Below are 41,172 nucleotides of genomic sequence, written 5' to 3'. Positions count from 1 at the left end.
CTTGCATGTGTTAGGCACGCCGCCAGCGTTCGTCCTGAGCCAGGATCAAACTCTCAATTTAAAAGTTTACACTTTTTTGTTGAAATAATTAATCTGCGCCAACTGTTAAGTCGGTTAATCAACCGTTAGGTTGCTTCGCAAGCTCATTACATACTTTTTAGTCTTACGACTAAAATATTACTTTTACTAAAGTAATTGACTGGTTAAAATAAAATATTATTTCATTTCTTTACCTATTTCTCTGTTTAATTTTCAAAGACCAATTTACTTTGTCATCATATGACGACTTCTATTATTTTATATGTTATTGTTTAAGTTGTCAACATATTTTTTTATTATTTAAAATATTATTTTAAGTTTAAAAAAATATTTAACTCTTAACCTTAATACGTTGTTACTAATAATTTGTAACAACAAAATATATTATATCAAATCTATTCGATATTATATTTACAAAAGTTCTTATTCTCTATAGATTACACTGTTTTTTCTTTATATATCTCTTTATTTCTCCAAATTAAGCATTAAGATACACTAGGTTAGTTATTTTTACAATAAAAAATACTTATTTGAAATATATTCAAATAAGTACTTTAAAAATTTATTCTTCTGTTTTATCGGTTGTATTATCTACTACACATAAATCAGGTTCCTCATTAGCAGAAGTTCCTTCTATCTCAACCTTTGAAGAATCTTCTTGAAGTTTTTCAGAATTAGTTTCCTCTTCAGAAGAATCCTCATCAGTTTGAATTACATCACTACTATTTATTTTAGCAATAGCTACAATGTTATCTCCCTCTCCATTCTTCATTAAAGTAACTCCCATAGTATTCCTACTTGTAGTTGATATACCAGCTACATTTAACCTTATAACAATACCATTACTGTTTATAAGTATCATTTCATCCCCATCTTTTACTATTCTTGCACCGACGAGTTTTCCTGTTTTTTCTGATACCTTATAAGTTATTACTCCCTTACCACCTCTATGTTGAAGTGAGTATTCAGAAACTAAAGTTCTCTTTCCAAATCCATTTTCACTTATAACTAAAAGTTCTTCTTCAGGTGTTACTATATTCATAGATACTACAATATCCCCTTCTCTTAAGGTTAATGACTTAACCCCAGTTGCAGTTCTACCCATACCTCTTACATCTTTTTCACTAAACCTTATAGAATAACCATTTCTCGTAACAAACAGCATTTCGCTATCTCCATTGGCTATTGCAGCACCAATTAATTCATCATCTTCTCTTAAGTTTATTGCATTTAAACCATTTTTCCTAATAGCTGAGTATTTATCTAATGATGTCTTCTTAATTAAACCATATTTTGTTCCCATTACAAGATAATTATCCTGCGCAAATTCTTTAAGGCATATAACAGCTTGAATTTTCTCGTCACTGGCTAGTGGTATAATGTTTATTAAATTTGTTCCCTTGGCAGTTCTTCCACCTTCTGGAATTTCATATGCTTTTAATTTAAATGATTTTCCCTTATTTGTGAAGAATAAAATATTATTATGAGTAGTAGTTATAAAGATATGTTCTACGAAATCATCTTCTTTTGTAGTAACACCCTGTATACCTCTACCCCCTCTTTTTTGAGAGCTATAAGTATCAGCTGGTAGCCTCTTAATATATCCTGCATGAGTAAGCGTTATTACAATATCTTGCTCTTGAATTAAATCTTCCTCATCTAAGCTATATGGGTTTTTTTCTATTGATGATCTTCTAGTATCCCCATATTTATTTCTAACTTCTATTAGTTCATCCTTAATTATGTTTAATAATACTAATTCATCTGCTAAAATTCCTTTTAAATAATTTACTGTTTTCATTAATTCATTATACTCATCTTCAACTTTACCTCTTTCAAGGCCTGTGAGTCTTCCAAGTCTCATTTCAACAATAGCTGTAGCTTGTTTTTCAGATAAATTAAATGCAACCATTAAACTTTCTTTAGCCTCACTAATTGTTTTTGATGCTCTTATTAAACGAATTACTTCGTCAATATGATCTAGCGCAATCTTAAGTCCTTCTAAAATATGGGCTCTTGCTAATGCTTTATCAAGATCAAATTGAGTTCTTCTTCTTATTACTTCTTTTTGATGTTCTAAATAACAAACTAGAATTTGTTTTAGATTTAAAGTTTGAGGTTCGTTATTTACAAGAGCTATCATTATAACTCCAAAAGTATCTTGCATCCTAGTATGTTTAAATAACCTATTTAATACTATGTTAGGATTTGCATCTCTTTTTAATTCTATAACAATTCTCATACCTTCTCTATCTGATTCATCTCTTAAGTCTGATATTCCATCTATTCTTTTATCTTTTACTAAATCTGCTATACCTTCTATAAGTTTTGCTTTATTAACTTGGTAAGGTAACTCTGTTACTATTATTGTATTTCTACCTTTATTCTCTTCAATGTCTGTTTTTGCCCTAACAAGTATTCTTCCTCTTCCTGTTTCGTAAGCACTTTTTATTCCTGCTCTTCCAAGTATTATTCCACCTGTTGGAAAATCCGGCCCTTTAATTTTGGTCATTAAGTCACTTATAGTAACTTCAGAGTCTTCAATAACCATAAGTACTCCATCTATAACTTCTATTAAATTATGTGGAGGTATATTGGTTGCCATTCCTACTGCAATTCCTGTTGATCCATTAACTAAAAGATTAGGGAATCTTGATGGAAGAACCGATGGTTCTTTTTCTTCTCCATCAAAATTAGGAACGAAATCTACTGTATCCTTATTAATATCTCGTAGCATCTGAATTGTAATTTTGCTCATTTTAGCTTCTGTATATCTCATTGCAGCTGCACCATCACCATCTACAGAACCAAAATTACCATGACCATCAACTAAAGTACATCTTTGGGAAAAGTCTTGAGCCATTCTAACGAGTGCTCCATATACCGCAGTATCACCATGTGGATGATACTTACCTAAAACATCTCCTACAATTCTTGCACACTTTCTATATCCTTTTTCTGGTGTTAGTCCTAGTTCATGCATAGAAAATAATATTCTTCTATGAACAGGTTTAAGCCCATCACGCACATCTGGAAGCGCACGGCTTACAATAACACTCATAGCATAATCTATATATGATTTTTTCATTTCATCTCTTAAATCAACAGGTAAAATTCTCCCCTGATTATTAACCATGTTACACCTCTTTAAAAAAATATTTTAATGCTAATTTACTAAAGTAGATACATCTACATAGCAGATTCATCTACTTTAGTAGATGTTAAACTAAATATCTAGGTTAAGTACACTTTTAGCATTTTCTTGTATAAATTCTCGACGTGGCTCTACTTTATCACCCATGAGAATAGTAAATATCTCATCTGCCGCCATTGCATCTGCTACATGAACCTTAAGCAAAGTTCTCTCTTCAGGGTTCATTGTTGTATCCCAAAGTTGGCTTGGATTCATTTCCCCAAGACCTTTATATCTTTGTATATCAGTGTTACTATCTTTTCCACCGAATTCCGCAAGTGTCTGCTCAAGCTCCTTTTCAGTATATACATAATGCTCTTTCTTACCTTTAGAAACTTTAAATAGTGGAGGTTGAGCAACATATACATGCCCTTGTTCTACTAAATCCTTCATGTATCTATAGAAAAATGTTAGTAATAAAGTCCTAATATGGGCCCCATCTACATCTGCATCTGTCATAATAATAATACGATCATACCGTATTTTGGTTATATCAAAATCTTTTCCAATACCAGCACCAAAAGCAGTTATCATAGCCCTAATTTCAAGTGAAGCAAGCATTTTATCAATTCTTTGTTTTTCAACATTCATTATTTTTCCTTTAAGAGGAAGTATAGCTTGGAATTTTCTATCTCTACCTTGTTTAGCTGAACCACCGGCTGAATCACCTTCGACCAAATATATCTCACATTCCATAGGATCTTTTGATGCACAATCAGATAATTTTCCTGGAAGAGTAGTACTTTCGAGTATTGATTTACGTCTTGTAAATTCTCTTGCTTTTTTTGCAGCCTCTCTTGCCCTTGCTGCATTTAATCCTTTATCTATTATACTTTTACCGAGTTGAGGATCTTCTTCTAGAACATTACTTATTGCCTCGCCAACTATACTGTCAACTATACCCCTTACTTCACTATTCCCAAGTTTAGTCTTTGTTTGACCTTCAAATTGAGGATCAGTAAGCTTTATAGATATAACTGCTGTAAGTCCTTCACGAACATCTTCTCCAGATAAATTCTTATCATTATCTTTTAAAAACCCAAATTTTTTAGCATAATCATTTACTACTCTTGTTAACGCAGTCTTGAAACCAACTAGGTGTGTTCCACCCTCTACCGTATCTATATTATTAGCAAAAGAAAATATGTTTTCTGTGTATGTATCGTTGTATTGAAGTGCTATTTCAACAACATACTCATCTTTGCTTCCTTCCATGTATATGGTCTCATGAATAGTTCCCTTATTTCTATTTAAATAATCTACAAAGGATTTTATTCCACCCTCATACAAAAATTCGTGATTCTTACCATCGCGCTCGTCTGTTAGAGTTATTCTTAATCCCTTATTTAAAAAAGCTAATTCTCTTAATCTTTGTGATAGTGTTTCAAAATCAAAATCAATTTCTTCAAAAATTTCTGGATCTGGAGTAAAGAAAACTTTTGTTCCATGTTCAGTAGTTGTTCCTATATCTACAAGTGTACTTGTAGTCTTTCCTTTAGAAAAAGTCTGTTTCCATATATGACCATCTTTTTTAACTTCTACTTCACAAACAACAGATAATGCATTAACTACAGATGATCCAACACCATGAAGGCCACCTGATACTTTATATGCTCCACCACCAAATTTTCCACCTGCATGAAGTACTGTCATTATAACTTCAACAGTAGGAATTTTCATTTTATGATGTATTCCTACTGGCATACCACGACCATCATCTATAACAGTTATAGAATTATCTTGGTGTATAATCACATTTATATTCTTACAAAAGCCTGCTAATGCCTCATCTATACTATTATCTACGATTTCATAAACTAAATGATGAAGCCCTCGAATACTAGTGCTACCTATATACATACCAGGTCTTTTCCTTACAGCTTCTAATCCTTCAAGTACTTGTATTTGACTCTCGTCATAAACATTATTTATTTCCATGTATATCCTCCTAAATTACTCTAAAGTTCATAATATACAGTTTCTGTTCTCTTGCATAAAGTTTGCGATGATATTGGTGATAAATATATTTTACTTTTTTTATCCACCTCAGCAATAACAAAAGATTTTGCGATGTTTTTTGTTATTCTCTCTACAAAACCATCTTCTTCAGCCATTCTTAAAAATTGGATAGTATCTGAGCTATACATAGTAGTTTCCATATCAAATATACCTATAATATCTTTTATAGGAACGACTACATTTTCTCCTAAATGCAAAAACATACCATACCTCCTCCATAATTAATTGTATTATTTGAATCTATGTAATTTCTTTTACTCCGCCTGACATAACTTCAAATATCTTACTTTCAGAATTTAAATATTTTCTTATATTATTAACCCCAGTGCATGTAATTAACGTTTGAACTTCTTTTATAGAATTTAATATATATTCTTGCCTTTTTGTATCCAATTCAGACAAAACATCATCAAGTAACAATACTGGATATTCTCCAGTAAGCTCTTTTATTATTTCAAGTGCTCCAAATTTAATGGTTAAAACCGAAGTTCTTTGCTGCCCTTGAGATCCAAATATTCTAGCATCAATACCATTTAACTGTATAGAAAAATCATCTCTATGTGGACCTACTGATGTAGTTCTAGTTTCTATGTCTCTTTTTCTATTTTTACATAAAAGTAAATAGAAGCTCTCTTGTATATTATCTAATTCTTTAATTGGAGTTAGATATTTAATTTCAATTACTTCACTTTTAGATGTTATATTGCTATGTATTTTTTTTGATAATCTATTTAATTTTTCTATATAAGCTATTCTATCTTTTATTATTACTGCACCAAATTCACTAAGTTGTCTATCATATACATCTATAATGTCACTATTTGTATTCCACTTTTTTATAGCTAAGTTTCTCTCATTTAAAATTTTTTTATATTGAGCTAAATTATAATAATACCTACGGCTTAGCTTACACAATTCAATATCTAAAAATTTACGTCTGTATGATGGAGATTCTTTAACTATATTTAAATCTTCTGGAGAAAACATAATCACATTAAAACTACCTACGAGCTCAGATAATTTTTGAACTTTTATAGAATTTATATTAACGCCTTTTTTACCTTCTTTAAAAATTTTTATTTCTATTTTTTTATCGAGTCTTGTTTTACATACATAAATTTTTATATATGCTTCTGTACCATTCCAGTTTATTAATTCCTTATCTCTATTTGTTCTATGGGATTTAGCTAAACTGCAATAATAAATTGCCTCTAAAATATTTGTTTTTCCTTGAGCATTATCTCCTACAAATACATTAGTACCTTTATTTAATTCTATAACTAATTCATTATAATTTCTAAAATCTTTGAGTTGTAAATATTTTACATGCATATAATCACCTATTAAGATTATAACATATATATATAATTTTATTATTTTATATGTATAAATAAATTCGTATGTTTTTCTTTATTTTAGACATAAATTGTGCACCGGATATTATTTTATAATTTTCCGGTGTACTTTTTTATGGTTAGTAACCTTTTTTTGTTAAATCATCTCTTACGTAGCTGAATATTAAACTATTTTGTAAGACTCATTGTTAAATTCAATTATATCACCTTTAACTAATTTTTTACCCCTTTGAGTTTCTATCACACCATTGAGTTTAACTTCCTCATTTTTTATATAAAATTTTGCTTCTGATCCTTGTGATGCTATTCCAGCCCATTTTAGAAAAGCATCTAATTTTATTATACCTGTATCTACTTGTATTTCATTCATTTTAAAACCGCCTTTTTATTAAATTATTTTTTAGATATATCCATTTAATTATTTGTTGCTCTTATTCTTACTGGTAATACCATGTATGTGCAATTATCTTTTTCTTTGTTTCTTACAACGCAAGGATTAACACCACTAGAAAACTCCATAACAATTTCTTCCTCATCCATTATTTTTAGTAGCTCAATTAAGTATTTTGAGTTAAATGCAATTTGAAGAGGCTCTCCTTGCAAAATTATATTTATTTCTTCCCGAGCCTTTCCCAATTGAGAATTAGAAGTGATTATCATGTTATCTTCTTCTATATTAAATTTAACCAAATTAGTGTTTCCCTCTTTTGCCATAAGTGAAGCTCTTTCTATACAACTTAGTAATTCAGATCTTTTAGCTGTGATTTTTAAATTATATTCTTCTGGTATTATTGAGCTATATTTTATAAATTCACCTTCTAGTAACCTTGATATAACCTTAGTTTTCCCAAGATTAAACAAAATATGATTTGGTGTGAATGTTATATTTACTACTTCATCTGTTTCTTCTAGTATTTTTGATACTTCACTTAATGTCTTACCTGGAATTACAGCATTTATACTAGAGTCATTATCTACTGGTTCACTTCTAAATGCAACTCTATATCCATCCAGTGCTACTAAATTAAGTTTTTTATTTTTAATTTCAAACAAGACTCCTGTAAGAATTGGTCTAGTTTCATCTTGAGCAACCGCGAAAATAGTTCCCTTCATCATATTTTTTAATAATCTTTGAGATATTGAAAAAACCATATTTTCAATTATATCAGGTAAACTAGGATAATCTTCACTATCCATGTGTATTATAGTTGCATAAGATTTTTGACAAACTATTTTAATAGAATTGTTCTCATCAGAACTTATTTCTACTGCGCTATTAGGTAACTTTCTTATAATTTCACCAAAAAGCTTAGAATCTAGAACAACGCTACCATCTTCTATAATATCAGCATTTATTTTAGCTTCAATACTCAAATCAATATCAGATCCTATAAGTGTTACTTCTCCGTTTCTAGCATCTAGTAATATTCCTTGTAATACAGGCATTGTTGATTTTCCAGTAATTGCTTTTTGAACATTTGAAATTGCTTCTTGTAACATTGATTTTTCACATATAAATTTCATAAAAAAAAGACCTCCTTATCCACATGGGAAATTGATAAAAGATAGGTAAGATAATAATTAATTATAGTAGTAATAGTAGTAGGGGCTGTTGATATGTTAAAAACCTACTTTAGGCCTTACTACGTAACGAAGATTGGTAGAACTAATTGTGGATAAGTATGCAAAAAAAATCACAGTTATCCACAATATTAACAGTCATGTTTTATGTAATATTTTATGCACAGGACTATATATAAATAGTATTAACAGTTGTTAGTAACATGATATATATTATTTTTGACTTATCTTTTTAGTTAATTCTGCTATATTATCTTGTAGATTCTCATCAACCTTAAGACCATTTGATATTTTTTCACATGCATGGATTACAGTTGTATGATCACGACCTCCAAACTCTTCACCTATTTTAGGTAAAGACATATCTGTAAGCTTTCTACATAAATACATTGCGATTTGTCTTGGAAAAGTTATATTTCTAGTTCGCCTTGAAGATTTAAAATCCTCAATTTTTAGATTAAAATAACTAGAAACGATATCTTGTATCAGTTCAATGGTTACTTGTTTGGAATTTCTGCTAGAAATAATATCCTTAAGCGCTTCTGATGCCAAATCTATTCCAATTTCTTTATTAGTTAGTGAAGAGAATGCTACTATTCTAATAAGTGCACCTTCTAATTCTCTTATATTTGATTTTATTTTGGTTGCAATATAAACAAGTACTTCATTTGGTATGTCTAAGCTTTCTACATCTGCTTTCTTCTTCAAAATAGCAATTCTAGTCTCAAAATCTGGTGGTTGTATATCGGCTATAAGTCCCCATTCGAATCTTGATCTCAATCGATCTTCTAGAGTAGGAATCTCTTTTGGAGGTCTATCACTAGATAGAATAATTTGTTTGTTTGCTTCATGAAGATCATTGAATGTATGAAAAAATTCTTCTTGTGTACGTTCTTTACCTGCAATAAATTGAATATCATCAATCAAAAGTACGTCTACGTTTCTGTATTTGTTTCTAAATTCTACATTTTTGTCGTCTTTAATAGAATTGATAAGTTCGTTTGTAAATTTTTCAGAAGAAACGTAAACAACTTTAGATTTTGGATTATTTGCTAATATATAATGACCAATAGCATGCATTAAATGTGTTTTTCCAAGTCCAACTCCACCATAAATAAATAGTGGGTTATATGCTTTAGCTGGTGATTCGGCTACAGCGAGAGATGCAGCGTGGGCAAACCTATTACTATTACCAATGACAAAAGAATCAAAGGTGTATTTGGGGTTTAGTGTTGCAGACATTTCATCATTAACAATGAGATTATGTCTTTCGGATTCTCGTTTTGATTTAGGTGTTTCAATTTCGGCGACTTCTTCTGATAATATAAAGAATTCTATCGTATATGTTTTAGAAGTAAGTAATTTAACGGCGTTCATTATTAAATCCTTATATCTATTTTCAAGAATATCTTTAGTAAAATTATTAGGAACACCTAATTTAAATGTATTATTATCTAAGGCCATAGGTTCTATACTTTTAATCCAAGTATTAAAACTAACTTCTGTAAGTTCACCTTTTATTATACTTAAGGTTTTTTCCCAGATATCTTTAATTTGGGTGCTCATTTCCTACCCTCCAGTTCAAATAAAAAAAATTTTTATGTAAAAACAAACAATATATAAACAGAGTTATAAACAATAAAATAATATATTGTAAGCTGTTGATAAATAGTTTTAAAAATATAAACATGTTAATAACTATGTTTATATATTTACTTAGAAATAAATTGTTAACAATATATAAAAAAAGTTATTAACAGATTAAATAAAGAATAAATCCAGTAATATAGTAAAAAGTATATAAGTAAAAAGAAGTTTAAGACAATATTGTAGTAGTTATTCACAGTTTTGTCCACAAGTTGTGAATAACTTTATTAAAAAGCAGGTTATGCACAGGTCTTTCTTATATAATATCAAAAAATAACAAGGTGTTCAAGAAGTTATCCACAAAAAAACATATAAATATAAAAAATATTAACAATATTAATAAAAATGCTTATCTTGACAATCTGCTTATGTGACTATATAATCTAATAGTAAAACCATAAATATGCGATTGGAAGATGGTTGCTATAATGTTATGGTTAAATAAGGGGGTGTAGCAGATATGTTCATGACTTACCAACCGAAAAAAAGACAAAGAAAAAAAGAGCACGGATTCAGAAAGAGAATGAAAACCGCTTCTGGCAGAAATATTCTTCAGAAAAGAAGACAAAAAGGTAGAAAAAGATTGACAGCATAAAGGCCGCTAATGTGGCCTTTTTCTGCAATTTGCGGAAAAGAGGGCGGCTAATATGAAGATTAATGTTAAGAAGTACAGAATTAGAAAGAATACTGAATTTAGAACAGTATATAGAAGAGGTAAATCTTTTTCTAACCTATTATTGGTATTATATATTTATAAAAATAGTAAAGAACTTAATAGATGTGGAATATCTGTCAGTAAAAAGGTAGGAAACAGCGTAATTCGCGGTAGAGTAAAAAGATTAATAAGTGAAAGCTATAGGCTTAATAATGAAGGATTAAAGACAGGATATGATTTAGTATTTATTGCAAGGAACCCTTCTAATTCTAAAAATTATAAAGAAATAGAGAGTGCTTTGACTAAACTACTTAAGAAAGCTGGTTTAATTAATAATGAAAAAAATACTTATACTGGGCATTAGATGTTATAGAAAATATATATCACCCCTTAAGAGGCCTTGTTGTATATTCTATCCTACATGTTCTCAGTATACTTTAGAAGCTATTGAAAAGTACGGAGCAATAAAAGGATTATTTATGGGAATAAAGAGAATACTCAGATGTCATCCTTATAATAAGGGCGGCTTTGATCCAGTTAAATAAACGCTCAGGAGGTTTTGAATTTGAATTTGAATTTTTTAACGGTCCCACTTACAAAATTCTTTTATATAGTAAATGGTGGAATTCACACAATTATACCAAATAATGATTTATCATACGGACTCGCAATAATTATTTTCACAATTATTGTAAGGTTAATATTGTTGCCTTTAAGTGTTAAACAACTAAGATCAACCGCTAAAATGGGTGCAATTCAACCAGAAATGAAAAAGGTTCAAGCTAAATATAAAAGTGACCCACAAAAGGCTCAGCAAGAAGTAATGAAACTTTATAAGGAAAATGGAGTAAATCCAATGGGTGGTTGTTTGCCAATGCTTGTTCAGATGCCTATTTTATTTTCGTTATATTATGTGTTTCAAAACTTAAATATGCATGGTGCCGGTTTTTTATGGATGCAAGATTTAACAAAAAGTGATCCGATATATATATTACCAATATTATCTACTGTTACAACATATTTTTCATCAAAACTTATGCAGCCGCCGTCAACAGATGGTGCTCAATCCAAACAAACTTCAACAATGAACACTGGAATGGCTATTTTCATGGGATTCATGAGTCTTAAGTTTGCAGGTACATTGGTATTATATTGGGTTATAAATAATGTGATACAAATAATTCAAACTGTAGTTATAAATAAAATTGAATTAAATAAAAAAACAGATGAACTAGTAGTTAATAAAAAATAAGTTTAACACAAGTGCCTAATTTTTACATTAAGAAAGGCGGGTGTAGTACGATATGAAGATTATAGAAATGATGGGGAAAAACGTTGAGGATGCTATTAGTAAAGCGCTAGAAGAATTAAAAGTCTCAAGAGATAAAGTAAAAGTTGAAACGATAGACGAGGGAAGTAAGGGATTTTTAAATATCATAGGTGTAAAACCTGCTAAAATTAGAGTTACAGTTAAAAGGGATAGTTTAAAGGAAGCTGAAACATTTTTAATGGAAGTACTACAGTCTATGAATATGAAAGCAGAAATTAAGCTTAAAGATGAAAACAATGAAATTCACATTGATTTAATTGGACCTAATATGGGACTATTAATAGGATATAGAGGTGAAACTTTAGATGCCATTCAATACCTTGTAAGTTTAGTTGTAAATAAAAACCATGATGAAGAGTATAAAAGAGTGTTATTAGATACTGAAAATTATAGAGCAAAAAGAGAAGAAACTTTAAAAAGACTTGCATCGAAAATTGCTTATAAGGTTAGGGTGAGTGGTAGGGTATTAAAACTTGAACCTATGAACCCTTATGAAAGAAGAATAATACACTCCTCGCTTCAAAATGATACATATATTTATACATTTAGTGAAGGTGAAGAACCTTATAGAAGAGTTGTAGTTGATTTAAAGAAAGCCTAAGGGCTTTCTTTTTAAATTTGTAAAACTAAAGAATATAATAAATATTTATAAAATTAGGAGGATACGTTTAATGAAAGAATTTGATACTATAGCTGCAATATCAACTAGCATAGGAGAGGGTGGTATATCCATAATTAGAGTATCTGGTGATAAGGCTATAAATATAGTGGATAGTATATTTATAGGTAAAAATAATAGAAAACTCAATGATTTCAAATCTTACACTATGAGATATGGTCATATTATTGATAAAAATGGAATTAGACTTGATGAGGTTATTATTTCATATATGAAAGGACCGAAAAGTTTTACATCAGAGGATACTATTGAAATAAATTGTCATGGTGGAATAGTAGGGACCAATAGAATTCTACAAGAGGTTATTCACGGGGGCGCAAGGATAGCAGAGCCAGGAGAATTTACTAAAAGAGCATTTTTAAATGGTAGAATTGACTTAAGTCAAGCAGAAGCAGTTATGGATATAATACGTGCAAAGACAGAACTTAGCATGAAATCAGCACTTATGCAATCAGAAGGGTCAATTTCCAGGGAAATAAAAAACGTTCGAGCTAAATTACTTAGTGTAATTGCACATATAGAAGTTACAGTTGATTACCCAGAAGAGGATATTGAAGATGTAACTGCAAAGGAAGTACGCGAAGAAGTTACTCTTATAAAAAGTGAGATAGATATGCTACTGAGTACTGCTGATGAGGGGAAAATTTTAAGAGAAGGTTTAAGTACCGTTATCGTTGGAAAACCTAATGTAGGGAAATCGTCACTGCTCAATGCTCTTGTAAAAGAAAAAAGAGCTATAGTTACAGATGTACCAGGTACAACAAGGGATGCCATAGAAGAGTATATAAGTATCGAGGGCATACCGGTTAAAATAGTAGATACTGCTGGAATTCGTGAAACTGATGATATAGTTGAAAAAATAGGAGTAGAAACATCCAAAGAAAAAATAGATGAGGCGGACTTAGTTATATTAATATTGGATTCAAGTTCGAAGATTAGTCGTGAGGATATAGAAATAATTGAATATATTAAAGAAAAAAAATACATTGTACTATTAAATAAAAGTGATTTAGGTGGTAAAATAGAGATAAGCGAATTAAAAAACTTAAAATCTAAATATATTACTAATATTTCAATAAAAACAGGTGCGGGTTTAGATGACCTTAAAAAAAATATAAAAGATCTATTTTTTAATGGTGAAATTAAAACAGAAGGAGTATTCGTTACAAATAACAGACATAAGCAGTCTTTAATACGGGCTAAGGAAAATTTAGAAGCATCATTAAATGCTTTAGAGTATACTTCAGCTATAGATTTAGCTTCAATCGATATACGAAATGCATGGATGAATTTAGGTGAAATTACTGGCGAGGCACTAGATGAGGATATAATACATAAGATATTTGCTGAATTTTGCTTAGGAAAGTAGGGATAAATATGAAATATAATGCAGGAAATTTTGATGTTATAGTTATTGGGGCTGGTCACGCAGGCTGTGAGGCAGCCCTTGCAGCGGCAAGAATGGGGTGTAAAACTTTAATTTGTGCTATAAATTTAGAGAGTGTGGCTTTGATGCCTTGTAATCCAAATATTGGGGGAACTGCTAAAGGCCATTTAGTGAGGGAAATAGATGCACTTGGTGGTGAGATGGGAGTAAACATTGATAATACATATATTCAATCAAGAATGCTAAACACATCTAAAGGACCAGCTGTGTTCTCATTAAGAGCCCAAGCGGATAAAAAGGCATACGCTCAGAGAATGAAACATGTAATAGAGAAGCAAGAAAATTTGCAATTAAGACAATTAGAGGTTGTATCTATAGATGTAGAAGATGGAAAAGTTATAGGTGTACTTACAAAAAACGAGGCGTACTTTACTACGAAGGCTATTGTTATAGCTTCTGGAGTATATCTTAAATCAAAGGTTATAATTGGAGATCTTAGTTATAGTGAGGGACCTAGTGGACTACAGCCTGCTAATGAACTTTCTAAATCATTATGTGAATTAGGAATAACCCTCAGGCGATTTAAAACAGGAACTCCATCTAGAGTAAATAGACGCTCGGTTGATTTTTCTAAGATGGAGGAGCAATTAGGTGATACTGAGGTAGTTCCATTTTCTTTTATTAGTGATGACATAGGTCGAAATCAGCTATGTTGTTACTTAACTTACACAAATGAAGATACTCATAATATAATTAGAAAAAACATAATGAGGTCACCATTATATAATGGTTCAATTAAGAGTACAGGTCCTAGATACTGTCCATCTATTGAAGATAAAGTAATGAGGTTTAAAGACAAGGAGAGACATCAAATATTTATTGAGCCTGAAGGTGAGAATACAGAGGAGATGTATGTTCAAGGTATGTCTAGCTCACTTCCCGAGGAAATACAGGTGAAAATGTTAAAAACAGTACCAGGACTTGAAAATGTAGAAATTATGAGAACTGCTTATGCAATAGAATATGACTGCATAGATTCGCTAGATTTAAAACTATCACTAGAATTTAAAGACATTAGTGGACTATTTTCAGCGGGTCAAATAAATGGTAGTTCGGGATATGAAGAAGCCGCATCTCAAGGGATTATTGCAGGTATCAATGCAGCACTTCTTACTAAAAATAAAGAGCCGTTAATATTAAAAAGATCTGATGGTTATATAGGAGTTCTAATTGATGATTTAGTAACTAAGGGAACTAATGAACCATATAGAATGATGACCTCAAGAGCTGAGTATAGATTATTATTAAGACAAGATAATGCTGATTTAAGGTTAACAGAAATAGGACATAGTATAGGGTTAGTTGACGAACATAGATATGAAATTTTTACAAAAAAGAAGATGCAAATAGAAGAGGAAATCGAAAGAATTAAAAATTTGCAAATTACAAATAAAAAGGAGATCGAGGAATTTTTAATTTCTTGTAACTCTACACCACTAAAAAAACCTATTAGTTTATATGAACTTATAAAAAGGCCCGAACTTGATTATTACATGGTTGAAAAATTAGATGTAGATAGACCTATATTAAATAAATATATATGTGAGCAAGTTAATATTGTATCAAAATATGAGGGGTATATCCAAAAACAATTAGACCAAATTAAGCAATTTAGAAAGTTTGAAAGTAAAAGTATATCTAAAGATATAAATTATGACAAGATAAAAGGTTTAAGGATAGAAGCTATGCAAAAGTTAGGTAAAGTTAAACCTGAAAGTATAGGTCAAGCTTCTAGAATATCAGGAGTATCTCCTGCAGATATGTCTGTTCTAATGATATATCTTGAGCAACAAAGAAGGATTCTTAATTCCGAAAATAAAAATAAATTATAAAAATTATATGGCGGTGAAATATGGAGTACTTTGATATATTAAATGAAGCTAGTAATAATGAGGGACTTAAATTTAATCAGAAAAAATATGATCAATTTATGTTATATAAAGACCTTATAAAGGAATGGAACGAGAAAATAAATTTGACGGCTATAAAAGAAGATGAAGCAATAGTTCAAAAACATTTTATTGATTCTATGAAGGTTTTTAAGTTTGATCAGTTAAAGAATGCTAAAAATGTTATAGATATAGGTACTGGAGGAGGGTTCCCAGGTATTCCTATGAAAATAATAAAGCCTGAAGTTAATATAGTTTTACTTGATTCACTTAACAAGAGAATTATTTTTTTAGATGAAGTGATTAAACGACTTGATCTAAAAAATATTAAAGCAATTCATGGTAGGGCAGAGGATTTTGCGCAGGAAAAACAGTATCGAGAAAAATTTGATGTGGCAGTGTCAAGAGCTGTTGCTAATTTAACTGTTTTAAGTGAATATTGTATACCATATGTAAAGGTTGGAGGGTATTTTGTAGCAATGAAGGGCCCTGCGGTTGAAGAGGAAATTAAGGCGTCAAAGAATGCAATTAGGATGCTTGGTGGACAAATAGAACATATAGAAAAGGTACAAATTGAGGGCAGTGATTTAAAGCATAATCTAGTAATAATCAAAAAGATTTCAAAAACTCATAAAAAGTATCCTAGGAAAGCTGGGATGGTTGCTAAACTCCCTTTATTTTAGTCGTGTTTTAGATATGGGTTGTTTAAAGGCACTGAAAGTGATGATTACAGCACTGAAAGTGATGATTAATGGTATAATTTGTCGTAATAAAGAATAAAAAAAAAGAAGGAAATAACATAATAAAAGAGAATTGTTAATATAAGGTAAAAAATGAAAAAGGAAAAATTGAGGGATGGTATATTATGCAAGATAATGTAAATCACGTATCTATAGAATTAATTTCTCCAAATGTTTATCAGCCTAGAAAGCACTTTAATGAAGAAACGATCGAAGAACTATCTCAGTCAATAAAAGCTTATGGAATAATTCAACCATTAACAGTTAGAAAAAGTGGCGAAAACAGATATGAATTAGTTGCCGGTGAAAGAAGACTAAGAGCAGCAAAAAAAATAGGACTTGAACAAGTCCCAGTAATTATTATAGACATAACAGATAAAGAATCTGCAGCAATTGCTCTACTCGAAAACTTGCAAAGAGAGGATTTGAATTTTTTAGAAGAGGCTATGGCTTACTATAATCTTATTAAAGATCATTCTTATACACAAGAACGGTTAGCGCAAATGATAGGTAAGAAACAATCAACAATTGCGAATAAATTAAGGTTATTGAAATTAGATAAGGAAATAACTAGTATTTTAGTGGAGAATAAGCTTACAGAGAGGCATGCTAGAGCCCTGCTTCGATTACCTAATATTAATATTCAAAAGAAAGTACTGAAAATAGTAGTTAGTAAATCACTTAATGTCAAAAATACAGAAGAACTTATTGAAAAAGAATTATTGAAATTATGTAGAACTGAAGTAGCGGCTGACGGAAAGAAAAAGATAAAAGGAATTTTTGCACCTAGAGTTTATATAAATACTATAAAGCAGGTTTTCGATAAATATGGAATAAATGCGGAGTATAAGTCTAAGGAATTAGAGGATAGTATAGAAGTAACAATTAGAATACCTAAAAAATGAGTTTAAAAAGCAAGACGTTTCACGTGAAACATCTTGCTTTTTTATATTTTTTTGAAATATTCAAGAAAAGTACTATTAAAATATTTAACATAAATATATAATGAACTATATAGTAAAATAAATAAGTTTATATATGTTTACAAATATAAACATTTATACGTATAAACATATACACGTATAAATAATATTATGAAGGGTAGGTGTAGTTATGAAAACAATATGCATTTTCAACCAAAAGGGAGGGGTAGGTAAAACTACTACAAATATAAATCTATGTTCCTATTTAGCTATGCAAGGGAAAAAGGTTTTAACAATAGATATTGATCCTCAGGGGAATACTACAAGTGGACTAGGATTTGATAAGAAAAAAATAAATTTATCAACTTATGATTTGTTAACTTCAGATATTTCTATTAATGATACTATAAAAGAATGTGAGCTAGTAAATAATTTGTATATAGTACCTTCAACAATGGAACTTGCTGGTGCAGAAGTAGAACTTATAAATATAAATAATCGTGAAAATATATTAAAAGAAAAGCTTAAAGAAGTTCAAGGTAAGTTTGATTATATTTTTATAGATTGTCCACCATCATTAGGTATTTTAACTATAAATGCTCTTACGGCAGCGACTAGTGTACTTACACCTATTCAATGTGAATTTTATGCTTTAGAAGGTGTTGGACAATTAGTAAATACAATTCAATTAGTTAAAAAATCTCTAAATAAAAAGTTGGAGATGGAGGGTATAATCTTAAGTATGTATGATAATAGAACAAAATTATGTAATGAGGTAGTGGAAGAGGTGAAGAAATACTTTAGTGATAAAGTATATAAAACAACAATACCAAGAAACATAAGATTGGCTGAATCCCCGAGTTTTGGATTACCAATCATGCTTTATGACGATAAATGCAAAGGAGCGCGAGCTTACGAAGATTTAGCAAGTGAGTTTTTAGATAGACAAGGGAGATGATTATATTGAACAAGAAATTTGGTCTAGGTAAAGGGCTTGGAGCATTAATACCAGAAGAAGATATTATTGGAGATAGTTCTATTATTTTTAAAATACCAATGAATCTGGTTAAGGCGAATAAGGATCAACCAAGAAAAAACTTTGATACAGAAAAAATATTTGAACTAGCTCAATCAATAAAAGAACATGGAGTGATTCAACCTATTATTTTAAAGAAAGAAGATAATGTATATATAGTTGTCGCAGGTGAGAGAAGATTTAGAGCAGCTAAAAGTATTGGACTCTCGGAAATACCAGCAATTATTATGGATATAACGGATAAAGAAGTATTGGAAATATCATTAATAGAAAATATTCAAAGAGAAGATTTGAATCCTATAGAAGAAGCTATTGCATATAAGAAATTATTGTTAGATTTTAATCTTACTCAGGAAGAGGTTAGCAAGAAGGTATCTAAATCAAGAACAGCTATATCCAATACTATGAGATTACTGAACTTAGATGAAAGAGTTCAAGATTATATAATGGATGGAGTAATTTCAGAGGGTCATGGGAGAGCAATACTTGGAATAAGCGATAAAGAACTTCAATGTCAAGTTTCTCAAATGGTTATAGATGACAGTCTTAGTGTACGAGAAACTGAAAAATTAGTTAAAAAATTTGAAAATAAAAATATTGAAAAAGTAGTTAATAATGATAATAATATGTATTATAAAGATATAACGAGTAAATTAGAGGATCGTTTCGGTACAAAAGTTATTATTAATACCAAAAATAAAAACAAAGGTAAAATAGAAATTGAGTATTATTCAGAAGAAGATTTTGAAAGAATATTAGAAGTTTTTAGTATATAATGTTTCACGTGAAACATATTTGAGAGGAAGTAGCTTACAATGGAGAACATAATTAATTTTATAAGAAATTCTGAAATATACATAGTAATAGGACTTATAATTCTTGTGATTATACTAATTATACTAGTTGCAATAACATATAAAGCTTTAAATAAATTAGAAAGCAAATACAGAAAGTTAATGAGAGGTGTAGACAATAAAAATTTAGAAGATATGGTTACATCATATTTAGATAAAGTAGATGATGTTAAAGATCAAAATCAAAATGTACAACAAATGTATGAACGAATAGATAGAGATCTAAAAACTTGTATACAAAAAACTTCAATAATAAGATATAAGGCATTTGATGATATGGGTAGTGATTTAAGTTTTTCTATAGTATTTCTTGATGGAAATAGTAATGGTGTTATATTAACAAGTATTTACGGGCGAGACGAGAGTACTACTTATGCTAAACCAGTAGACAAAGGAATATCTAGGTACGAGTTATCTGATGAAGAAAACGAAGCCTTAGAACAAGCCGTAACATCAAAAAAACAGTAGAAGGTATTCAGAAGTATATTAGAATATTAGTAATAAAAATTATGTTTTTGTGACAAACTAAAAACAAAAGAGGTTTTTTATGGTAATATGTGTTTCACATGAGCTTGAATATTTGAAACAGGAATTAACGAAAAGGGGTTACACAGTGATAAATAGCACAGACAATAATACACGGTGTGATGCAATAATATGTAACCTTAAAGAAGGCGGTCTTAAAAACTTAACTATGCAAAGTAATATAAAGAGAGAGGTAACTTTGATTGTTGATAGTGGAAGCAAGTCTATCGATGAAATCGAGTATATATTAAGTACTAGAGTATATAGCTCAATATTTTAAAGGAAAGACATTCGCTTTTATAAGTGGATGTCTTTCCTTTAACAAAAAACTCCAGTTGAAATATAAATGTTCTTTTGAAGTCAATAATTTTATTATAAATAGTGTAATTATACGTGAAAGTAAAAATTTAATAGAATTAAGAGGTTAATAAGGAAAAGAATTATCCTTCAACATTATTTAAATTAGATTCATCATAGATTGAATTTAATTTCCTTCCGCCAATAGTTTTTAGCACTGAATGATAAATACCTTTAGAAATGGCGTCAGCAAGCATCATTACTGTGTATAGTCTTGTGTTTTGAAGAACCATAAATTCAAAGGCACCGGATATATTTACAATTCCAGTTATACTTAGATCACCAACCTTAGGTAAATTCTTGTTCATAGCGGCACCAGGGCTTAATGGTTTTTCTTCTACAATTATTTTACCTACATTTTGAAAACTTCCAAGGCAAGCGTCAACAGCAATGATGTAGGGGTTGGTGTATGTATAATTAATTTCATCAATTGTTTCGCATAAATTTTTTGCATGAACAGGACATTCGAGACTACCGTAAATATGAATTTTGTTTCTAATTAGAAACTTTAGTTTATTTCCAACTAGAGGTCCTAAACTATCACCAGTAGATCTGTCTGTGCCAATACATAAAACAACAATAGGACGCGATGAATTAACTATGGGGAAAATATATTGACTAATAGTATCTCTTAATTTAAAAGTACAATCTCGTGACATAGAATCTAAAACAACCTTATCCATCATAATAAAACCTCCTATTTGGATTTTGTCCACATCGGAGGTTTTATATTCTATAATACATTAACTTTTTTCAAAATATTGTAAGATACTAATAAAAACATACAAAATAGTATCCCAATAATACCATTTAATTTAAGTCCTATAAAGATAGCGGCAAGGACTGCAACTGGGTGAAGACCTAGTGATTGAGACACAATTTTAGGTTCAATAATTTGCCTGATTATAGTAATAACTATATAAGATATTAGAAGGCCTAAAGCTGCAATAACATTTTTATAAATAAAAAATATTACTATTATAGGAAGATATATAGCGCCTATGCCAAAAATGGGGAGTAAATCAAATATGCCACAAAGTATACTTAACGTTACAGCATATTTAACATTAAAAACTAAGAAAACAACTAATGTTTCTAAAAATGTTATAGTGATTATAAGTAAGTAAGAAAGTAAATAGTTTTTAAGCATTTTTTTCGATTCATCAAATATATAATGGATTCTATCCTTACTTTTATGAGGAATTATATTAAAGGATTTTCTATTCAAAGATGATAAATCCTTTGTGAAAAAATATGTAGTGAGTAAGGTAAATAATAAAACCATTAAAACATAGGGTATGGTAGATACAATACCTAGAGTTTGTGAAAAAATTTTTGTAGATGCATTCATGCTAATATTTATGGTTTTAGTTATATAATTAGTAATATTTGATTCAATATTATTAATTATAGTTGGATCTAAGTTTTTATAGTAATTTTGTAAATTATTTAAAAAATTTAAAAGTATTTCTTTGTTTAAAGTGATATATGATTGAATGTTCTTTCCTAGTTGTATTGATTCTGAGGTTAAAGTGGTGATAACTATCGAAAGTAATATAATAATAATAGTGAAGAATATGCTAGTTGTAAATAAGGAAGCTGTAGTATTTTTAATTCTAAATTTTATCATTAAATATCTTGTTGGGGTTTTAAGGGATGAAGCTAAAATAAAAGCAAATACAAAGGGAAGTGTATAAGTTATAGTTCCAAAAAAAATTATAAAGACAAATGTATATAAAATGAAGAAGATAGTTAATTTATCTATTTGTTTTATCATGTTTTCCATGTAATTAAAATCACACCTTTCTATTCATTGTCTAGTAAAAATACAAGTTCAAAATTGTCGATTTTAGTTGAATTAATAGATATAGTAACAGTTTTTGTAGAAGCACAGGTGTTACCATAAACTTTATTTTGCGAATGGATTCTATACATTAATCATTAATATAATTAATACCATCTAAAAGCCCGGTTATACCGAGAGTTTTTGCGTATTTGTAATTTAAAATGACTCAATTACCAGAGAGGGAAGTTGTAGATGTTCCCCTTACTGGATTTTAGCCAATATTCATTATATAATTCATTATTGATGTATATACTTTTGGTGGCTTATGGAATGTAGTAGCTGTATTATCTAAATAAATTTTCATAAGCCCATCCAATCTTAAATAATAAATTAATATTTTGATTGTATTTTATAGAAAACATTATATTTAATAATATTATAAATAATACGAGTTTAAATACTGTTTTCCTATAATTAAAACTATAAATAGCTTATAATAAAATTATCTATAAAAATACATTTTGGGTTAAGTATCTTATATATGAGAGGGGTTTAACTTTATATAAGATAAAAACCATGTTCATTTTAATATAAATACATATTCTTAAATTTCCATATAATACTATATTATAATCGAAAGTTTGGTAAATGTATATGAAACGAACTGCTTTATTATATAGAGAAACTATAAGGTAAAGAAACAGGGTGAAAAAGGAAAAGTGTAAATTTATTACAATATAATAAATTATTATGATGAAGATTCTAAGCGGATAATAAAGGTTTTGAAAAAGATTAATTAATAATATATCGAAGGTGGGATGTTTGATGAAAGTATTTAATTTAGGGGATATTGTTGAAATGAAGAAAGTTCACCCTTGCGGGAGTAAACAATGGGAAATCATAAGGCTTGGGGCAGATATTAAAATAAAGTGTTTAGGATGTGCAAGAATAGTTATGCTTCCAAGAGTGAAGTTTGACTCAGGAGTAAAGAAAACAATAAAAGAAAATGTATTAAATAAAGAAAAAGGGATTACTAAAGAATAATTACTTGATTTTTGTTGAATAAAATGATATAATCTATTATTGTAATCCCTGCCGTGCAATGCATGGCCGTTAGTCCGAGGGGAGGAGGTGAAATTAATGAGAAAATATGAAACTATATTCATATTACATCCTTCATTAGACGAAGAAGCTGTTAAAGCTAACGTTGAAAAGTTTAAAGGTGTAATAGAAAATAATGGTGGAGAAATTGAAAATGTTGATGCGTGGGGCAAAAGAAAACTAGCTTATGAAATACAAAAAGTTGGTGAAGGCTTCTATACATTAATCAATTTTAATGCAAATCCAGAATTACCTAAAGAATTAGATAGAGTATTCAGAATTACTGACAGTGTTATAAGACATATCATAATAAATCCAGAAAAATAGGTGGTGTTTTTATGAATAAAGTTGTTTTAGTTGGTAGATTAACAAAGGACCCTGAGCTTAAATTTGCTCAAGGAACAGGAACAGCTGTAGCCACTTTCACTGTAGCCGTTAATAGAAGATTTAAAAGAGAAGGTCAACCAGATGCAGACTTTGTACCGATAGTGGTATTTGGAAAGCAAGCTGAAGCCACTGCTAATTACATGAGTAAAGGCAAGCTTTTAAGCGTCTCTGGAAACATTCAAACTAGAAATTATGAGGCTAAAGATGGAACTAGGAGATATGTTACTGAAGTAATTGCTGATGAAGTTGACTTCCTTGAATGGGGAGGAAATAAATCGTCAGACACGAATACTAATCAAGGTGGTAATAGTAGCGAAGCAAATGCTAAATCTAACGATTTTGGAAGTGCTAGTGATATAACACCAATTGATGATGGAGATATACCATTCTAATATTAGGTAAGGAGGGAAAAAACAATGGCTATGAATGATCATAAAAGAAGCGGCGGCGGTGCCGGTGGTAACAGAAAGAGAATGAAAAGAAAAGTTTGTGCTTTCTGTATGGATAAGGCAACTGCAATCGACTATAAAGACATAAATAAATTAAGAAAATATGTTACAGAAAGAGGAAAAATTCTTCCTAGAAGAATTTCTGGAAACTGTGCAAAACATCAAAGAATGCTTACTGTATCTATAAAAAGAGCAAGAAATATAGCATTATTACCATTTACTACTGAATAGTAAAATCTTACTAGTAAATAGGAAGGTCTTACTATAAATAGTAAATGACTAAAAGCAGCGCCTTAAGGTAGCTGCTTTTATTTTTTTAAGTTAAATTGAATATTTTAATTAATAATAAAAATATAAATGTAAAATTATATATTATAAAGTGTAATTTGTAGTATACTTATAATTGCAACCCATAAAATGTAAACATGTAAGTGTTAGATATTGGTTGTTGATTGTTTATTTAGAAATAAACTTTAGTTGCATAAATATATAAAACTAACTAAAATAGAGTTATAAGCATAAGCCTACAAGGGGAGATGATATAATATGAAAAGGGATGATTTTAATATAATGTCTAATGTTAAGTTAATTGAAAGTTTGAAGGCTGAGCTATTATGTATAATAGGTGATTTCTTCAAGTTGCTAAGTAAAGGAAGCAATGTTGCTCAAGATGCTATACTAGATTGTATTTCAGGGGCAATAATACTTTTATATATATTAGGTGAAAGGTTAGGATATTCAAATGTTGCAGTGGATGAGAGTATGAAAAAGAAGCTGAAGGTGGGAATAGTTGAGGGAGATAACATAGAAAAGGAAGGAAAGGACTTAAGTAAACTCTATACTCACCTAAAGGGTCGATAAGTAATGGAGGATAAGATGGGAAATAAAAATTATAGTGCGAAGGCTATTGTAGAGGCCGCTCTTATATCTGTTATAATTTCGATAATAATGATTTTAACGGGCTACTTGCCAATGGTATCATTTATAGGAACATTAATATTACCAATTCCTGTGGCAGTTCTTTATATAAGGTATAATAAGAAAGTAACAATCACGGCTATAGTACTGAGCATAATTTTAACATCAATGCTATTTAATCCAATAAGGGCAATATATTCAGCTATACCTTGTATGGTTATTGGTATGGCACTTGGGTATTGTGTTAAGAAAAATAAAAAGTCATCTACAACTTTATTGTTTTTAGGTATAGCAAGTTTTATATCCAATATATTAACAATAGCTTTTTCTTTGTCATTTATAGCAAAAGTTAATTTTATGGATTTTAGTTCTGAATTTGTGGGGCTTTTAAAGAAATCCATGAAAATCTCAATTGATGGAGCAAAAAATACTTATATGCAAAAGGGGATAACTCCTGATCAATTAAAGGTTTTAGATAGAAGTTATGAAATGATAAATAAAATTGATGTTGCTTTATTTTTGGCGTTAATACCGGCGGTTATTTTTGTTTTCTCATTTATATCAGCTTATTTGAATTACATAGTATCTAGAGCGATACTAAATAAGCTAAACTACAAGATGGAAGAAGTATTACCTTTTAGTAAAGTTTACGTTTCTAACATAGTAGGAGCTGTATTAATAGGTATAGTATGTATAGGTATAATTCTTGCATCAAAAGAGATAACTGGCGGGAAGTATATACGAAGTTCCTCTCAGCTCCTTATGCAAAATGTATTTATTATAAATGGACTCGCAGCAAGTACATATTTTTTAAGAGTGAAAAAAAAATTATCTAAACCAATAGTAATATTGATTTTAGGTTTAACTATAATTTCTCCTTTAAGCAATATTTACTTTTCAATAGGACTCATGGAAATGGCGTTTGATTTTAGAAAGCTCGATCCATATAGAATCAGAAGAAAATAATTGGGGGGGCTAATTATGGATAACAAATATAATTATTTTAATGTTAACAATAAAATATATATGGTGACCATGGCCCTACTTATATCTATAATATTTTACTATGGGCATTTTCAAGTTGGTTTTGTAGCCCTTGGGTTATACGCAATGCTTGTAGTGTATAATATGTATAATTCTAAAATTAAAAAAAACGAATGGAAAATATTCATAGAAAACTTTTCATCTAAATTAGATATAGCAACTACAAGTACTTTAGTAAAACTTCCATTTCCGTTAATAATAATTGGGTATACAGGAAATGTTTTATGGTACAATCAAAGTGTAACAACAATGCTAGAAGGCGAAGACCTTTTAAACAAAAACATTAGGGACATAATTAGGGAACTTAATTTAAAGCAAGTTTTAGAGGGTAAAAAGAACATATTTCCAAATATTAAAATAAAAAATAAATGTTATGAAATCTACACAAATATTGTAGATACAAATGAAAATAAAAATGTTAAAGATAAGATTATGCTTTTATATTTTTATGATATAACTGAGAAAACTAATCTTATTAAAGGTATTAATGGTGACCGTGAAAGTATTATGCTAGTTGAAGTTGATAACCTTGATGATGTTATAAAAACAACAGAAGAAGATAAAGCTCCAATGCTTGTAGCAGAAATTGAAAGAACAATAAATAGTTATGGTCAGAGTGTTAATGCTGTGGTAAAGAAGTATACATCTAATAAGTATGTTATTATAGTTCAAGACAAGTACATTGAAAAAGAAATAGAAAAGAAATTCGACATATTAGATAGTGTTCGTGAGATAAGCAATGGCAATAAACTTGCAGTTACTTTAAGTATAGGCGTAGGAAGAGGTGAAGATACACCACTCAAGAATTATGAATTTGCGACTTCGGCGAAAGAACTTGCATTAGGTCGTGGTGGTGATCAAGCAGTTGTAAAAAAAGGGGATAAATTATCTTTCTTTGGTGGTAAAACAAAAGAAGTTGAGAAGAGAACCAAAGTTAGGGCGAGAGTTATTGCCCATGCATTAATGGATTTAGTAAATGAGAGTAATATAATTTTTATCATGGGTCATAAAAACGCTGATCCTGATTGTTTAGGTGCGGCTATTGGTTTATATAGCGTTATTAAGAGCTTAGATAAGGAATGTTATATTATTCTTGAAGGAATAAATAGTGGTATAAAAAGTATGATGGATATAATACTTGAAGATGAAAAATACAAAAATACTTTTATAACTAGTGAGAGATTTAAAAATGTTAATAGTTCAAATAGTCTACTTATATTAGTAGATGTTCATAATGCAAGTCACGTACAGAATTTAGAAATTGTCAAAGAAGTTGAAAAAGTAGTTATAATTGATCATCATAGAAAGGCACAAGATTTTATACAAGGTGCAGTGCTTAGTTATATGGAAACATATGCATCATCTACTGCTGAGTTAGTTACTGAAATGATTCAATATATGGTAGATAAGCCGACACTAAAGCATATAGAAGCAGTAAGCCTTTTAGCTGGAATATGTGTGGATACAAAGAACTTTTGTTTTAAAACAGGAGTTAGGACCTTTGAAGCGGCAGCCTTTTTAAGGCGGCATGGTGCAGATACAATGGATGTTAAAAAAATGTTTTCTGATGATCTAAATGTTTTTTTAAGAAGAGCAGATATTATAAGATCTGCAAAGATAAAAAATGAAATTGCTATAGCGGTTTGCCCAAAGGAAGTACAAGATACTGTAATTGCAGCTCAGGCCGCTGATGAACTTCTAAATATTACAGGTATCGAAGCATCATTTGTTATTGTTAAAATAGAAGATGAAATATTTATTAGTGGAAGGTCCCTTGGAAAAATAAATGTGCAGTTAATTTTAGAGACATTAGGTGGGGGCGGACACATGACTATGGCAGGTACAAAATTTACTTCGATGGAACTTACTGAAGTAGTAGATAAATTAAAGGAAGCTATAGAAAAATATTTAAAGGAGGATGAAAAATAATGAAAATTATATTATTAAAAGATATTAAAAGTATGGGTAAGAAGGGTGATGTATTAAACGCTGCAGATGGATATGCGAGGAATTATTTGTTCCCAAGGAAATTAGCAGAGGAAGCTACTGATCCTAATATGCATATATTAAATAAAAAGAACGATATAGAAAGAAAAAAGAAAACATCTGAAATTGAGGATGCACAAAACACAGCAAATGTACTTAAAGATAAAGTAGTTAAAATAATTGGTAAAGCAGGAGAAAACGGAAAACTTTTTGGGGCAATTACAAGTAAAGATATAGCCTTAGCATTAAATGAGCAATGTAGTTTAGATATTGATAAAAAGAAAATAGTAACAGATACAATAAAATTATTAGGAACTTATGATGTAGAGATTAAAATATATCCAGAAATATCTACTAAGATAAAAGTTCTTGTTTGTGAGGAATAATCATATATAACGAAGGGGGTAACGCTTTAGTAAATTAATGATAATACTTTTTATTAAAGCGAATTAAGTTTGAAATTATACGAAAATAAAAGTGCAGAACAGTTAATAAAAGATGAATTACCATTAGATACACAAATTGACGTTTTATATGAAATAATGAGGAATGTAATAGATGAAGGCAGTATAAAGGCTAAAACTATAAAATTTAAACTTCAAAAACATATAAAAAGCGAAGATATATATAGAAGATTATATGCTTTAAACAAAATTATCAGCAATGGTAAGGGAATAGATATAATGCCTAATGAAAAAAACATACAAGAAGTACTAGACAGCACTAATGTATGGTTAACAGATGAAATAGCTAAAAGATATGTTCAAAATAAGATTGAAGCAGAAGTTGAAAAAAATCTTATGGAGAAACAAGATAAGTATATTGATGAAGTAAGACTAGGAATAATTAAGAAACAAAAGGGTCCTGAAAATGCTAAAACACTTAAAAAGTATGATGACCTAAAAGCACTTGATAGTAGAAAACTTACTAAAAATATACAAGCAATGTTAAGACCAGAGAGTTTTAGCGAAATCGTTGGGCAAGAAAGAGCTATAAAATCATTGATATCTAAGATGGCATCGCCATATCCCCAACATATTATTCTTTATGGACCACCTGGTGTAGGTAAAACAACGGCCGCAAGACTTGCGCTTGAGGAAGCGAAGAAACTAAGTTACACTATTTATGATAAGGATGCTAAGTTTGTAGAAGTAGATGGTACAACGCTTAGGTGGGATCCAAGAGAAATAACAAATCCACTTTTAGGTTCAGTGCACGACCCAATATATCAGGGAAGTAAAAGAGACCTAGCTGAGGGTGGTATTCCCGAACCAAAACCAGGTCTTGTAACAGAAGCTCACGGAGGAGTATTATTTATTGATGAAATAGGTGAACTTGATAGCATGCTTCAAAATAAGTTACTTAAGGTGCTTGAGGATAAAAGAGTTGAGTTTTCATCTTCTTATTATGACCCTGAAGATGAAAGCACACCTAAGTATATAAAATATTTATTTGATAAAGGTGCTCCAGCAGATTTTGTTTTAATAGGTGCTACGACTAAAGAGCCATCGGAAATAAATCCAGCATTAAGATCAAGATGTACAGAGGTTTATTTTGAACCATTAGCTGCCAATGACATAGAAAATATCGTAGTTAATGCTGCTTCTAAATTAGAAGTTGAAATAGAAGATGGAGTTGCACAAACTATTGGAAGATATACGATAGAAGGAAGAAAAGCTATAAATATTTTAGCTGATGCTTATGGATATGTATTGCATAATAGTGAATTGGTGGAAGGGTCTAAAGTTAGAATTGATATGAAAGATTTATTAGAAGTTATATCTATAAGTAGAATGTTCCCATATGAGGAATTAGATAAAGATGTTAAACCTGAAGTGGGACACATATATGGACTTGGGGTATCAGGATATATAGGATCAACTATAGAGATAGAAACATCAGTATTTGAGTCTAAAGAAAAAGGTAAAGGGCAGGTAAGGTTTAATGATACTGCTGGAAGTATGGCTAAGGATTCAGTATTTAATGCTGCATCAGTAATAAGAAAAACAACTAACAAAGATATTAAAGATTATGATATACATGTAAATATAGTAGGTGGAGGTAAAATCGATGGACCATCAGCCGGTGCTGCTATAACTGTATGTATAATTAGTTCGCTTTTAGATAAACCTTTAAGGCAGGATATTGCAGTAACAGGTGAGATATCATTAAGAGGAATTATAAAACCAGTAGGCGGTATATTTGAAAAGATTTATGGTGCAAGAAGAAAAGGAATTAAGCTAGTTATACTTCCTAGTGATAATGAAAAAGAAGTACCTACTGGTCTTAAAGATATTGCAACAAAAACTGCGTCAACCATTGAAGAATTAATGAAATTAGTATTTGCATTAACATAAAGTTACTGTTCATTAACATAAAGTTACTATTAAATATAAAATAAACTATAATTAATGGCCCTAAAAATGCAGCACCTTCGGTGCTGCATTTTTAGCAGGGCATAAAAGATTAATTTAGGAGAGATAGATAATGGATACACCTCTTAGAAGTTTACCGTATAACTTAGAAGCAGAACAATCAGTAATAGGATCAATGCTTATAGATAAAACCGCAATATCAAGAGTAGTGGAGGTTTTAAAAAGCGATGATTTTTACAGGGATTCACATAAAGTTATATTTAGCGCAATATATGAATTATATCAAAAAGACACACCTATTGACATGATTACATTACTCGAACATTTACGTTCAGCTGAAAAATTAGAGGCTTCAGGGGGGATTACTTATATTTCAGAGATAAGTAACTCAATACCCTCAACAGCTAATTTAAGTTCGTACATAAAAATTGTAGAAGATAAATCTACTTTAAGAAAACTTATTAAATCTTCTACTGAGATTATAGAAAATTGTTATAATAAGCAAGATGACGTAGAGGCAGTAATGGATCTTGCAGAGCAAAAAGTATTTAACATATCACAGAAAAAAAATGCAGGGGACTTTGAACCGATGAATACAGTGCTTGAGAGAGGTTTCCTAGAAATAGAAAGAATCTTTAATAATAAAGGTGAAACAACTGGTATATCAAGTGGATTCCCAGAACTTGATGATAAAACAGCTGGATTTCAAAAGGGTGACATGATTCTTATTGCAGCAAGGCCATCTATGGGTAAAACTACATTTGCACTTAATCTTGCTGAGTATGCGGCTCTTAGGCAGGGGAAAAGTGTAGCTGTATTTTCTCTGGAAATGTCAAAAGAACAACTTTCCTATAAGTTATTATGTTCAGAAGCAAATGTTGATATGTCAAAGCTTAGACATGGTGATTTAGAAGATAGAGATTGGGAAAATATAGCGAAAGCATCTGGACCATTAGCTGCTGCTAAAATATTCATTGATGATACAGCGGGAACTTCTGTCATGGATATGCGTTCAAAGTGTAGAAAATTAAAAATGGAACATGGAATTGATATGATAGTAATAGATTATCTTCAACTTATGACTGGTAGCAATACAGAAAGTAGACAACAGGAAGTATCAGAAATATCAAGATCTATTAAAGCCCTTGCAAAAGAGATGCAGTGTCCAGTTATAGCATTATCACAGCTGTCACGTGCGCCAGAGCAAAGAACTGACCACAGGCCTATGCTATCTGACCTTAGAGAGTCAGGATCTATTGAGCAGGATGCTGATCTTGTTATGTTCTTATATAGAGATGAATATTATAATGAGGAAACGGAAGATAAAAACGTAGCAGAACTTATAATAGCAAAACAAAGAAATGGTCCTATAGGAACAGTAAAACTTGCATGGATAGGTCAATTCAGTAAATTTGCAAGACTTGATGTAATTCATAGAGACTAATAAATTACTTTAGTGGATAAATATATTACAGAAGATGGTTTAAGTAAGTATAATTAATTATTATAGGATAACAAAATTTAATAAGTTTTGTTATCCTATTTTTATTCGTGCATGTGTATGCATAGTAAGAAAAAGGTCGTCATCATGGGTATTTTATTAAGTGGGTTTTCTTTAATATATTTATATATGTATACATTTGTAAATATACATATATATATTTACAGGTATAAAAATAAATAATTATATGTATATTTATAAATATTTGCAAATAAAGAAATTAAAAGAAGGATATCAACCTAAAATATAGAATATATAACAAGAAAGAACAATTAGAAAAATTTAGGAGGAAAAAATAATGAACTTAACAGAAATATCAAAAAAATACCCCGTATTAAATAAAGTATTGGCATCAGTATTAACTGTAGATATAGGAAATACATTTACAAAAACGAGTACAAATGTAACTTTTGCTAGTCGAGTATCAGCGGTAAGCAAACATGGGTCAAGAGCTACAGGAATAAGTAATATTATTTGGAATGGTAAGTTATTTACTGTAGGAAATAAGGAAGGTAAACTAAATATGGAACCTAACAAATATATGTCAGACCATTATAAGTTAAACCTACTTAATGCCATTGCACTAAGTTTTAAGGGTGAAACTAATATAAAGGTAAGACTTGCAGTGGGACTTCCTGCAGAATATTATATAGATCATAGTGTTCCACTAAAAAATGAAATCAAGAAGATGGAGAAGCAATCTATAACTATAAATAATGTAACATATGATATAGAAATTATAGATGTACAAGTATTTAAGCAAGGGGGCACATTAAGTGCTGAAACTATGGAAACATTCACTTACCCAATGTTGCTTCTTGATTTTGGTGGTGGCACTTTAGATGTTTCTCACTGGAAATATGAAAAAGATGAGTTTGGTAACAAGGTTCTTGGAATGACTAAGGCTAGTAGCTTTGCACAACATGGGTTTGAGCCAACAATAGAAGCGCTTCTTACTAAGTTTAACTCAGCTGAAGGGTCTGATGGTAATTATGATATATCAGATGCTATTGAATTTTTAGAAGACAATGAATTACCATTTGGAGAAGCTAGTATTATTCAAGATATTAAAGACTTAGTGTTAAGACCTTATGTAGAGAAAGCTATAAGTTCAATTAATAGTTCTTTTAAACCAAATACTTGCAAGGATATAAGAATAATAGGTGGACCAGCTGCGTTATTATTAGATTATTTACAAAGCGAGTTTAAAAAAACTGAGCCAAAATTAATAGAAGATAAGAATCCTCAATGTGCTAACGCTATACTATTTGCTGAAAGATATAAAGAACTTTTGGTGCTTGAATACTTGGATGGAAATAAAGAAGTTGCTGCAACCACTGATGAGAGGCAATAATCATGGGTGCACTCCGTAAAACTGTATCATCAAATTTAGGAGATGAGACAGACAAAGATTTAATTAATTATGTGAGTAGTATGGAGAAAAAAGGTATTAATAATTCCAAACTTATTAAGCAGGCTCTAAGGTTTTATAGGGATTACGGCGATAAAGTTAAAAAACTAGATACAGTAGATATCGCAAATATTTTAGATAATCCTGAGGTAAAAGAATATATAGGTAATATAGTGGGGGATCTTTTTAAAAATGCTATGCCGGGTTCTAATTTGAAAACTAGTGATTCGGTTAATGTTAAAAAAGTAAAAGAGCAACAACAAAGCGACATAGATTCTGTTGAAAGTGAGTATATGAAAAGGCTTAATTGCGTAAAAGATATGTCTTTATAGATATGAGTGACGTAAAAGTCACTCTTTTTTACTGTGTAAGTTATCTTATTAAAAAACTCTTGTTTCGTACATATAGTAAAGTATTGACACATATGATAGAATATAAATGAGAGATTTCAAATAATATAAAAAAGGGTGATTTAATGTTCTGTCATAATTGTAATTCTCAAAATGATGATGGATCTAATTTTTGTAAAATTTGTGGTATTAACTTATTGATTCAAACAAATATGAATCAGGAACGAAATATTAGCTCAAAAAACTGGCTAATTACTTTATTGTTGTGTATTTTTTTTGGCACAGTCGGTATTCATAGGTTTTATGTAGGTAAAATTGGTACAGGGGTTTTAATGATTTTAACTTTTGGTGGTTTTGGAATATGGGTGTTAATTGATTTAATTTTGATTGTTACAAATGCATTTACTGATGCAAATGGATTAAAGCTTAACAAGAATCTGTATCGTTATTAGATAAATGAAATAGTTAGAAGTTCTTAATATATGCTGAAATAGCTCAGTTGGTAGAGTGACGCACTCGTAACGCGTAGGTCGAGGGTTCGATCCCCTTTTTCAGCTCCAATTGTGAAGTAAATAAAAATAAGTGTATCAAGATGATTTTTAGATCATCTTGATACACTTATTTTTTATTGTTTATACATACAAACATCTAATAATTATATTTAAGGGCTAGGAATATTATTTTGCGTATCTTCATTTTTTTAATATTTTTTTTTATGAATACTGTGATTTCAGGGAGTAATTAATTGAATAGTACAACTATTATTATATAAGAAAAATGATTTTGAATAAAAGATAAATCCACCTATAATTAATCATCAAGCATATTATAAGGTATAAATTTTGAGTTATTCATATACAAGTATTATATATATATATTTAACATATATATAGTAATGGAAGTTGATTAAGATGAAATATTATTGGTAATAATACTAGTAGATATGAAAATAAGAAGTTAAAAGGTTAATATTTAAGCACTTGAAGTGTAATTATATATAAGGTGAGGTTGGATTTATATGAAAAAGATAAAAGTTAAGGTTGGAATAGATAAAAGTAAATTAATAAAAAGTGGTAAAAAATTAGTTGCTTGTGGTAAGAATTTTTAAGCAGATGTATAGAGGGTCAAAATTATTAAAATAATAGCAAGTTAGAAAAGTAGTTAAGGTTTAATCTTAACTACTTTTTTGTGAGCGTTTATTTAAGAATAATCTTGTAAAAACTTTCTAAAGAGTTTGATAAATCTTCACGTATTCGTACATGAATTAATTCATGTTTAGAGCTTTCTATTTTTTTCTACCTTTTTATACAATTATCACCTCGTAAATTTTGTGTTACATAAAATAAGCCTATGGATAATCATAAGTAGTATAAAAGGTTTAGTATATAACATCATGTTAAATTATAAGCATATAAAAAATCATTATTTTATGTTACAATGATGTAAATAAAAGCAAAAATATGTAATAAGAAGCAAACATGTAATAGAAAAAAATTAGTAAAACAAGTGTATTTAAGCTTGTCCTACTAATTTTTTCATTGAAAATAAATTTTATTGATGTTTACAAACCAATTAAAGATCTAATAGTATCTATAATTGGAGTTATTATATTTAGTAAGATGGTAAGAATATCTGTTAATACAGGAACAGTAATACCTACTTGTTGAAGCACATATATTAAAAGAAATATACCAAGTGCTATACTTAATATCCTTCCAATCATTTTAAATACAGAAATACCAAGATAAGCAAGCAATAAGGCTAATGCAAACATAATAATGGTATTAAGATTAATATTAGAAAAATCAACGTTCATGTGAACACCTCCATTATTATCAAAATTATAACTTATGCTGTATAGTTTAGCAAAGGTAAAATATTCTGGAAATCATAGGAAATTTATATTTGTTTATAATTTTAAACATTAGATCTAAACATTTATTAAATCATCTCCTGTGGAGCTGCAGTATTAAAAAAGGTAAGCTATAAAACAATTAGTTTAATTTATAAACAATTAATGATGTATAATTTAAAGTGGTATTAAAGTTATGTGATTTATTTTATATGTGTAGAAGTATTAGCCACTTGTACCATCATAACGTATTATATAGTACATTTATTACAATATAAGGAGATAAATATGGAAATGAAAAAGATAAGTGAAATAAAAAAGGGTGATAGGATTGAAGGATTTTTTGTTATAAAGTCCGTTGATGCAAAGGTTTCTAATAATAGTAATACAAATAAATATTTGGATTTTAATTTAGGAGATGCTTCAGGTGATATAAATGCAAAACTTTGGGAGTGCAATGATGAATTAGAAAATAAGTTCAAACAAAGCATATTAGTTAAAATTAAGGGAACTGTAAATGAGTGGAGAGGAAAACTTCAATTAAAAATTGAAGCAATAAGATTAACTGAGGAAAAAGATAACGTAAATATTTGTGATTATGTTGCTGTAGCACCTTATTTACCAGAAAAAATGTATGATGATGTTTTAAACTACTTATCTAAAATTAAAAATACAGATATTCAAAATATAGTTACTAATATTTTAACTTATAATGAAGAGAAATTAATGCATTACCCGGCCGCTAAGTCTAATCACCATGCTATAAGATCAGGGCTCCTATATCATACAACGACCATGCTTAAGGCAGGAGAAAAATTAAGCGAGATTTATACTTTTCTAAATACAGATTTATTATATGCAGGTATAATACTTCATGATATTGGGAAAATATATGAGATGAATGCTAGTGAACTTGGAATTGTAAGTGAGTATTCTGTTGAAGGTCAACTTTTAGGACATATAGTACAAGGGGTTAAGATGATAGAAACAGCAAGCATTGAGGTTAAAGCAGATAAAGAAGTAACAATGTTATTAGAACATATGGTACTAGCGCATCATTATGAAGCGGAATATGGAAGTCCTAAAAAACCAATGATACCAGAAGCAGAGATGTTACATCATTTAGACATAATGGACGCAAGAATGTATGATATGAATAAAGCTGTAGGGGATACAAAAGAAGGTAAGTTTTCAGAAAGGATAAGATCCTTAGATAATATAAGTATTTATAATAGTTTTCTTAAGAAATAGGCAAAAATATTTTAATAAACTTGATAAACTTTGAAAAATTGAAAAGTATAGTAGATCGGTTTGTAATTACCTAATATAAAAATACACTTATTCAATAAATGCGAATAAGTGCATTTTTTATTTTAAATTTGATGATAGAGTACTTTAGTAAAAACATACACGAACTATTATCAAAAATAGATTACTAATATTCGTATTTTATATTGACTGATTAATATTGCTCTGCTAATATTAAAGAGTATGGCAACCATTAATAATTTTTATTCTCTACGGAGTAATATAAGGAGGCTTATGAAATGAAAAAAAATTACGATGTAATTATTGTAGGAGCCGGTCCAGCAGGAATATTTACCGCACTGGAAATTGCTAATAAAAAGCCTGAACTCAGCGTACTTATAGTTGATAAAGGAAGAAATATAGAGAAAAGAAAATGTCCAGCGAGGATCAATGGCAAATGTGTTAAATGTAATCCTTGTGGAATAACATATGGATGGGCTGGAGCTGGAGCTTTTTCAGATGGTAAGCTTTCGTTAAGCCCAGAAGTTGGAGGAAGACTTCTAGAATATTTTTCTGAAGATGAATCAAAAAAGTTAATAAAGTATTGTGACGATATATATATAAAATTTGGAGCGAATAAAAAGGTATATGGACTTAATAGTGATAAAGTAGAGGATGTTAAATATGAAGCAAGCAAACACAATATTCGTCTTGTTGAGTGCCCAGTTAGGCATTTAGGAACAGAACTTGCATATGAGGTTTTAAAATCTATGTATCATCACTTAATAGATAATACAAATACAGAATTTGTTGAACTTAGTGAAGTAGAAGAGATAATAATTGAGGACAATAAAGCTACTGGAGTATTATTAAAGAATAAAGACGGTGTATTTAAGGTTAATGCGAAGTATGTTGTAGCAGCACCAGGTAGGGGTGGGGCTGAGTGGATTGCAAAAGAAGCTAAAAAACATGGTATAAAGGTCACTAATAATGCAGTAGATATTGGGGTAAGAGTTGAGGTGCCTAACTCTGTTATGGATCATCTAACAAAGGACTTATATGAGGCGAAATTAGTTTATTATTCTGATACCTTTGGTAATAAGGTTAGAACCTTCTGTATGAATCCAGGTGGAGTAGTTTCAGCAGAGTATTATGATGATAATACCATTGCAGTTGTAAATGGTCATAGTTATTCAGATCAAAAACTTAGAACAGGCAATACAAACTTTGCAATGCTTGTATCTACTAGTTTTACAGAGCCGTTTAATCAACCTATTGGTTATGGGAAATATATAGCTCAGCTAGGCAACATGTTAACTGGTGGGGGGATAATGGTTCAAAGACTCGGGGATTTACTAAAGGGAAGAAGAACAGATGTTAATAGATTAAGTAAGTCAACTACATTGCCTACCCTAAAATCAGCAGTACCAGGTGATTTAAGTTTTGTATTACCACAAAGACATTTAACTTCTATTGTAGAAGCATTAAAAGCCTTTGACAAGATAGCACCAGGTTTATATAGCAAAAATACATTATTGTATGGTGTGGAAGTTAAGTTCTATTCTAGTAAATTTAGTACTAATGATAAATTTGAAACAGCGATTAACAATTTGTATACTATAGGGGATGGGGCAGGAATAACTAGAGGGTTAATGCAGGCATCTGTAACTGGAGTAATAGTGGCAAGAGATATAATTACAAAGGAAGATTAAAATTACAGCATCGAAGATGATGATTACAACACCTCCGATGATGATTACAGCATCGAAGATGATGATTAATTTAAATAATTGGTTATATGAATGTTTAAAGTGTATAATTCAAATATAAAGTAAACATAATAGGCAATAAAGCTTGAGCGCCAAAGAATCTAAGAAATTTATTGTGAATTGAAGAAAGCGAGGAATTTATATGTCAGCATTTATTGTTTTAGGGGCCCAGTGGGGTGATGAAGGTAAAGGTAAGATGACAGATTATCTTGCTGAGGGAGCAGACGTTGTAGTCAGGTTCCAAGGCGGAAATAATGCAGGTCACACAGTAGTTGTAGGAGACAAGGAATACAAACTTCACTTAATACCATCAGGAATACTATATAAAGATAAATTAAATGTAATAGGTAATGGTGTAGTTGTAGATCCAGAGGCTTTATTTAAAGAAATGGACTATTTACAAAATTTAGGAGAAAGCATAACGCCTGAAAGATTAATGATTAGTGATAGATCACAGGTTATAATGCCTTATCATAAAGAGTTAGATAATTTATATGAGATAGCAAGAGGTAAAAATGACATTGGAACTACCAAAAAAGGCATAGGCCCTTGTTATACTGACAAGTTTGAACGAAGTGGAATCAGAGTTTGTGACTTGATGAAAAAAGATGTTCTAAAAGAAAAACTTAAAACTAATTTAAAAATCAAGAATGATATAATAACGAAAGTTTTGGGTGGAAAATCTTTAGATTTTGACACTATATATACACAGTACTTAGATTATGCAGAGAGGATGAGACCATATGTCAAAGATATATCGGTTAAAGTTTTTGACGCAATAAAGTCAGGAAAAGATGTTTTATTTGAAGGAGCACAAGGTACGCTACTTGATATAGATTATGGTTCATACCCTTTTGTAACTTCATCAAACACTATTGCAGGTGGAGTTTGTGTTGGGGCAGGAATAGGACCTACTATGATTACAAGCGTTGTAGGGGTAGCTAAGGCTTATACTACAAGAGTAGGAAAAGGACCATTTCCAACAGAACTTGAGGATGAAACAGGAGAATGGATTCGCGAAAAAGGTTTTGAGTTTGGTGTAACAACAGGCAGAGCAAGAAGATGTGGTTGGCTTGACCTTGTTATATTAAAATCGGCAGCAAGAGTTTCTGGAATCACAAGCTTTGCTGTAACCAAAATAGATACATTAGCAGGACTTGAAAAAATTAAGATTTGTGTAGGATATAAATTTGAGGGCAGTATGATAGACTATTTCCCAGCAAGCCTTGAGGATTTAGCTATGTGCGTGCCAGTATATGAAGAATTTAATGGTTGGGATGTAAGTATAGCAGATGCAAGAAGTTATGAAGAACTTCCTGAAAATGCAAAAATATACTTAAAGAGAATAGAAGAGTTTACAGGTGTTAAGGTTTCAATAGTTTCAGTAGGGCCTAAAAGAGATCAAACAATGGTATTAACTGAAATATAGTAAATATATATTTATATCTACATATTGTATAAAGTTTATTTAAAACTTATGTATGTTTATTATATTATAGGAAAATATAAATAATATAGAAAACATATATGAGGTATACAAATTGGTACTAAAGATTAAAAAAGTGCGTACTAGTAAAGTTTAAGTATATAGAATACAATGATAATTATAGTTAGTGAATATTTTTATTTATTAATTAATCAAATTCTGATATAATTATTTCAAATTAAAATAAAGCGAGGTATATAATATGAAAATAACTAAGGATATGACAATAGGAGAAGTTGTAAGACAAAAACCAGAATCAGTACAAATATTAATGAACTTTGGAATGGGTTGCGTTGGATGCCCTTCAGCACAAGCTGAAACATTAGAAGAAGCTTCAATGGTCCATGGTCTTAATTTAGAAGAATTAATGACTGCAATAAACGCATAAAAAATTAAGACACTTAGCAAATGCTAAGTGTCTTGTTTTTTAAGTTCTTCTTATTTTTTTAATAGCCAATATAACAGGAATGGTAATTACAGTAGCTATGATGGCTTCTGGAACACCGTTTATTATAGCAATGCTATAAATAGTTTTTGCAGCAATGGAAGGATCTATGCCCTTAGAAACGGCAAATTTAGCTGCATATAAAATATATACCATAGTTAGAACCCCAAAGGTGTTAGTTAAAGAACCAATTACGGTTGCAAGTCCAATTCTTAGATTTTCATTTTTACCAAAGCTTAGTTTATAAACATAGTATGAAGTAAAACCAATAAGAACCCTTGGTAATACAGATACTAAAGGGTTTATAAACGCGAAAGATAGTATATTGGGGGCAGTTATGTTTTGTATAATACTAAAAATACCAAATATTAAACCAATGGTCATTCCAACTATAGGGCCACCTATAATTGAACCTATAATGACCGGAATGTGCATTATAGTAGCTTTGGCACCAGGAAGTGGAATAAAACCATATCCAGTTAACCCAAGTACTACGCAAACCGCTGATAGCATACCAATAGTTGTAAGTTCACTTGTTTTTATTCTTTTTAGTTTAATAGAATTATTATTAATCATGTGTTCCCTCCGCTCTTATTCCATAAGGATATAAGTCGACCTATTCATAATCCTTATTTATAGTTCAGTTTCATAATGAATACTGACAACAATATTTTATCACTTTTTTTATAATAATTACATAGATAAATAAAAAATTATCAAACTTTATATTTATAGTAGTATATTAGTGAATATTTAAGTGATTTTATTTGATATAATTTAAGGACAAAGAAAATT

General features: G+C 29.9%; 41 protein-coding genes, 1 tRNA gene and 1 rRNA gene. 31 read left to right on the top strand and 12 right to left on the bottom strand.

All coding sequences use genetic code 11. The annotated features are described in order from the left end of the window. The 8 genes from KPL37_RS04365 to dnaA all read right to left on the bottom strand — a co-directional run. Window positions 1-61 (bottom strand): 16S ribosomal RNA (locus KPL37_RS04365); the annotation flags it as partial. Window positions 62-601: 540 nt separating this feature from the next. Further along, on the bottom strand, window positions 602-3,175 hold the full coding sequence (gene gyrA / locus KPL37_RS04360; RefSeq protein ID WP_216146190.1) for a DNA gyrase subunit A: 2,574 nt from the start codon (window positions 3,173-3,175) through the stop codon (window positions 602-604). A gap of 90 nt (window positions 3,176-3,265) precedes the next feature. Next, a complete protein-coding gene (gene gyrB, locus KPL37_RS04355) occupies window positions 3,266-5,170 on the bottom strand; it encodes a DNA topoisomerase (ATP-hydrolyzing) subunit B (protein ID WP_216146189.1) in 1,905 nt (634 codons plus the stop codon). Window positions 5,171-5,190: 20 nt separating this feature from the next. Beyond that, on the bottom strand, window positions 5,191-5,454 hold the full coding sequence (gene remB, locus KPL37_RS04350) for an extracellular matrix regulator RemB (RefSeq protein WP_216146188.1): 264 nt from the start codon (window positions 5,452-5,454) through the stop codon (window positions 5,191-5,193). Between the two features lie 37 nt (window positions 5,455-5,491). Next, the gene (recF, locus tag KPL37_RS04345; RefSeq protein WP_216146187.1) at window positions 5,492-6,583 is read right to left on the bottom strand and encodes a DNA replication/repair protein RecF; all 1,092 of its coding nucleotides are present in this window, start codon (window positions 6,581-6,583) and stop codon (window positions 5,492-5,494) included. Window positions 6,584-6,769: 186 nt separating this feature from the next. Then, window positions 6,770-6,976: an RNA-binding S4 domain-containing protein gene (locus tag KPL37_RS04340; protein ID WP_216146186.1), complete on the bottom strand. Its 207-nt coding sequence runs from the start codon at window positions 6,974-6,976 to the stop codon at window positions 6,770-6,772. Between the two features lie 44 nt (window positions 6,977-7,020). Further along, window positions 7,021-8,130, bottom strand: a complete 1,110-nt coding sequence (gene dnaN, locus KPL37_RS04335) for a DNA polymerase III subunit beta (protein ID WP_216146185.1) — start codon at window positions 8,128-8,130, stop codon at window positions 7,021-7,023. Window positions 8,131-8,400: 270 nt separating this feature from the next. Next, window positions 8,401-9,753: a chromosomal replication initiator protein DnaA gene (gene dnaA, locus KPL37_RS04330; RefSeq protein WP_216146184.1), complete on the bottom strand. Its 1,353-nt coding sequence runs from the start codon at window positions 9,751-9,753 to the stop codon at window positions 8,401-8,403. A gap of 541 nt (window positions 9,754-10,294) precedes the next feature. Here dnaA and rpmH point away from each other — a divergent pair. The 13 genes from rpmH (at window position 10,295) to KPL37_RS04265 (ending at window position 20,192) form a co-directional block, all read left to right on the top strand. Next, the gene (rpmH, locus tag KPL37_RS04325) at window positions 10,295-10,429 is read left to right on the top strand and encodes a 50S ribosomal protein L34 (RefSeq protein WP_071614800.1); all 135 of its coding nucleotides are present in this window, start codon (window positions 10,295-10,297) and stop codon (window positions 10,427-10,429) included. Window positions 10,430-10,481: 52 nt separating this feature from the next. Beyond that, the gene (rnpA, locus tag KPL37_RS04320; RefSeq protein WP_216146183.1) at window positions 10,482-10,853 is read left to right on the top strand and encodes a ribonuclease P protein component; all 372 of its coding nucleotides are present in this window, start codon (window positions 10,482-10,484) and stop codon (window positions 10,851-10,853) included. Further along, on the top strand, window positions 10,825-11,034 hold the full coding sequence (gene yidD / locus KPL37_RS04315) for a membrane protein insertion efficiency factor YidD (RefSeq protein WP_216146182.1): 210 nt from the start codon (window positions 10,825-10,827) through the stop codon (window positions 11,032-11,034). Before rnpA ends, yidD begins: the two co-directional genes overlap by 29 nt. Window positions 11,035-11,054: 20 nt before the next feature. Next, window positions 11,055-11,741: a membrane protein insertase YidC gene (gene yidC, locus KPL37_RS04310; RefSeq protein ID WP_425514021.1), complete on the top strand. Its 687-nt coding sequence runs from the start codon at window positions 11,055-11,057 to the stop codon at window positions 11,739-11,741. 52 nt (window positions 11,742-11,793) lie between these two features. After that, window positions 11,794-12,420, top strand: coding sequence for an RNA-binding cell elongation regulator Jag/EloR (jag, locus tag KPL37_RS04305; protein WP_216146181.1), 627 nt, complete (start codon window positions 11,794-11,796; stop codon window positions 12,418-12,420). A 70-nt stretch (window positions 12,421-12,490) separates the two neighbouring features. Continuing rightward, window positions 12,491-13,867, top strand: a complete 1,377-nt coding sequence (mnmE, locus tag KPL37_RS04300; RefSeq protein WP_216146180.1) for a tRNA uridine-5-carboxymethylaminomethyl(34) synthesis GTPase MnmE — start codon at window positions 12,491-12,493, stop codon at window positions 13,865-13,867. Between the two features lie 8 nt (window positions 13,868-13,875). Beyond that, window positions 13,876-15,777, top strand: coding sequence for a tRNA uridine-5-carboxymethylaminomethyl(34) synthesis enzyme MnmG (mnmG, locus tag KPL37_RS04295; protein ID WP_216146179.1), 1,902 nt, complete (start codon window positions 13,876-13,878; stop codon window positions 15,775-15,777). 20 nt (window positions 15,778-15,797) lie between these two features. After that, window positions 15,798-16,517 (top strand): 16S rRNA (guanine(527)-N(7))-methyltransferase RsmG, encoded by a 720-nt coding sequence (rsmG, locus tag KPL37_RS04290; protein ID WP_216146178.1) that lies wholly within the window; start codon window positions 15,798-15,800, stop codon window positions 16,515-16,517. A 182-nt stretch (window positions 16,518-16,699) separates the two neighbouring features. Continuing rightward, the gene (noc, locus tag KPL37_RS04285) at window positions 16,700-17,479 is read left to right on the top strand and encodes a nucleoid occlusion protein (protein WP_216146177.1); all 780 of its coding nucleotides are present in this window, start codon (window positions 16,700-16,702) and stop codon (window positions 17,477-17,479) included. A 208-nt stretch (window positions 17,480-17,687) separates the two neighbouring features. After that, complete coding sequence (locus tag KPL37_RS04280) at window positions 17,688-18,455, top strand: ParA family protein (RefSeq protein ID WP_216146176.1); 768 nt, start codon at window positions 17,688-17,690, stop codon at window positions 18,453-18,455. 5 nt (window positions 18,456-18,460) lie between these two features. Beyond that, window positions 18,461-19,309 carry a ParB/RepB/Spo0J family partition protein gene (locus KPL37_RS04275; RefSeq protein ID WP_216146175.1) on the top strand — a complete coding sequence of 283 codons (849 nt, stop codon included), beginning with the start codon at window positions 18,461-18,463 and terminating at the stop codon, window positions 19,307-19,309. A 39-nt stretch (window positions 19,310-19,348) separates the two neighbouring features. After that, complete coding sequence (locus tag KPL37_RS04270) at window positions 19,349-19,855, top strand: DUF4446 family protein (RefSeq protein WP_216146174.1); 507 nt, start codon at window positions 19,349-19,351, stop codon at window positions 19,853-19,855. Window positions 19,856-19,934: 79 nt separating this feature from the next. Next, window positions 19,935-20,192, top strand: a complete 258-nt coding sequence (locus KPL37_RS04265) for a YkuS family protein (RefSeq protein ID WP_216146173.1) — start codon at window positions 19,935-19,937, stop codon at window positions 20,190-20,192. Window positions 20,193-20,352: 160 nt separating this feature from the next. On the opposite strand, the gene yyaC is transcribed toward KPL37_RS04265, so the two are convergent. Continuing rightward, window positions 20,353-20,955, bottom strand: coding sequence for a spore protease YyaC (gene yyaC / locus KPL37_RS04260; protein ID WP_216146172.1), 603 nt, complete (start codon window positions 20,953-20,955; stop codon window positions 20,353-20,355). 47 nt (window positions 20,956-21,002) lie between these two features. Continuing rightward, entirely contained in the window at window positions 21,003-22,055 is a 1,053-nt protein-coding gene (gene ytvI / locus KPL37_RS04255; RefSeq protein ID WP_216146171.1) for a sporulation integral membrane protein YtvI, read from the bottom strand. Window positions 22,056-22,880: 825 nt separating this feature from the next. On the opposite strand from ytvI, the gene KPL37_RS04250 reads away from it, so the two are divergent. The 14 genes from KPL37_RS04250 (at window position 22,881) to KPL37_RS04185 (ending at window position 34,137) form a co-directional block, all read left to right on the top strand. Next, window positions 22,881-23,099 carry a DUF951 domain-containing protein gene (locus KPL37_RS04250; protein WP_425514020.1) on the top strand — a complete coding sequence of 73 codons (219 nt, stop codon included), beginning with the start codon at window positions 22,881-22,883 and terminating at the stop codon, window positions 23,097-23,099. A gap of 96 nt (window positions 23,100-23,195) precedes the next feature. Next, on the top strand, window positions 23,196-23,483 hold the full coding sequence (rpsF, locus tag KPL37_RS04245) for a 30S ribosomal protein S6 (RefSeq protein WP_216146195.1): 288 nt from the start codon (window positions 23,196-23,198) through the stop codon (window positions 23,481-23,483). Window positions 23,484-23,494: 11 nt separating this feature from the next. After that, on the top strand, window positions 23,495-23,935 hold the full coding sequence (locus tag KPL37_RS04240; RefSeq protein WP_216146169.1) for a single-stranded DNA-binding protein: 441 nt from the start codon (window positions 23,495-23,497) through the stop codon (window positions 23,933-23,935). Between the two features lie 24 nt (window positions 23,936-23,959). Next, entirely contained in the window at window positions 23,960-24,223 is a 264-nt protein-coding gene (gene rpsR, locus KPL37_RS04235) for a 30S ribosomal protein S18 (RefSeq protein ID WP_071614782.1), read from the top strand. 315 nt (window positions 24,224-24,538) lie between these two features. Beyond that, on the top strand, window positions 24,539-24,853 hold the full coding sequence (locus KPL37_RS04230) for a MazG-like family protein (protein ID WP_216146168.1): 315 nt from the start codon (window positions 24,539-24,541) through the stop codon (window positions 24,851-24,853). 15 nt (window positions 24,854-24,868) lie between these two features. Then, window positions 24,869-25,876 (top strand): DUF2232 domain-containing protein, encoded by a 1,008-nt coding sequence (locus KPL37_RS04225; RefSeq protein ID WP_216146167.1) that lies wholly within the window; start codon window positions 24,869-24,871, stop codon window positions 25,874-25,876. Between the two features lie 15 nt (window positions 25,877-25,891). Continuing rightward, window positions 25,892-27,883: a DHH family phosphoesterase gene (locus tag KPL37_RS04220; protein WP_216146166.1), complete on the top strand. Its 1,992-nt coding sequence runs from the start codon at window positions 25,892-25,894 to the stop codon at window positions 27,881-27,883. Next, window positions 27,883-28,326: a 50S ribosomal protein L9 gene (gene rplI, locus KPL37_RS04215; protein ID WP_216146165.1), complete on the top strand. Its 444-nt coding sequence runs from the start codon at window positions 27,883-27,885 to the stop codon at window positions 28,324-28,326. The genes KPL37_RS04220 and rplI overlap by 1 nt, the downstream gene beginning before the upstream one ends. A gap of 69 nt (window positions 28,327-28,395) precedes the next feature. Further along, complete coding sequence (lonC, locus tag KPL37_RS04210) at window positions 28,396-30,297, top strand: Lon family ATP-dependent protease (RefSeq protein ID WP_216146164.1); 1,902 nt, start codon at window positions 28,396-28,398, stop codon at window positions 30,295-30,297. Between the two features lie 130 nt (window positions 30,298-30,427). Next, window positions 30,428-31,759, top strand: a complete 1,332-nt coding sequence (locus KPL37_RS04205) for a replicative DNA helicase (protein ID WP_216146163.1) — start codon at window positions 30,428-30,430, stop codon at window positions 31,757-31,759. 355 nt (window positions 31,760-32,114) lie between these two features. After that, a complete protein-coding gene (locus tag KPL37_RS04200; protein WP_216146162.1) occupies window positions 32,115-33,170 on the top strand; it encodes a ParM/StbA family protein in 1,056 nt (351 codons plus the stop codon). A 2-nt stretch (window positions 33,171-33,172) separates the two neighbouring features. Beyond that, window positions 33,173-33,559, top strand: coding sequence for a hypothetical protein (locus KPL37_RS04195; protein ID WP_216146161.1), 387 nt, complete (start codon window positions 33,173-33,175; stop codon window positions 33,557-33,559). A 143-nt stretch (window positions 33,560-33,702) separates the two neighbouring features. Continuing rightward, window positions 33,703-34,029 carry a TM2 domain-containing protein gene (locus tag KPL37_RS04190; RefSeq protein WP_216146160.1) on the top strand — a complete coding sequence of 109 codons (327 nt, stop codon included), beginning with the start codon at window positions 33,703-33,705 and terminating at the stop codon, window positions 34,027-34,029. A gap of 32 nt (window positions 34,030-34,061) precedes the next feature. Further along, a tRNA-Thr gene (locus KPL37_RS04185) sits at window positions 34,062-34,137 on the top strand. Between the two features lie 1,001 nt (window positions 34,138-35,138). On the opposite strand, the gene KPL37_RS04180 is transcribed toward KPL37_RS04185, so the two are convergent. After that, the gene (locus tag KPL37_RS04180) at window positions 35,139-35,393 is read right to left on the bottom strand and encodes a hypothetical protein (RefSeq protein ID WP_216146159.1); all 255 of its coding nucleotides are present in this window, start codon (window positions 35,391-35,393) and stop codon (window positions 35,139-35,141) included. A 324-nt stretch (window positions 35,394-35,717) separates the two neighbouring features. Here KPL37_RS04180 and KPL37_RS04175 point away from each other — a divergent pair, with 324 nt between their 5' ends. The 4 genes from KPL37_RS04175 to KPL37_RS04160 all read left to right on the top strand — a co-directional run bounded on the left by KPL37_RS04175 (window position 35,718) and on the right by KPL37_RS04160 (window position 40,320). Beyond that, on the top strand, window positions 35,718-36,680 hold the full coding sequence (locus KPL37_RS04175; RefSeq protein ID WP_216146158.1) for a 3'-5' exoribonuclease YhaM family protein: 963 nt from the start codon (window positions 35,718-35,720) through the stop codon (window positions 36,678-36,680). A 296-nt stretch (window positions 36,681-36,976) separates the two neighbouring features. Next, window positions 36,977-38,389: an NAD(P)/FAD-dependent oxidoreductase gene (locus tag KPL37_RS04170; protein WP_216146157.1), complete on the top strand. Its 1,413-nt coding sequence runs from the start codon at window positions 36,977-36,979 to the stop codon at window positions 38,387-38,389. 199 nt (window positions 38,390-38,588) lie between these two features. Beyond that, on the top strand, window positions 38,589-39,875 hold the full coding sequence (locus KPL37_RS04165; RefSeq protein WP_216146156.1) for an adenylosuccinate synthase: 1,287 nt from the start codon (window positions 38,589-38,591) through the stop codon (window positions 39,873-39,875). Between the two features lie 259 nt (window positions 39,876-40,134). Further along, window positions 40,135-40,320 carry a DUF1858 domain-containing protein gene (locus KPL37_RS04160; RefSeq protein ID WP_216146155.1) on the top strand — a complete coding sequence of 62 codons (186 nt, stop codon included), beginning with the start codon at window positions 40,135-40,137 and terminating at the stop codon, window positions 40,318-40,320. A gap of 39 nt (window positions 40,321-40,359) precedes the next feature. Here the strand turns inward: KPL37_RS04160 and KPL37_RS04155 are convergent, their stop codons facing one another. Further along, the gene (locus tag KPL37_RS04155; protein WP_216146154.1) at window positions 40,360-40,953 is read right to left on the bottom strand and encodes an ECF transporter S component; all 594 of its coding nucleotides are present in this window, start codon (window positions 40,951-40,953) and stop codon (window positions 40,360-40,362) included. Window positions 40,954-41,172 lie beyond the last annotated feature (219 nt).

The sequence above is a fragment of the Clostridium frigoris genome (assembly GCF_018861865.1).
Taxonomy (GTDB): Bacteria; Bacillota; Clostridia; order Clostridiales; family Clostridiaceae; genus Clostridium_AD; species Clostridium_AD frigoris.
The sequence above is the reverse complement of the archived record's forward strand: the minus strand, read 5'-3'. Positions and strand labels throughout refer to the sequence as shown.

Excerpts from the sequence above, each read along its gene's own strand:
- gyrA (WP_216146190.1), bottom strand. The coding sequence starts at position 3,175 with ATGGTTAATAATCAGGGGAGAATTTTACCTGTTGATTTAAGAGATGAA.
- gyrB (WP_216146189.1), bottom strand. The coding sequence starts at position 5,170 with ATGGAAATAAATAATGTTTATGACGAGAGTCAAATACAAGTACTTGAA.
- remB (WP_216146188.1), bottom strand. The coding sequence starts at position 5,454 with ATGTTTTTGCATTTAGGAGAAAATGTAGTCGTTCCTATAAAAGATATT.
- recF (WP_216146187.1), bottom strand. The coding sequence starts at position 6,583 with ATGCATGTAAAATATTTACAACTCAAAGATTTTAGAAATTATAATGAA.
- KPL37_RS04340 (WP_216146186.1), bottom strand. The coding sequence starts at position 6,976 with ATGAATGAAATACAAGTAGATACAGGTATAATAAAATTAGATGCTTTT.
- dnaN (WP_216146185.1), bottom strand. The coding sequence starts at position 8,130 with ATGAAATTTATATGTGAAAAATCAATGTTACAAGAAGCAATTTCAAAT.
- dnaA (WP_216146184.1), bottom strand. The coding sequence starts at position 9,753 with ATGAGCACCCAAATTAAAGATATCTGGGAAAAAACCTTAAGTATAATA.
- rpmH (WP_071614800.1), top strand. The coding sequence starts at position 10,295 with ATGTTCATGACTTACCAACCGAAAAAAAGACAAAGAAAAAAAGAGCAC.
- rnpA (WP_216146183.1), top strand. The coding sequence starts at position 10,482 with ATGAAGATTAATGTTAAGAAGTACAGAATTAGAAAGAATACTGAATTT.
- yidD (WP_216146182.1), top strand. The coding sequence starts at position 10,825 with ATGAAAAAAATACTTATACTGGGCATTAGATGTTATAGAAAATATATA.
- jag (WP_216146181.1), top strand. The coding sequence starts at position 11,794 with ATGAAGATTATAGAAATGATGGGGAAAAACGTTGAGGATGCTATTAGT.
- mnmE (WP_216146180.1), top strand. The coding sequence starts at position 12,491 with ATGAAAGAATTTGATACTATAGCTGCAATATCAACTAGCATAGGAGAG.
- mnmG (WP_216146179.1), top strand. The coding sequence starts at position 13,876 with ATGAAATATAATGCAGGAAATTTTGATGTTATAGTTATTGGGGCTGGT.
- rsmG (WP_216146178.1), top strand. The coding sequence starts at position 15,798 with ATGGAGTACTTTGATATATTAAATGAAGCTAGTAATAATGAGGGACTT.
- noc (WP_216146177.1), top strand. The coding sequence starts at position 16,700 with ATGCAAGATAATGTAAATCACGTATCTATAGAATTAATTTCTCCAAAT.
- KPL37_RS04280 (WP_216146176.1), top strand. The coding sequence starts at position 17,688 with ATGAAAACAATATGCATTTTCAACCAAAAGGGAGGGGTAGGTAAAACT.
- KPL37_RS04270 (WP_216146174.1), top strand. The coding sequence starts at position 19,349 with ATGGAGAACATAATTAATTTTATAAGAAATTCTGAAATATACATAGTA.
- KPL37_RS04265 (WP_216146173.1), top strand. The coding sequence starts at position 19,935 with ATGGTAATATGTGTTTCACATGAGCTTGAATATTTGAAACAGGAATTA.
- yyaC (WP_216146172.1), bottom strand. The coding sequence starts at position 20,955 with ATGATGGATAAGGTTGTTTTAGATTCTATGTCACGAGATTGTACTTTT.
- ytvI (WP_216146171.1), bottom strand. The coding sequence starts at position 22,055 with ATGGAAAACATGATAAAACAAATAGATAAATTAACTATCTTCTTCATT.
- KPL37_RS04250 (WP_425514020.1), top strand. The coding sequence starts at position 22,881 with ATGAAAGTATTTAATTTAGGGGATATTGTTGAAATGAAGAAAGTTCAC.
- rpsF (WP_216146195.1), top strand. The coding sequence starts at position 23,196 with ATGAGAAAATATGAAACTATATTCATATTACATCCTTCATTAGACGAA.
- KPL37_RS04240 (WP_216146169.1), top strand. The coding sequence starts at position 23,495 with ATGAATAAAGTTGTTTTAGTTGGTAGATTAACAAAGGACCCTGAGCTT.
- rpsR (WP_071614782.1), top strand. The coding sequence starts at position 23,960 with ATGGCTATGAATGATCATAAAAGAAGCGGCGGCGGTGCCGGTGGTAAC.
- KPL37_RS04230 (WP_216146168.1), top strand. The coding sequence starts at position 24,539 with ATGAAAAGGGATGATTTTAATATAATGTCTAATGTTAAGTTAATTGAA.
- KPL37_RS04225 (WP_216146167.1), top strand. The coding sequence starts at position 24,869 with ATGGGAAATAAAAATTATAGTGCGAAGGCTATTGTAGAGGCCGCTCTT.
- KPL37_RS04220 (WP_216146166.1), top strand. The coding sequence starts at position 25,892 with ATGGATAACAAATATAATTATTTTAATGTTAACAATAAAATATATATG.
- rplI (WP_216146165.1), top strand. The coding sequence starts at position 27,883 with ATGAAAATTATATTATTAAAAGATATTAAAAGTATGGGTAAGAAGGGT.
- KPL37_RS04205 (WP_216146163.1), top strand. The coding sequence starts at position 30,428 with ATGGATACACCTCTTAGAAGTTTACCGTATAACTTAGAAGCAGAACAA.
- KPL37_RS04200 (WP_216146162.1), top strand. The coding sequence starts at position 32,115 with ATGAACTTAACAGAAATATCAAAAAAATACCCCGTATTAAATAAAGTA.
- KPL37_RS04195 (WP_216146161.1), top strand. The coding sequence starts at position 33,173 with ATGGGTGCACTCCGTAAAACTGTATCATCAAATTTAGGAGATGAGACA.
- KPL37_RS04190 (WP_216146160.1), top strand. The coding sequence starts at position 33,703 with ATGTTCTGTCATAATTGTAATTCTCAAAATGATGATGGATCTAATTTT.
- KPL37_RS04180 (WP_216146159.1), bottom strand. The coding sequence starts at position 35,393 with ATGAACGTTGATTTTTCTAATATTAATCTTAATACCATTATTATGTTT.
- KPL37_RS04175 (WP_216146158.1), top strand. The coding sequence starts at position 35,718 with ATGGAAATGAAAAAGATAAGTGAAATAAAAAAGGGTGATAGGATTGAA.
- KPL37_RS04170 (WP_216146157.1), top strand. The coding sequence starts at position 36,977 with ATGAAAAAAAATTACGATGTAATTATTGTAGGAGCCGGTCCAGCAGGA.
- KPL37_RS04165 (WP_216146156.1), top strand. The coding sequence starts at position 38,589 with ATGTCAGCATTTATTGTTTTAGGGGCCCAGTGGGGTGATGAAGGTAAA.
- KPL37_RS04160 (WP_216146155.1), top strand. The coding sequence starts at position 40,135 with ATGAAAATAACTAAGGATATGACAATAGGAGAAGTTGTAAGACAAAAA.
- KPL37_RS04155 (WP_216146154.1), bottom strand. The coding sequence starts at position 40,953 with ATGATTAATAATAATTCTATTAAACTAAAAAGAATAAAAACAAGTGAA.